At 43.6% G+C, this 57,189-nt stretch carries 64 protein-coding genes and 2 pseudogenes; 18 read left to right on the forward strand and 48 right to left on the reverse strand.

Features of this window, described 5'->3' with window-relative positions:
* Positions 1–119: 119 nt before the first annotated feature.
* From B5J94_RS09140 to B5J94_RS13920, 7 genes are all read right to left on the reverse strand, one after another.
* Complete coding sequence (locus B5J94_RS09140) at positions 120–2,264, reverse strand: heavy metal translocating P-type ATPase (RefSeq protein WP_062498258.1); 2,145 nt, start codon at positions 2,262–2,264, stop codon at positions 120–122.
* Positions 2,265–2,441: 177 nt separating this feature from the next.
* Positions 2,442–2,930: a WG repeat-containing protein gene (locus B5J94_RS09145; protein ID WP_079364086.1), complete on the reverse strand. Its 489-nt coding sequence runs from the start codon at positions 2,928–2,930 to the stop codon at positions 2,442–2,444.
* A 207-nt stretch (positions 2,931–3,137) separates the two neighbouring features.
* Positions 3,138–4,679, reverse strand: a complete 1,542-nt coding sequence (gene ilvA, locus B5J94_RS09150; protein WP_062498257.1) for a threonine ammonia-lyase, biosynthetic — start codon at positions 4,677–4,679, stop codon at positions 3,138–3,140.
* Positions 4,676–5,302 (reverse strand): Fic/DOC family protein, encoded by a 627-nt coding sequence (locus B5J94_RS09155; RefSeq protein WP_062498256.1) that lies wholly within the window; start codon positions 5,300–5,302, stop codon positions 4,676–4,678. Before B5J94_RS09155 ends, ilvA begins: the two co-directional genes overlap by 4 nt.
* A complete protein-coding gene (locus B5J94_RS14225) occupies positions 5,299–5,469 on the reverse strand; it encodes a hypothetical protein (protein WP_156471027.1) in 171 nt (56 codons plus the stop codon). Before B5J94_RS14225 ends, B5J94_RS09155 begins: the two co-directional genes overlap by 4 nt.
* A 53-nt stretch (positions 5,470–5,522) precedes the next feature.
* Positions 5,523–6,272, reverse strand: a complete 750-nt coding sequence (locus B5J94_RS09160) for a YebC/PmpR family DNA-binding transcriptional regulator (RefSeq protein ID WP_062498255.1) — start codon at positions 6,270–6,272, stop codon at positions 5,523–5,525.
* Positions 6,273–6,343: 71 nt separating this feature from the next.
* Positions 6,344–6,556, reverse strand: coding sequence for a hypothetical protein (locus B5J94_RS13920; protein WP_143821951.1), 213 nt, complete (start codon positions 6,554–6,556; stop codon positions 6,344–6,346).
* A gap of 116 nt (positions 6,557–6,672) precedes the next feature.
* On the opposite strand from B5J94_RS13920, the gene B5J94_RS09170 reads away from it, so the two are divergent.
* Positions 6,673–7,503 (forward strand): ion transporter, encoded by an 831-nt coding sequence (locus B5J94_RS09170; RefSeq protein ID WP_062498253.1) that lies wholly within the window; start codon positions 6,673–6,675, stop codon positions 7,501–7,503.
* A gap of 267 nt (positions 7,504–7,770) precedes the next feature.
* Here B5J94_RS09170 and B5J94_RS09175 read toward each other — a convergent pair whose 3' ends face one another.
* Complete coding sequence (locus tag B5J94_RS09175; protein WP_079364087.1) at positions 7,771–8,055, reverse strand: hypothetical protein; 285 nt, start codon at positions 8,053–8,055, stop codon at positions 7,771–7,773.
* A gap of 136 nt (positions 8,056–8,191) precedes the next feature.
* Complete coding sequence (locus tag B5J94_RS14230; RefSeq protein WP_156471026.1) at positions 8,192–8,341, reverse strand: hypothetical protein; 150 nt, start codon at positions 8,339–8,341, stop codon at positions 8,192–8,194.
* Between the two features lie 169 nt (positions 8,342–8,510).
* Between B5J94_RS14230 and B5J94_RS09180 the strand changes: the two genes are divergently transcribed.
* On the forward strand, positions 8,511–8,744 hold the full coding sequence (locus B5J94_RS09180) for a helix-turn-helix domain-containing protein (protein ID WP_062498252.1): 234 nt from the start codon (positions 8,511–8,513) through the stop codon (positions 8,742–8,744).
* A gap of 148 nt (positions 8,745–8,892) precedes the next feature.
* Here the strand turns inward: B5J94_RS09180 and truC are convergent, their stop codons facing one another.
* Entirely contained in the window at positions 8,893–9,615 is a 723-nt protein-coding gene (gene truC, locus B5J94_RS09185; RefSeq protein WP_181879647.1) for a tRNA pseudouridine(65) synthase TruC, read from the reverse strand.
* 186 nt (positions 9,616–9,801) lie between these two features.
* Here truC and B5J94_RS09190 point away from each other — a divergent pair, with 186 nt between their 5' ends.
* From B5J94_RS09190 to B5J94_RS09210, 5 genes are all read left to right on the forward strand, one after another.
* Positions 9,802–10,428 carry an inner membrane-spanning protein YciB gene (locus tag B5J94_RS09190; protein WP_062498247.1) on the forward strand — a complete coding sequence of 209 codons (627 nt, stop codon included), beginning with the start codon at positions 9,802–9,804 and terminating at the stop codon, positions 10,426–10,428.
* Positions 10,429–10,567: 139 nt separating this feature from the next.
* Positions 10,568–10,876, forward strand: coding sequence for a YciI family protein (locus B5J94_RS09195; protein WP_062498246.1), 309 nt, complete (start codon positions 10,568–10,570; stop codon positions 10,874–10,876).
* Between the two features lie 8 nt (positions 10,877–10,884).
* Entirely contained in the window at positions 10,885–11,289 is a 405-nt protein-coding gene (locus B5J94_RS09200) for a hypothetical protein (protein WP_062498245.1), read from the forward strand.
* A gap of 16 nt (positions 11,290–11,305) precedes the next feature.
* Positions 11,306–13,189 carry an FAD-dependent 5-carboxymethylaminomethyl-2-thiouridine(34) oxidoreductase MnmC gene (gene mnmC, locus B5J94_RS09205; RefSeq protein ID WP_062498244.1) on the forward strand — a complete coding sequence of 628 codons (1,884 nt, stop codon included), beginning with the start codon at positions 11,306–11,308 and terminating at the stop codon, positions 13,187–13,189.
* 87 nt (positions 13,190–13,276) lie between these two features.
* Positions 13,277–14,008: a ribonuclease HII gene (locus tag B5J94_RS09210; RefSeq protein WP_079364089.1), complete on the forward strand. Its 732-nt coding sequence runs from the start codon at positions 13,277–13,279 to the stop codon at positions 14,006–14,008.
* 21 nt (positions 14,009–14,029) lie between these two features.
* Here B5J94_RS09210 and B5J94_RS09215 read toward each other — a convergent pair whose 3' ends face one another.
* The 18 genes from B5J94_RS09215 to B5J94_RS09300 form a co-directional block, all read right to left on the reverse strand.
* On the reverse strand, positions 14,030–14,227 hold the full coding sequence (locus B5J94_RS09215; RefSeq protein WP_062498243.1) for a zf-HC2 domain-containing protein: 198 nt from the start codon (positions 14,225–14,227) through the stop codon (positions 14,030–14,032).
* A gap of 8 nt (positions 14,228–14,235) precedes the next feature.
* Positions 14,236–14,823, reverse strand: a complete 588-nt coding sequence (locus B5J94_RS09220; RefSeq protein WP_062498242.1) for a sigma-70 family RNA polymerase sigma factor — start codon at positions 14,821–14,823, stop codon at positions 14,236–14,238.
* Positions 14,824–14,917: 94 nt separating this feature from the next.
* The gene (locus B5J94_RS09225; protein WP_062498241.1) at positions 14,918–15,553 is read right to left on the reverse strand and encodes an HvfX family Cu-binding RiPP maturation protein; all 636 of its coding nucleotides are present in this window, start codon (positions 15,551–15,553) and stop codon (positions 14,918–14,920) included.
* Between the two features lie 11 nt (positions 15,554–15,564).
* Positions 15,565–16,347, reverse strand: a complete 783-nt coding sequence (locus tag B5J94_RS09230; protein WP_158081053.1) for an HvfC family RiPP maturation protein — start codon at positions 16,345–16,347, stop codon at positions 15,565–15,567.
* A 26-nt stretch (positions 16,348–16,373) separates the two neighbouring features.
* Positions 16,374–17,282, reverse strand: coding sequence for an HvfB family MNIO-type RiPP peptide maturase (locus B5J94_RS09235; RefSeq protein ID WP_062498239.1), 909 nt, complete (start codon positions 17,280–17,282; stop codon positions 16,374–16,376).
* 10 nt (positions 17,283–17,292) lie between these two features.
* On the reverse strand, positions 17,293–17,499 hold the full coding sequence (locus tag B5J94_RS09240) for a YgaP family membrane protein (RefSeq protein WP_062498238.1): 207 nt from the start codon (positions 17,497–17,499) through the stop codon (positions 17,293–17,295).
* 10 nt (positions 17,500–17,509) lie between these two features.
* Positions 17,510–17,893 (reverse strand): rhodanese-like domain-containing protein, encoded by a 384-nt coding sequence (locus B5J94_RS09245; RefSeq protein ID WP_062498237.1) that lies wholly within the window; start codon positions 17,891–17,893, stop codon positions 17,510–17,512.
* 24 nt (positions 17,894–17,917) lie between these two features.
* The gene (locus tag B5J94_RS09250; RefSeq protein WP_174519800.1) at positions 17,918–19,234 is read right to left on the reverse strand and encodes an FAD-dependent oxidoreductase; all 1,317 of its coding nucleotides are present in this window, start codon (positions 19,232–19,234) and stop codon (positions 17,918–17,920) included.
* Positions 19,235–19,339: 105 nt separating this feature from the next.
* On the reverse strand, positions 19,340–19,702 hold the full coding sequence (locus tag B5J94_RS09255) for an HvfA family oxazolone/thioamide-modified RiPP metallophore (RefSeq protein ID WP_143821953.1): 363 nt from the start codon (positions 19,700–19,702) through the stop codon (positions 19,340–19,342).
* A gap of 89 nt (positions 19,703–19,791) precedes the next feature.
* The gene (locus tag B5J94_RS09260) at positions 19,792–20,007 is read right to left on the reverse strand and encodes a hypothetical protein (protein WP_062498229.1); all 216 of its coding nucleotides are present in this window, start codon (positions 20,005–20,007) and stop codon (positions 19,792–19,794) included.
* A 170-nt stretch (positions 20,008–20,177) separates the two neighbouring features.
* Positions 20,178–21,392 (reverse strand): RtcB family protein, encoded by a 1,215-nt coding sequence (locus B5J94_RS09265; protein ID WP_062498225.1) that lies wholly within the window; start codon positions 21,390–21,392, stop codon positions 20,178–20,180.
* 691 nt (positions 21,393–22,083) lie between these two features.
* A complete protein-coding gene (locus tag B5J94_RS09270; protein WP_062498223.1) occupies positions 22,084–22,938 on the reverse strand; it encodes a metallophosphoesterase family protein in 855 nt (284 codons plus the stop codon).
* A 1-nt stretch (position 22,939) separates the two neighbouring features.
* The gene (locus tag B5J94_RS09275; protein ID WP_062498221.1) at positions 22,940–23,533 is read right to left on the reverse strand and encodes an aminotransferase class IV; all 594 of its coding nucleotides are present in this window, start codon (positions 23,531–23,533) and stop codon (positions 22,940–22,942) included.
* A gap of 2 nt (positions 23,534–23,535) precedes the next feature.
* Complete coding sequence (locus tag B5J94_RS09280; protein ID WP_062498219.1) at positions 23,536–24,297, reverse strand: hypothetical protein; 762 nt, start codon at positions 24,295–24,297, stop codon at positions 23,536–23,538.
* Between the two features lies 1 nt (position 24,298).
* Positions 24,299–25,378, reverse strand: a complete 1,080-nt coding sequence (locus tag B5J94_RS09285) for a DNA cytosine methyltransferase (RefSeq protein ID WP_062498217.1) — start codon at positions 25,376–25,378, stop codon at positions 24,299–24,301.
* Positions 25,375–26,148 (reverse strand): Eco47II family restriction endonuclease, encoded by a 774-nt coding sequence (locus tag B5J94_RS09290; protein ID WP_062498215.1) that lies wholly within the window; start codon positions 26,146–26,148, stop codon positions 25,375–25,377. Before B5J94_RS09290 ends, B5J94_RS09285 begins: the two co-directional genes overlap by 4 nt.
* Positions 26,149–26,157: 9 nt before the next feature.
* The gene (gene der / locus B5J94_RS09295) at positions 26,158–27,576 is read right to left on the reverse strand and encodes a ribosome biogenesis GTPase Der (protein WP_062498213.1); all 1,419 of its coding nucleotides are present in this window, start codon (positions 27,574–27,576) and stop codon (positions 26,158–26,160) included.
* Positions 27,577–27,691: 115 nt separating this feature from the next.
* Positions 27,692–28,588, reverse strand: a complete 897-nt coding sequence (locus tag B5J94_RS09300; protein WP_062498211.1) for a LysR family transcriptional regulator — start codon at positions 28,586–28,588, stop codon at positions 27,692–27,694.
* Between the two features lie 132 nt (positions 28,589–28,720).
* Between B5J94_RS09300 and hppD the strand changes: the two genes are divergently transcribed.
* From hppD to B5J94_RS09335, 7 genes are all read left to right on the forward strand, one after another.
* A complete protein-coding gene (gene hppD, locus B5J94_RS09305) occupies positions 28,721–29,809 on the forward strand; it encodes a 4-hydroxyphenylpyruvate dioxygenase (protein WP_062498209.1) in 1,089 nt (362 codons plus the stop codon).
* 20 nt (positions 29,810–29,829) lie between these two features.
* The gene (locus B5J94_RS09310) at positions 29,830–30,378 is read left to right on the forward strand and encodes a VOC family protein (RefSeq protein WP_062498208.1); all 549 of its coding nucleotides are present in this window, start codon (positions 29,830–29,832) and stop codon (positions 30,376–30,378) included.
* A gap of 166 nt (positions 30,379–30,544) precedes the next feature.
* Positions 30,545–31,564: a fumarylacetoacetate hydrolase family protein gene (locus B5J94_RS09315; RefSeq protein WP_062498206.1), complete on the forward strand. Its 1,020-nt coding sequence runs from the start codon at positions 30,545–30,547 to the stop codon at positions 31,562–31,564.
* A 234-nt stretch (positions 31,565–31,798) separates the two neighbouring features.
* Positions 31,799–33,217 (forward strand): Na+/H+ antiporter NhaC family protein, encoded by a 1,419-nt coding sequence (locus B5J94_RS09320; RefSeq protein WP_062498204.1) that lies wholly within the window; start codon positions 31,799–31,801, stop codon positions 33,215–33,217.
* Complete coding sequence (maiA, locus tag B5J94_RS09325; RefSeq protein WP_062498202.1) at positions 33,217–33,852, forward strand: maleylacetoacetate isomerase; 636 nt, start codon at positions 33,217–33,219, stop codon at positions 33,850–33,852. The genes B5J94_RS09320 and maiA overlap by 1 nt, the downstream gene beginning before the upstream one ends.
* 15 nt (positions 33,853–33,867) lie before the next feature.
* Positions 33,868–34,569 carry a CoA transferase subunit A gene (locus B5J94_RS09330; protein ID WP_062498200.1) on the forward strand — a complete coding sequence of 234 codons (702 nt, stop codon included), beginning with the start codon at positions 33,868–33,870 and terminating at the stop codon, positions 34,567–34,569.
* Between the two features lie 9 nt (positions 34,570–34,578).
* Positions 34,579–35,214, forward strand: a complete 636-nt coding sequence (locus tag B5J94_RS09335; protein ID WP_062498198.1) for a 3-oxoacid CoA-transferase subunit B — start codon at positions 34,579–34,581, stop codon at positions 35,212–35,214.
* Positions 35,215–35,292: 78 nt separating this feature from the next.
* Here the strand turns inward: B5J94_RS09335 and bamB are convergent, their stop codons facing one another.
* The 9 genes from bamB to rlmN all read right to left on the reverse strand — a co-directional run bounded on the left by bamB (position 35,293) and on the right by rlmN (position 45,076).
* Positions 35,293–36,471 carry an outer membrane protein assembly factor BamB gene (gene bamB / locus B5J94_RS09340; protein ID WP_062498195.1) on the reverse strand — a complete coding sequence of 393 codons (1,179 nt, stop codon included), beginning with the start codon at positions 36,469–36,471 and terminating at the stop codon, positions 35,293–35,295.
* 123 nt (positions 36,472–36,594) lie between these two features.
* Positions 36,595–37,398, reverse strand: coding sequence for a YfgM family protein (locus tag B5J94_RS09345; protein ID WP_062498192.1), 804 nt, complete (start codon positions 37,396–37,398; stop codon positions 36,595–36,597).
* A gap of 129 nt (positions 37,399–37,527) precedes the next feature.
* Positions 37,528–38,805, reverse strand: coding sequence for a histidine--tRNA ligase (gene hisS / locus B5J94_RS09350; RefSeq protein WP_062498248.1), 1,278 nt, complete (start codon positions 38,803–38,805; stop codon positions 37,528–37,530).
* 170 nt (positions 38,806–38,975) lie between these two features.
* Positions 38,976–39,827, reverse strand: a complete 852-nt coding sequence (locus B5J94_RS09355; RefSeq protein WP_062498188.1) for a substrate-binding periplasmic protein — start codon at positions 39,825–39,827, stop codon at positions 38,976–38,978.
* Positions 39,828–40,006: 179 nt separating this feature from the next.
* A complete protein-coding gene (locus tag B5J94_RS09360) occupies positions 40,007–40,678 on the reverse strand; it encodes a YceI family protein (RefSeq protein ID WP_062498186.1) in 672 nt (223 codons plus the stop codon).
* A 134-nt stretch (positions 40,679–40,812) separates the two neighbouring features.
* On the reverse strand, positions 40,813–41,928 hold the full coding sequence (ispG, locus tag B5J94_RS09365; protein WP_062498184.1) for a flavodoxin-dependent (E)-4-hydroxy-3-methylbut-2-enyl-diphosphate synthase: 1,116 nt from the start codon (positions 41,926–41,928) through the stop codon (positions 40,813–40,815).
* Positions 41,929–41,938: 10 nt separating this feature from the next.
* Complete coding sequence (locus tag B5J94_RS09370) at positions 41,939–42,748, reverse strand: helix-turn-helix domain-containing protein (protein ID WP_062498182.1); 810 nt, start codon at positions 42,746–42,748, stop codon at positions 41,939–41,941.
* Positions 42,745–43,638: a type IV pilus biogenesis/stability protein PilW gene (pilW, locus tag B5J94_RS09375; protein WP_143821955.1), complete on the reverse strand. Its 894-nt coding sequence runs from the start codon at positions 43,636–43,638 to the stop codon at positions 42,745–42,747. Before pilW ends, B5J94_RS09370 begins: the two co-directional genes overlap by 4 nt.
* A gap of 250 nt (positions 43,639–43,888) precedes the next feature.
* Complete coding sequence (rlmN, locus tag B5J94_RS09380) at positions 43,889–45,076, reverse strand: 23S rRNA (adenine(2503)-C(2))-methyltransferase RlmN (protein WP_062498178.1); 1,188 nt, start codon at positions 45,074–45,076, stop codon at positions 43,889–43,891.
* Positions 45,077–45,302: 226 nt separating this feature from the next.
* Here rlmN and B5J94_RS09385 point away from each other — a divergent pair.
* Positions 45,303–46,123 (forward strand): annotated as a pseudogene (locus tag B5J94_RS09385) (adenosine kinase).
* Between the two features lie 65 nt (positions 46,124–46,188).
* The gene (locus B5J94_RS09390) at positions 46,189–46,809 is read left to right on the forward strand and encodes a histidine phosphatase family protein (protein WP_062498175.1); all 621 of its coding nucleotides are present in this window, start codon (positions 46,189–46,191) and stop codon (positions 46,807–46,809) included.
* A gap of 61 nt (positions 46,810–46,870) precedes the next feature.
* Here B5J94_RS09390 and B5J94_RS09395 read toward each other — a convergent pair whose 3' ends face one another.
* Together B5J94_RS09395 and argC are read right to left on the reverse strand one after the other, a co-directional pair.
* Complete coding sequence (locus B5J94_RS09395; RefSeq protein ID WP_062498173.1) at positions 46,871–47,083, reverse strand: heavy-metal-associated domain-containing protein; 213 nt, start codon at positions 47,081–47,083, stop codon at positions 46,871–46,873.
* Between the two features lie 85 nt (positions 47,084–47,168).
* Positions 47,169–48,251: an N-acetyl-gamma-glutamyl-phosphate reductase gene (gene argC / locus B5J94_RS09400; protein WP_062498171.1), complete on the reverse strand. Its 1,083-nt coding sequence runs from the start codon at positions 48,249–48,251 to the stop codon at positions 47,169–47,171.
* A 164-nt stretch (positions 48,252–48,415) separates the two neighbouring features.
* Here argC and B5J94_RS09405 point away from each other — a divergent pair, with 164 nt between their 5' ends.
* Together B5J94_RS09405 and B5J94_RS09410 are read left to right on the forward strand one after the other, a co-directional pair.
* Positions 48,416–49,246, forward strand: coding sequence for an RnfABCDGE type electron transport complex subunit B (locus B5J94_RS09405; RefSeq protein ID WP_062498190.1), 831 nt, complete (start codon positions 48,416–48,418; stop codon positions 49,244–49,246).
* Between the two features lie 16 nt (positions 49,247–49,262).
* Entirely contained in the window at positions 49,263–50,558 is a 1,296-nt protein-coding gene (locus tag B5J94_RS09410; RefSeq protein WP_062498169.1) for a DUF2868 domain-containing protein, read from the forward strand.
* A gap of 174 nt (positions 50,559–50,732) precedes the next feature.
* Here the strand turns inward: B5J94_RS09410 and B5J94_RS09415 are convergent, their stop codons facing one another.
* The 9 genes and pseudogenes from B5J94_RS09415 to B5J94_RS09455 all read right to left on the reverse strand — a co-directional run bounded on the left by B5J94_RS09415 (position 50,733) and on the right by B5J94_RS09455 (position 57,037).
* Positions 50,733–51,134 carry a 2-amino-4-hydroxy-6-hydroxymethyldihydropteridine diphosphokinase gene (locus B5J94_RS09415; protein WP_062499562.1) on the reverse strand — a complete coding sequence of 134 codons (402 nt, stop codon included), beginning with the start codon at positions 51,132–51,134 and terminating at the stop codon, positions 50,733–50,735.
* A gap of 33 nt (positions 51,135–51,167) precedes the next feature.
* On the reverse strand, positions 51,168–51,527 hold the full coding sequence (gene folB / locus B5J94_RS09420) for a dihydroneopterin aldolase (protein WP_062499561.1): 360 nt from the start codon (positions 51,525–51,527) through the stop codon (positions 51,168–51,170).
* Positions 51,528–51,631: 104 nt separating this feature from the next.
* Positions 51,632–52,522, reverse strand: a complete 891-nt coding sequence (gene rarD / locus B5J94_RS09425; RefSeq protein ID WP_062499560.1) for an EamA family transporter RarD — start codon at positions 52,520–52,522, stop codon at positions 51,632–51,634.
* Positions 52,523–52,528: 6 nt separating this feature from the next.
* Complete coding sequence (locus B5J94_RS09430) at positions 52,529–52,921, reverse strand: type II toxin-antitoxin system VapC family toxin (RefSeq protein WP_062499558.1); 393 nt, start codon at positions 52,919–52,921, stop codon at positions 52,529–52,531.
* Positions 52,918–53,184 (reverse strand): hypothetical protein, encoded by a 267-nt coding sequence (locus tag B5J94_RS09435; RefSeq protein ID WP_062499557.1) that lies wholly within the window; start codon positions 53,182–53,184, stop codon positions 52,918–52,920. Before B5J94_RS09435 ends, B5J94_RS09430 begins: the two co-directional genes overlap by 4 nt.
* Positions 53,185–53,187: 3 nt before the next feature.
* A pseudogene (gene aroA, locus B5J94_RS09440) lies at positions 53,188–54,522 on the reverse strand (3-phosphoshikimate 1-carboxyvinyltransferase); the annotation flags it as partial.
* A gap of 59 nt (positions 54,523–54,581) precedes the next feature.
* The gene (locus tag B5J94_RS09445; RefSeq protein WP_062499553.1) at positions 54,582–55,799 is read right to left on the reverse strand and encodes a PDDEXK-like family protein; all 1,218 of its coding nucleotides are present in this window, start codon (positions 55,797–55,799) and stop codon (positions 54,582–54,584) included.
* A gap of 67 nt (positions 55,800–55,866) precedes the next feature.
* A complete protein-coding gene (locus B5J94_RS09450) occupies positions 55,867–56,793 on the reverse strand; it encodes a prephenate dehydrogenase/arogenate dehydrogenase family protein (RefSeq protein WP_062499551.1) in 927 nt (308 codons plus the stop codon).
* 1 nt (position 56,794) lies between these two features.
* On the reverse strand, positions 56,795–57,037 hold the full coding sequence (locus B5J94_RS09455; RefSeq protein ID WP_062499549.1) for a hypothetical protein: 243 nt from the start codon (positions 57,035–57,037) through the stop codon (positions 56,795–56,797).
* Between the last annotated feature and the right edge of the window lie 152 nt (positions 57,038–57,189).

Genomic DNA, 57,189 nt, shown 5'->3' on the forward strand with positions numbered 1-57,189 from the left:
CCTTACCATACAACCAATGAATTTTTAAAATTTAGCATTGTTTAGCATTGGTGCAAATTAGGGTTAATTTATTTTAAAAATCAATTTAATTGTAATTTTTTTGGTGCGTGGTACACACCTTACCAATCTTTCAAATCCACACCCTTTAACCGCAACGCATTGGCAAGCACCGACAGCGAGCTTAATGCCATGGCGATACTGGCTATCATCGGATTTAGCACGCCAATCATCGCAAGTGGTATGCCGATGATGTTATAAATAAAGGCAAAAAATAGGTTTTGTTTGATGTTTGTCAAAGTCAATTTGGCGATTTTATGGGCGTGATAGACACTTATCGCCCCGCCTGTGTCCGATTGTATCAGCCGAACGCTTGCCGAGCCTGTCGCCACGTCTGTGGCACCCCCCACCGCCATGCCGATGTCGGCGGTCGTCATCGCTAGGGCATCATTGATGCCGTCCCCTATCATGGCGGTTTTGTGAGTTTTTTGCAATTCTTTGATTTTTAAGGATTTATCCTGTGGTGATAGCTCGCCATAGCCGACTATGCCAAGCTCACCTGCCACGCTATCCACCACGCTTTGACGGTCGCCACTTAGGATAACAGGCGTGATACCGTCCGCTTTTAGCTTATCTATGAGCGTGTGTGCGTCCGCTTTTAGGGTGTCGGCTAGGGCAAAAATCCCTGCCAGTTTGTCATCAATCGCCACAAACACAAGGCTGGCTGTGGGATTGGCTTGGATAAAGGCGTGTTCTTTCTCGCCCAAATCGGCATGGACAAAACGGCTCGTGCCTACCTTAACCACGCCCACGCCAGCGATGTCGCCCTGTATGCCTTGCCCTGCTTGACTTAGGATATTTTGGGCGGTTAATGTCGGAGCGTGATTGTCATGAGCATAAGCAGTTATCGCACGGGCTAGGGGGTGCGTGCTGTGGCTCTCTATGCTCGCACTCACGCCAAGCAATGTGGGCGTGTCGGTCAGGCTCAATGTGTCCACCACCACAAGATGACCGTTTGTCAGCGTGCCTGTCTTATCAAAGGCAATCGCCCCAATCTGCCCTGCCGTCTCCAACGCCACCGCGTCCAAAAACTGCACCCCATGCCGACCTGCCACCCCCATACCCGCCATAATCGCTGTGGGCGTGGCAAGCCCCAATGCACACGGGCAAGCGATGACCAACACGGCAACTGCTCGCATGAGTGCGGTGTCAAACTGACCCAAAAAATACCAATTTGCCAACAACGTCAGCACCGAAAGCCCCACCACCACAGGCACAAACACGCCTGCCACACGGTCGGCAAGCCGTGCAATCGGGGCTTTTGTCCCCTGTGCGTGCGACAGTGCGTCTGTCATCTGCCCAAGGGCGGTCTGTGAGCCTGTCGCTTTGGCTTGATAGGCAAAACTGCCGTCCACAACCACGCTCCCTGCCAATACGTCATCGCCATAAGTTTTTGATAAATAGGCACTTTCTCCCGTCAGATGAGCTTGGGTAATGTCCCCTTGACCGTACGTGATGACCCCGTCCACGGCGATTTTGTCGCCATGTTTGGCTTGCAAAATATCGCCCACTTTGACATCGGATAACGCCACGTCCGTCCACGCATTATCACGCTTGACCTTGACCGTCTGCGGTAGTAGCTCCATGAGTTTGGATAAGGCGTTGAGACTGCCTGTTTTGGTGCGGTGTTCTAGGTATTTGCCAAGGCTCACAAAGGTCAAAATCATCACGCTCGCTTCAAAATACACATGACCGCCTGCTAGCCAAGCATAAGTAGAATACGCCCAAATCATGCTCGTCCCCAACGCCACCAACACGTCCATGCCAAGCAGTCCGCCCCTTATCCCTGCCCACGCCCCTTTATAAAAAGGCACGGCAAGGGCAAACTGAGCAATGCTCGCTAGGATAAACTGCACCCAATTTGGGGGCATGAGTGCGTGCGAGCCTGTCATCATGCCTGCCATACCCACCCAAAACGGCAAGGACAACACACCAAGAGTAATCAAGCGATATGGCGGTGTGTCGCTATGGGGTGTGGTTTGGGATTGGTTTTGGATAAATTCCCCTGTAAAGCCTGTCTTTTTTATCCATGTCAAAATCTCATCATCGGACGCATCGCCTGTCGTACTAAGGGTCAGCGTCTCTGTGGCAAAGTTCACATCAGCACGCTCTACGCACTCTTTTTTATTTAATACTTTTTCTAGGCGAGTGGCACAGGCTTGGCAAGTCATGCCGTGTATGGCTAGGGTGTGGGTTTGGGTTGGCATGGTGTTCTCTTTTTTATTATTAGCTGGTAAATGCTTAGTTCATAAATGCGGACACATCGGGTCAATATCAAGGGCGATACCACCCATTAACCAAAAGATTTATCATAAATATATCTTTATACCCCTTTTAACTCATCTGACACATCAGTGTGCTTGGTGTACCTGCCAAAATCGGGGTTAGTCTAGGCGTTTTCCTGTTTTGTCTATATAAAAGAATTCGCCATTTAATGATACTTCGGCTTTACCATTTTCAAAAACCCAAGCATTATCATATTGAACAGGGATAACCACTTTACCTGTTTTATCAACAAAACCGTATTTGCCATTTTGTTTGATGCTAGCCAAGCCCTCTGAAAAATACCCAACATAATCATATTGAACAGGGATAACCACTTTACCTGTTTTATCAACAAAACCGTATTTGCCATTTTGTTTGATGCTAGCCAAGCCCTCTGAAAAATACCCAACATAATCATATTGAACAGGGATAACCACTTTACCTGTGTTATCAATAAACCCCCATTTGCCGTTTTGTTCCACACTTGCCAAACCTTCTGATAAGCAATTAACAAAATCATACCCCACCACCTGTGGTTTTTCACACGCCAAAGCGGATAAGGGTAAAAGGGATAGGGCGATGATAAGGGGGTTTAGAAATGATTTCATAAATTTTCCATTGGGTTGAGTCTTGCTTTATTTTACAAAAATTCTTTGTAAGAATAAATGGTGCTTTTACTTAATGGTAAGGTGCGTACCACGCACCTTTTAGATAGAAAATCTTATTGGTGCGTAATACGCACCTTACTGCCAATGAGTGTGTTTTGAAGTTAAATGATTAAAAAACACGGCGATTGCCGTGTTTTAGATTTGGGTTTATTTTAAAAACACCCCATACCCAACATTGTCCGTCAAATCTTCGCATTCATAGCCAATCTCGGTCAGTGCGTCCACGATTTGCCGTCCGCTTGTGGGCGTGGCTTGCAGTCCCACCAAAATCCGCCCTTCTGCCGCTCCGTGATTGCGATAGTGAAATAAGGTTACGTTAAAATCCTGCCCCAATTTTTCAAGGAAATTTAATAACGCCCCTGGACGCTCGGGAAACATGACACGGAACAGGCGTTCATCGGTCAGTCGCCCATGCCCACCAATCAAATAGCGGATATGCGTTTTGGCGACTTCATCATCGGTTAGGTCATGGGCTTCGTATCCGCCTTTGTCCAGCATATCGGTAATCGTGGCACGCTCTTTTTGACCGCCTTTTAAGCCAATGCCAACAAAGACTTGGGCGACATTGGGGCTGGTGGCATCTAGGCGATAGTTAAATTCGGTGATGTTTCTCCCCTCTAAACAGCGGCAAAAATCCAAAAATGCCCCTGCTTGCTCGGGCAATTTTACCGCAAAAATCGCTTCTTTGTTCTCGCCAATTTCGGTGCGTTCGGCAATATAACGCAAGCGATCAAAGTTCATGTTCGCCCCTGAGACGATTGCCACGCAGTTTTTGCCAGTCAAGTTATGCTCTTTGATGTACTTTTTTAATCCTGCCAATGCCAACGCCCCAGACGGCTCAACGATGTGGCGGTTTTCTTCAAAGATGTCTTTGACGCTGGCACAAATTTCATCGTTGTTACACGTTATCACGTCATCGATGACCTTGCCTTGACCGTTGGATTTGGTTAGATTGGCGATGTCAAAAGGAATTTGCCCGATTTGGGCAACCGCCACCCCGTCTGCAAATAGGCTCACCTGTGGCAAGCGAGTGCGTTCACCGTCCGCCAAGGCGACTTTTAGGCACGATGCCCCTTCAGACTCCACTGCGATGACCTTGACGTGCGGAGCGACTTCGCCCAAAAATGCCGACACGCCTGCCACCAAGCCACCACCGCCCACAGGCACAAAGACGTACTCCATGTCTCGCCAGTCCTGCGACAGCTCCAACGCCACCGTGCCTTGCCCTGCAATCACAAGCTCATCATCATAAGGAGCGATGTAGGTCATGCCGTCTGTGGTTGCCTTGTCTATGGCAAAGCGGTTGGCTTCATCAAAACTGTCGCCATGCAAATGCACCGTACCGCCAAAGGCTTTGACTGCTTGCACCTTAATGTCGGGCGTGGTTTTTGGCATGACGATTAGGTTGTTAAGGTTTAGGCGGTTTGCCGAGTAGGCGACCCCTTGGGCGTGGTTGCCAGCGGACGCACAGATGATGCCTTTGGCTTTTTGTTCGTCTGATAATTGGCTGATTTTGTTATACGCCCCACGCAATTTAAAGCTAAATACGGGTTGCAAGTCTTCGCGTTTTAGGCGAATGTCATTGCCAAAGCGTGCGGATAATTTGTCCGCCTGTTCAAGCGGAGTGCGAATGGCAACGTCATAGACGGTGGCGGTGATGATAGAGCGGACGTAGTCGGATAGGGTCATGGCTGGTTACTTATAATGTTAAAAATAATCTCTTCAAAGCCGTGATAAGTGGCATAATAATGACTCTCTTCGGCGGCTTGATACCATTTTTGTTGGGAAAGATAAGGCGTTGTGGTGTCGTTTAGCACCACATGAAAACCTGCTTGATTGGCAATGATAAGCAAGGTCTCTCGCTGTGTGCGACCATTGCCATCAATAAAGGGGTGTATGGCGTTTAGCTCGCCCATGAACTTGGCACTGATTTTGACAAGGGCTTGTTTGTCCATGCCGTGATGTAGTTGGCAAGTTAATTCATCATAGATTTTGGTGAGTTCTTTGGCGATAAATTCAGGACGACAAAAAGGCAATCCCCGCCCTGTGGTGTAATCCCGAAATTGCCCTGCCCACGCATAAAGCTCGCCAAAAAGCTCCTTGTGCATGGCTTGTAAGCCTTGTGGCGATAGGGTTTGGGCGTTTTTTGACAAACCGTGATGTAAGGCATATTCCACAAAAAACGCTTCGGCACGGTCAAGGTCAGCTTGGGCGGTAATGCCAAGTTTATTGACAAGCACGCTTTTGCCAATCTCGCCATAAAAATAACGCTTGGCGGTGGTCTCATCAGAATGTGCCGAACCGATTTTCACGCCTTTATGCCCAAATGCTGTTTAACGGCTTGATAAAACTGTGCCTTGGGGCGGTCAATAACCGTCGTCATAAAACGCTTGTCATCTTGGGTTAGCACAATCCCTTCAATGGCGTTGTTTAGGCGGGTGTAGTTTTGGCGGTGTGTGGTTTGTTGGTTGGTTGTCATTTATCTATCCAAATCAAAATAGCCATGCAAAACATGGCTATTTATATCAAGCATTACGCATCAAGCTGTGCCATGACGTCATCGCTAAAATTGACATTAGTATAGACTTCTTGCACATCGTCCAAATCTTCTAGCATATCAATCATTTTTAGCACACGTTGGGCATCATCGATGTTATCAATGTCGGCATTTGTGCTTGGCGACATGGTAACTTCGGCATTGTCCGCTTTTAGTCCTGCATCGGCTAGTGCGTCCACCACCGCCCCAAAGTCGTTAGGCTCTGTGATGACAAGCAGGCTCTCGCCGTCATTTTCAATATCCGTTGCTCCTGCTTCTAGGGCGACTTCCATGACTTTGTCTTCTAGTGAAATATCATTAAAGACAATCTCGCCACGCTTAGAGAACAAATACGCCACCGAACCTGATGTACCTAGGTTGCCACCGTGTTTACTAAACGCATGACGAACCTCGCCCACCGTGCGATTTACGTTGTCGGTCATGGTCTCCACGATGACTGCCACACCGCCCACGCCATAGCCTTCGTAGGTAATCTCTTGGACGTTGTCGCCTTCTCCGCCCCCTTGCCCACGTTCAATGGCACGTTTAATCACGTCTTTGGTCATGTTGGCGGCGTTGGCTTTTTCTAGCACGGCACGCAGGCGTGGGTTGTTGGCAGGGTCTGGGTCAGAGCCTTTACTGGCGGAGACGATTTCACGAATGATTTTGGTAAAGATTTTGCCTTTTGCGGCATCTTGTTTGGCTTTACGATGTTTGATGTTCGCCCATTTACTATGACCTGCCATAATGCACCTTTTAAATGAAAATAATAAAAATGGGTTATTATACAAGGTTTGGGCAAATTTGCCAATATTTGCTATTTGCAATGCGTGCGATGATGGGTTTCTTGATATTCAGGCGAACCCATGTCAGGATAGCCTTGTGGTGTGCGTGGGGCTAGGATATGGCGTTGGCAATTTGGGTTGTAAGTTGGGTAAGTTTGGGGTGTTTGGCGTTGTTTGTCAGAAAAATCCGCCATGTTCATACAAGCGGTCAGAACAAGGGGTAGTATTAAAATGATGATTTTCATGGTAAATCGAATGTGAAAAGTCTAAAACGCATCAATCATAACAAGAATTTTGTAAAAATACTATCCCAAACTCCAACTTTATTATAAAATATCCCAAAAAATTACCCACAGCTCCCATGCAACTGCCCCGCCATAAAAAAAACCTAACCCTTGCCGAACGCATTCATATCGTCATCGAAGGTACCGACACGCCTGCGGGACGATTTTTTGATGTGGTGCTACTCATCGGTATCGCTCTTAGCGTGGTCGTGGTCATGCTTGACAGTGTGCTGTATTTACGTTTGCAGTATGGCACGCTGTTCTTGTATGCAGAGTGGTTTTTTACCATTTTATTTACCATAGAATATTTATTACGCCTATACTCCGCTCCCAATCGCAAGCGTTATGCGTTTAGCTTTTTTGGGGTGATTGACCTGCTTGCATTATTGCCAAGCTATCTTAGCTACTTTTTTGTGGGAACGCAGTATTTGCTTGTGGTGCGGATTTTGCGGATTTTGCGGATTTTTAGGGTATTTAAGCTCAAATCCTACATGCAACAAGCAGGATTTTTGGCAGCTGCCTTTCGCACCAGTCAGCACAAAATCATCGTCTTTTTCCTGTCATTATTACTGCTTGTGACGATTTTTGGCTCGGTCATGTATGTGGTCGAAGGCCCCGAAAACGGCTACACCAGTATCCCCAAATCCATCTATTGGGCGGTTGTGACTTTGACGACCGTGGGTTATGGCGACATCTCGCCCAAAACTCCGATAGGGCAAGCGATTGCAAGCATGGTGATGATTATGGGTTACTCCATCATTGCCGTGCCGACAGGGATTTTTACCGCTGAGCTGTCACGCACCATGCGACCACAGCTACACCCCATCACTTGCCCAAAATGCGGTAAATTTGGACATGCGTCCAATGCTAAGTTTTGTGATAGATGTGGGCATGATTTGCATTTGTGATTTATCTGTTTTATACTCTCTAAATCATTAAAATACAGAATGCCATGCCTTATCAAACCTGCATTGACTATGACCCAAATATTCGCTTTGCCTTAAATAAATATCACACCTAACAAACTTGAAATTTGCCATAGGCTTTGTAGCAACTGTGTTGATAAATTACAAAAATCAAACTAAAAGCAAATTAATGAATATAACCCACAAAAAAACACACCCCAACAATCATTGAGATGTGTTTATTGACAGCTAATATATTTGGGATTAGCTTTATTTTTTCATAGATTTTTCAGCTTGCTTGGCGGTTTGCTCCAAAAAGCTTGGCAAGGCTTCTGCTACTGCAAACCGACCGATATTAAACAGCGATTTACCCACAATTTTCGCCCCTGCCAATGCCTTACCACCAGCATTGTCTGCATCTTTAAACTCATCAACTGACTCTTTGAGCGACAGATATTTGCCTTCTTTATGATACTCTCGTCTTTGCTCTGCCGTATCTCGCCATCCAGCAATACGCTCACGTTTTTCATCATCGGACAAATCTTTAAAAGACACTCTTTCTTCATAATCATAATAAATCTCTTTCCAAACTAAAAATAAACCCTTATAAGTATTGGGGTTGAAGTTTTTAAAAATCCATAAAAATCAGGGTTTGGAAAGAAGTCTAATCAGACATTTGATTTCTCCTTGTTTATTTGGCGACAACAGACACAATTTTTACTTGACCATTAAATCTTGCCTTGATTTGCTCTTTGGCTTGACTGGCACTACTGGCATTGACGTGCGTAACCATTGTACCCGTAGCGGACGGCTTTTGATATCTTACTTCATATCTTGCCATAACAATTACTCCCAATTTAACTAAAAATGACTACTTTAGGTAACGTTATATTAGCAATTTTTCATTTTAATGTCAATTATAGTGCGTGAACTTTTATAACGTGAACTTATAAAGCGTTATTTTATAAGGAATTTTTGGGTAATATTCCAGTTTTAATTTGGACAATCCCATGACCCAAACCGACCCCCTAAAATCTTTTGGTTTACGCCTAGTAGAAATCCGCAAAGCCAAAGGCTTATCCCAAGAAAAACTCGCCCTAGAAAGTGGACTTGCCAGAAGCTACCTAAGCGGTGTGGAACGTGGCTTACGCAACATCGCCCTTATCAATATTCACAAACTTGCCGACACCTTAGATGTCGCTCCGTCTGTCTTGCTTGAACCACCAAGCACACCAACACCTTGATGAATTTATGGCAATAAAAAACCGTCTAAATCTAGACGGTTCTGCCAAAATACAATAGACTTCTTTCCAAACCCTGATTTTTATGGATTTTTAAAAACTTCAACCCCAATACTTATAAGGGTTTATTTTTAGTTTGGAAAGAGATTTATTAGAGCAAATTACCCCACCCAAAATCTCGTACCACCTTACCAAAGTCATCATCAATCGGAGCAACCACCGTGATACGCTTGCCACTCATGTCATCAAATGCCAAAGTATGAGCGTGAAGCAGTAGCCTTGATACACCCGTAAACTCTGCCACCGCACGATTTTGGGCGGTGTCGCCATGCGTGGTATCGCCGACAATCGGGTGAAATAGGTGCGTCATGTGCCGTCTTAGTTGGTGCTTTCGCCCTGCGATTGGGACGAGTTTCATCAGACTGTACCGAGATGTGGCGTATCTATCCACCGACACAAAGGGCATTTCACAGGTTGCCAAGTTCTCATAATCGGTTATGGCGGACTCTGGCTCTTTATCCGTTTTGGCAAATTTATCAGCGATTTTGTCAAGTTTGACCTTTAAAGGATAATCAATCCGCCCACCACCCAAAAGATACCCACGCACCACCGCCAGATAGGATTTATCTACCGTGTGATGTTCAAATTGCCCTGACAACGTCCGTGCCACATCAGACGACTTGGCAAATAGTAGTACGCCTGATGTTGGGCGGTCTAGCCGATGAACAGGGAAAACGTGGCACCCAAGCATATCTCGCAACACCGTCATCGCAAACACCGTCTCATGCTTGTCAAGCCACGAGCGATGAACCAGCATACCAGCAGGCTTATTTACCGCCACCACGTCATCATCTTGATATAAAATTTGTAGCATTGTCATTTCCAATTTATTTAGCTTGCCTGTGAGAGCGACTGGGGCAGTATTTTACCTTGCCACAACAAAGAATGCCAGTTTACCTTGCAATTTATTCATATCATAAGATTGCACCAAAGCATCGGTTTTATTTTACTTTTACCCCCAAAAGCGTGTAAAATAGCACCTTTTAGACACATCACACCCATGAAAGCCCTACTTGACTACATTCCCATCATTGTCTTTTTTTATCTGTACAAGACCACAGACAAGGACAATCCTGCCCACCCCCTACTGACCGCCATTGGGCTGACAGGGGGCGAGAGCAATAATCACATCATCGTGGCGACCGCAGGGCTGACCCTTGCCACGCTTATCGTGTATGGCTTTTTATTTGTCAGTCAAAAATTTCGTCTGCAAAAACAGCAGATTTTTGTGCTACTTATGACCGTGGTGTTTGGCGGGCTGACCCTTGCCTTGCGAGATGATTTTTATATTCGCCTAAAAGCGATTTTGATTAATTTGGGCTTTGCTCTCGCCTTATTCTTATCGCCATTTTTTCTAAGCAACAAAGAATCCGCCATTCAAAAGCTATTCACCCCCATTTTTGAGTTGTCGTCATCGGCATGGAAAAAGCTCAATCTAGCATGGGCAGGATTTTTTGTACTCATGGCAAGCCTGCACGCCTTTTTTGCCTTTGTCTTTATGAGAGGCGAGTACTGGGGCGAGTTTACCGCCTTTGGCGATATTATTGTCATGATCAGTTTTATGGTCGGTATGTTTGTCGTTCTGCGTAAGCATATCAAGATAGATGAAACGGCGATAAAAAAATAATTTTAATTTGACATTTAAAATCATTTAACTTCAAAATACACCAATTACAGTAGGGTGCGTATTACGCACCTATTAAGTAGAAAATCTTATTGGTGCATACCACGCACCACCCAAATCAACCCCAAAATTAGGAAAAACCATGCCTTTATTTGCCATCATCGGTCATGATGTCGCCGACAGCTCCGCCAAACGTGCTAAGATTCGCCCTGCTCACATTGAGCGACTGACCGCTCTACACGCCCAGAACCGACTTGTCATCGCAGGCCCTACACCCATCAATCATGGCGAACCTGTCATGAGTGGCAGTCTCATCATCGCCCACTTTAATGACATAGATGAGGCACGAGCATGGGTAAATGACGAACCCTATCTGCATGGCGGTGTGTACAGTCATGTAGACATCAAGCCCTTTATCCAAGCCTTGCCTGCTAACGGCAGTGGCGCGTGAGGGTTGCCATGAAAGTTGTCATTATGATTGCCCTGCTTGTCATTGCCCCACTGTCTATATCAAGCCTTGCTCAGACTGCTTTGACAAACACAGCTGACACGCCTGCCACTACCAGCCAGCATTTGGGTGAGAGTGAACATACAGAAAATGAAGCCCCTACCAGCCTGCACAGCCCTAACGCCCCAACATTGGCACAACTTACCAAACCTGACGACAATCAATTATCTCGTGCCAATACCGAACTGCTTGCCAAAAACAGCCAACTACAAGGACGCATTGACGAATTAACCACACAAGTTAATGTCTTGGTGAATGAACGTAGTGGACAGTTGTTTCTTTATGGTGTCATCAGTACTTTGGCATCGTTCACTCTTGGCTTTATTCTCGCCTCACTCATCATAAAACGCAAATAAATCAACCTAATAAACAATGATACAAACCGCACACGTTACATGGCAAACCGATAATTTGGGGAAAATCACACCCATCTCCGAACAATTTGATGACATTTATTTTTCAAAAGCGGGCGGTTTTGATGAGAGCAATCATGTCTTTTTGGAGAGTAATGACCTGCCAGAGCGCTTTGCAAATCTGCATGATAATGAGCATTTTGTCATCATGGAAACAGGTTTTGGTACAGGGCTAAACTTTTTGGCAACCTGTCTACTTTGGCAAAAAGTCGTCACATCATCTGCTCGTCTGTATTTTGTCAGTACCGAAAAATATCCGCTTAGTCATGCTGATTTAACCACTGCCCTATTGGCATGGCAAAATGAAAAAACCAACCCATTCATCACAACTTTACTGGATGATTACCCACTGGCATTATCAGGCTGTCATCGCCTGCATTTTGGTAATATTTGCCTTGATTTATGGCTTGGGGATGCACATGACAGCTTTGCAAGCATGCACACCAAAACAGGACAGGCGGACGCATGGTTTTTGGATGGTTTTGCTCCCAGCAAAAACCATGAACTGTGGTCAGATGATATTTTTAGTCAAATCAAACGCTTATCCAAATCTGATGCCACTCTCGCCACTTTTACCAGCAGTGGTACGGTCAGACGGGCGTTGATGAACATTGGCATGAGTGTACAAAAAATCAAAGGCTTTGGGCATAAGCGTGAGATGATAACCGCCAAATTTGACAGAGCCGTCGCCATCAAACCCACGCCAAAGACAGCCATCATCGTCGGAGCTGGCGTATCGGGGTTATTTACCGCACACGCTTTGGCAAGTCGTGGTGTGTCAGTAACGCTCACTGATAAAATCGCCCCACTCTCAGGAGCGTCGGGCAATCCAAAAGCTCTATTTGCCCCCAAACTAACTCAATTATCAGACGCCCCCAACCATCTGCCCACCGTCAGCTTTTTATATGCTGAGCGGATTTATCAAACCTTTAATCAATTGGCAAAAGATGAAATATTTACCCAAACAGGGGCGATAGATTTTTTATTACCCACACAAAAATCACATGATAAACTTGCCCATTTGGCAAACAGTTATCCTGATGAATTAATTAGCATCGTCAATGATGGTTTTAATTTGAATAATGATGATTTTAATAAGCAAATCATTAACACCCATACGCCCAAAGCAGGACTGATTGACACCCATAAATTAGCAGATTTCATTCTATCAAATCCCTTAATTCATTTTGAGCATTTTCATGCCAACAACGTCATAAAAGAGCATGACAAATGGATGCTAAAAAATGCCAATGACCAATTATCCGCCGATATTGTCATCATTTGTGCAGGTTTTGAAAGTCATCTATTAAATGATGAGTTGTTTAATCCCAGAAAGATTCGTGGACAAGTCTCATGGCTTGACATTGACCAGCACTGTGATGAGCTAAAAGCCAAACTTGCCACACCGATAAAGTATGATGGTTATTGTGCCACCTTTGATAAAGATGACACGCTTACTTTCTTAATGGGGGCAAGTTTTGTACGCAATGATACTAACACATCGGTACGTGATGATGAACATGAGTTTAATTTAAACAAGTTTCGCCAAAGTCTGCCAAATCTTGCCAACGAACTCAATGTCAATCTGGCAGATTTGCACGGGCGGGCAAGCATACGAGCCCAAACGCCTGATTATCATCCACTTGTTGGGCAGGTTGGCAGGCATGATGGGCTGTATACCGTCTATGGCATGGGGTCAAAGGGATTTAGTTTTGCTCCATTATGTGGTGAGATTTTGGCAGGGCTGATTTTTGATGAACCGTTACCCATCTCTTATGTACTACTAAACAAATTAACCCCAAACCGTCCACGCTTACAAACGCCGATTGACCAAAACCGATGAATTTAATACAAAAACCGTCATGTTTTGGTAACTTAGCACACACGATTTTATGATTTTAACCAGATTTTAACCAGATTTTAAAAAGCCATGATAAAAGCTCATACTCTAAATACATACACCCACGCTTGCACCATCATCGCCCATAAAAATCATGCACTCCCATCAGGCACTTTTGTCATCGGCATCGATGAGGTTGGGCGTGGTTCACTATTTGGGCAAATGACCGTTGGGGCGGTGATTTTGGATAACAACCTTACGGGCGAATTTGGACAAATTGATTTGGCAGGCACGCCCATATCTTCTATTAATGACAGTAAAAAGCTGTCTGAAAAAAAGCGGAATTTGCTCTTTGAACCCATCAAACAGACCTGCCAAAGTTATGCTTTAATTGACATACCTGCATTCGTCATTGATGCCATCGACATTTATCAAGCCACTCTGCTTGGCATGAGACTGGCAATTGAACATTTGATTATGTTAAATAATATCGGCATTCACGACAACCCTGTTATCATGATAGATGGCAATGCCATGCCCCTGTTGTCCAACGACTTTGCCCCATTTGGGTCGTGCATTCATACACTCATCAAAGGTGACGGCATTCACACATCCATCGCCTGTGCCAGCGTCCTTGCCAAAGTTCATCGTGATAACATCATGAGTGATTACGCCAAGATTTATCCTGATTATGGACTAGAAAAACACAAAGGCTATGCCAGCAAAATACACCGTGATGCCATTCATAAGTATGGGATACTGCCCGAGCATCGTAAAAGTTTTAACCCCATGCAAGCCATATTGGCAAGTCAGCTTTTTTAAATGCTCATTGATGACAAACCATCATGATAAATCATCATTCAAATTTTTATGCTGTTTTATCATCACTTTTAATATTTCATTATTTTTATCAAATCTGGCACATTCAGGACACATCAAAAGATGAAATCTCACCATCATTTTTTGTGACAAAGTCAATGATTCATCTTGTGATAAACTCATAAGCTCAGTCATTTTTTGGCAATTTTTAAATCGTTTCATTGTACCCTCTAAACAAACCATTTTACCGATAAACACATTTGCAATCTTAATCTGGCTCTATGTAATAACACATATAAATTTTGGCGAGTAATGTTTAAATTTTGGCAAATCTCATCACTGCCCAATTCTATATATTCCTTCATCAAAAAAACCTGTGCCTGCTCTTTTGGCAAATTTTGTAAACATAATTCCAATACTTGCCAAAATTCATCATTCTCAGCAGTTTCATGCGGACTTGTCCAGCAATTATCAAAACCATTTGGTGATGAACCATGTTGCCAACGTCCAATATCATCAAACAGCATGGATAAAAATTCATCATCGTCATTTTCACTCATCTCGCTGATGGTTACATAATGTTTATTTTGGCGAATAAAGTCGGCAATTTTATTTTTCAAAATGGCAAATACCCACGTTTTAAAGGCGGACTTTCCTTGAAAACTATCGGCATATTTTAAGGCATTCACCAAAGTATCTTGTACCACATCTTTGGCGTGTTGTTCATGATTTAACTGATTGTACGCAAAAGAAAACATGGCTTGATATATCTCATCCATGCTTTTTTTATCAAAGTGGTGTAAATTGATTTGGTGCATTTTTATAAAATTCTCAATAATTCAATAGGTCAAGAAAAATGAACAAAGCCACATAAATGGTACGTTATGAATATGTTATGAATATCTGATGATATTATTTTAACACTGGCAGAATTTTATTTAGCCAAAAATCCACACTGATAATACGCCCCGCCCCATAAATAATCAGCACAAGCAACATAATAAAATACGTCATGCCAAATTCTACGCCATTATTTAAAATCACAAAATTCCCTGTTTCGGTAAGCCAGTCATAATTACCATAGGATTGTAAAATTTCACGAGCCTTATTTAATCGCTCACCTGCTTGTATGGAATTATCCAAACTTGCCTGCCCATACCTGCCAAATAATTGGGCGATGTTTGTCGTTGGATTCGTTGGAGCGATGGCATGCCAACCATTTTTTAAATGCACCAATAACATGGCAAATGCCATGGTGATTGCCAATAATAGACCAAATAAACGTGTTGCCACCCCTAATAACAATGCCACACCGCCAATCAATTCGGCAATAATGACCACGACCACCCAAAAGGATGCAAAAGGCAAACCAAGCCCCCAATCACCATTACCAAACCACGCCACTGTATCATAAAATGAGCGGTATTTGGTCAGCCCCGCCATGATAAAAATCGGAGCAAGATACAAACGTATTGCTAGTAGTGGTAAAAAGTCTATTTTTTTCAAAGACAAAACCGATTTATCATGATAAGCAACATATTTATTCATCATAAATCTCCTTATCTTTTATAAAAAATTTGGTTGTCTAGCATGGTATTTAACAAGTCATCAAATGATGATTTTATATCATTTAAAATTTCATCATTTAATTCAAATGTTTTTTGTAGTTGTAATAATAATTCATCAGTATTTTGATAACACACGCCTTGCTTTTGCTTTTCTTGAATAAAGGTCAATATGATAAATGTCAGTTGGTCAATTGCCATAAATACAGTTTTAAAGGCATTATCCATACATTGACGATATACCACCAAAAACGTCGGCTGTTTTTTATTGGGTAAAAATGACACGCTAATGTCTTGTACCATCCATTCATAATACAAAATCTGGGCGGTATGATTGATGATAATAGGTTCATTTTGATGAATAAAAACAGGCTTAGGGCTGTCATTGGGCAGATTATCCACATACAACTCCACCCATTCATAATGAACAAATTGAGATAAATAAAGTGGCAAGGCAAATTTATTCAAAACATCATCTGTCAAATAACCAACAAACTGCTCATTAATTTCACTAAAATACGGACTTGTCATATCACCATGTTTTATAAAATCTTTGATGAGATTTTGCCAAAGCGATGCACCAAAATGCACTTCAATGATTTTACGAGTAATGGGAAAGCATTGGTTTATAAAGCCAGAGATGTTATTATAAATCAAATGTTGGTATAACTGCCCAACACGAGAAGGCACGGTATCGCCATCATCGTGTTTTTGCTTTCTAATATAATCACCCAATTCACGCTGAAAGCTGCGTAAATTGGGTGCTTTATCTGTCATCATTATCATAAGAATTTATTAAACCATTAAGCCAATTTAGTTACGGTGTTATTTTTGTGGATTTGTTGAATTTCTCGGATAAATTTTACTTCACGGGTAAGCTCGCTAAGTTTTGGAAAGTTAAAATCACGCTCCAAACAAGTTGGAATTTTATCCGCCGTTTTGCCCGTTTTGGCAAAAATCAACTCATAAGCATCATTTAGCAATGCCCAAACACGCTCTACCACGCCATCGCCATGTGTATCCACAATCAGACCATCATCGTCCACATAATGTCCTGCCACATGTAAATAACACGTCCGCTCTAAGGGTAATTCACGCAAATATTGGTGTGGGTCAAAACCAAAGTTCTGACTATTGACAAAAATATTATTCACATCCAAATGCAACAAACAATCCGCCTCTTTTATCACCGCTGAAATGAATTCACTGTCAGACATTTGGCTTTGAGAGGGCAGATAATAGTATGAGGCATTTTCAATACCGATTTGAGAGCCTAAAATGTCCTGCACTTTTTTTATGCGGTCAGCCACCCAAAATACCGCTTCTTGGGTGCAAGGTATGGGCAATAAATCGTATAAATGTCCTTTATCATCACCACACCAAGACAGATGCTCGGTGAATAAATTCATGCCGTGTGATTTCATGAATGTTTTGATATTATTGACATGAGTAATGTCCAATTCTTTTGAACTGCCAATAGATAAAGAAAGTCCATGACAGATGAATGAAAACCGTTCGGTATAAGCACGTAAGATACTTTCAAAACGACCGCCCATCATGCCTTGGGAATTTATCCAATTTTCAGGCGAGACCTCAAAAAAATCAATATGGCTTAATTGATGAATGGCATTGACATCATCAAGAGACATTTGCGGTAATAATTCACGGCGAAAGCCAAGCCCTGCCCCATGTGGTGATTTGTTATCTGTCATGTCTGTCTTTTTACTTATTGAGGTTTTTATTAGCATGGTATTTACAGGTGCTGATGCCCAAAAGATGATAAATGGGGCAAAAATTCATAAAGCCTGTCAATAAAGGCACAAGCCCAACGATTGCCCACCACGAACCAAAATAAGCACCCACACCAATAATAACGATACCCAAAACAATTCGCACGATTTTATCGGGTTTACCAACATTAATTTTCATAAAAAACCCCTTAACGATAGCCTTGTTGTTTTAAATCTTCATAACCGCCGTGATTGGTAACATTGGTATAACCCAATTTAAGCAGTTGCGTACGAGCAACCTCGGCACGTCTGCCACTACGACAATATAGATTGATGGGACTGTCTTTATTAGGTTCAATGGCAAAGATACGTTTGGTGATATCATCAACAGGGACATTGATGCTATCTGTCAAATGACCCGCTTGATATTCTTCTGGGGTGCGAACATCAATCCAAACGCCTTTTGCCTTTGGTGTGATTGGTGTTTGAACCTGTGTTTGGGTTGTATTGTCTTTGATGGGCATGTTGGCAAAACTGTTACATGCTGTCAATCCAAACACACCCATGATGATGGTCAGAGTAAATTTTTTCATAACATACCTTTATAAAAAACCATTTTAAAATTGAGCAAATAAATCATTTAATGATTCGCTCATGGTTGGATGCGTAAAAATTTGTCCTTTAAAATAATCTGCTTTAACGCCATTATCCATTGCCAATTTAAATAAATTGATAATCTCATGGCTGTCATCACAAAACAGCGTAACACCCAAAATCTCATTGGTGTCTTTATCCACAACCGCTTTTAATAAACCTTTGGTGTTGCCTGTCATTTTGGCTTTAACAATGTTTTGGGCGGCTAAGGTTGCTACTTGATAATTTTTACCACTTGCTTGGGCTTGTTTTTCACTCATGCCAATTTGTGATAAAGGCGGTGTGATAAAGACGCTGGTTGGGAAGATATTGCGGTCAGCTCTTTGGCGTGTGCCACTGCCAAACAAATCATCCGCCACAATGCGATAATCATCAAGCGAGATATAAGTAAATTGTGGTGAGCCTGCAACATCGCCCATGGCCCAAATATTGTTTGTGGCTTTTAGTTTATCATCACACACCACATAACCACGCTCATCTAATTGCACGCTTGTGTTTTGTAGGTTTAGACTGTTTGTGTTGGGCTGTCTACCAATGGCAATAAGCACGGCATCAGCATCTAGGGTCAGTTTATCGGTGATGACCTGAGTGTGGGTATCTTGATGTCTAAACTCTTGGACGTCTTGTCCCAAATGCAACTCAATACCACGCTCATCTAACAAATCAAGGACGATTTCACGCACATCATCATCAACGTTTGCTAAAAACTCCTCCGACCGCTCAACAATGCTTACTTGACTGCCAAAGGCGTGATACATAAAGGCAAATTCAAGAGCGATGAATCCTGCACCCACGATGACCAATCGCTTGGGGGCGGTTTTTTGCGTATCACCTAAGTTTAACAGCCCTGTACTGTCATAAATACGCTCACCATCCACGCCTGCCACGTTTGGCATGATGGGGGTTGCACCTGTGTTGATAAAAATCCGCTCAGCACGCACCGTCTCGCCTGTGGATAGGGTAACGGTATTATCATCAACAAAACTTGCCTGTGCGGTAATGACACGCACGTTTGATAAATCATTGATTTTTTTAAAATTTGCTTCACGCAAAGTACTGATAAGGGCATCTTTGTTTTGCATGGCTTCATCAAAACCATCCGTTTTGGCTTCATGAATCAGTTTTTTTGAGGGAATACAGCCCACGTTAATACACGTTCCACCATACATTTTGTCCGATTGCTCAACCAAAATAGTACTCTGACCATGTTTATCAAACAGTCCTGCCAATGTTTTGCCTGCTTTACCAAAGCCTATGATTAAGTTTTTGGTTTGTATCATTATTTTTCTCCGACTCACCCATCAAAAAGAGCGTTAAATAAGTAAAAAGAACGAAAGTCAAGGTTACAAAACATCATAACCTTGTATTTGCCATCAAAAAACTGTTTATTTTGAACCGCCACAACTGGCATTGGCGTTTTTATCAGTGCTTGCCCCACAAGCAGCAGATGCTGATTTGTCAGCATTGGCGGTACTTGCTCCACAACTGGCAGATGCTGATTTGTCCCCCATGGTCGCACTACATCCTGCTTCACCGCATTTACCCTCACCGCATTTGCCTTCGGCGGTTTTGGTGTCGGAGACGACTGCTTGATTGGGCTGGGCGACGGCAGGCTGGGCGGTATCAGCATTTTGATAGCCTTGTGCCAGTGGCTGTGCTTGCATTTTTTCCTCTTTGCAAGCACTCAGCCCTGTCGCCAGTAAGGTTGCTGCTGCAAGGCCTGTGATTTTACGGTTAAGATTTGACATAATAAACTCCGATTGAACATCATAAACCATTCTATGATATACCTTAGACGGACGTGGAGCAAATATCTTACAAAAAATTTGAAAAATTTTTAAAAATTATTGTCATACCCCTTATGTTTTAGGTGCAAACATATTTTAGCACGCTCTTTTTTATGGCGTGTTTTGGGGTTGTCTTTATCATGAACACCACCCTTTTTTAATAAAGGGTTTAAGGCGGTTTGGTTGCGTACTTTAATCGCACTTGGGTAAATTGGGTGATTTGCCAATTTTTCGCCAAGTTTGATAAGCTCTTTTTGGTTTTTCATATTATTTTCCTATGTTGGACTAAATCAAAATATATTTTAGAATTTGGACGTATAAGGGTAATTTATTCACCCCAAAATCCAAATTTAACACAGGGCAAATGTAATTTGCCCCTGCACTTATTTTACAAAATGACAAATAAAAAATCAGATAGTAGTCCAAAAATCATTCATCACCCCTTAATACACATCACCTGCTTTAAGGTATGCACAACCTCCACCAAATCGGTTTGGTTTGCCATGACCTCATCAATATCTTTATACGCCTGTGGAATTTCGTCCAGCACGCCCTTATCTTTACGGCATTCGATACCGTCCGTTTGGCTCACCAAATCCGCCAAGCCAAACTCACGCACCGCACGCCCCCTGCTCATTTTTCGCCCTGCCCCATGCGAACACGAACAAAAACTCTCGCTATTGCCACGCCCACGCACGATATAGGATTTCGCCCCCATAGAGCCAGGGATAATGCCAAGCTCGCCCTCATAGGCACTAATCGCCCCCTTGCGAGTTACATAGACCGAACTGCCAAAATGCCTCTCACGGCTGACATAGTTGTGATGACAGTTTATCGCCTCTTTGGTTACGGTAAAGCGGGGAAATTGTGCGTCTTTGCTTTGTAAGGCTTTGATAATGAGTCTCATCATCTCCTTGCGGTTTTCAGTCGCATAGTCCTGAGCCCAGCCCACCGCCTCAATATAATCCTCAAAAAACGGCGTACCCTGTGCCAAATACGACAGCTCACGGTCAGGAATATAACCAAAACACGTCTCATTCACTTTTTTGGCAAGACTGATAAAATACTCGCCAATACACGAGCCAATCCCACGAGAACCAGAGTGAAGCATAATCCACACGTCATCGTTCTCGTCCACGCACAGCTCAATAAAGTGATTGCCACCGCCCAACGTGCCAAGCTGTTTTGCCCACGTTCTGTCAAAGTTACTCATCATTTTCAATAAGCCCTTGTGCTTGTCGGTAATTTTTTTGAGACGAATGGCAAGCGGGTCAAGCGTACTCATTTTTGCCATGATTTGCTTGTGCTTTTCAAAGCCGACAGGGACGCGTTTTTCAATGGCAAGGCGGGCAGGTTTTAGGTTGTCGGGCAACTGCTCTGCCTTGATAGACAGGCGTAGGGCGTTCATGCCACAGCCAATATCCACGCCCACCGCAGACGGAATGATTGCCGATTTGGTCGGAATCACGCTCCCCACAGTCGCCCCCTTGCCCGCATGAACGTCAGGCATGACGGCGATATGGCTATGGATAAATTGCAACTGGCTCATCGCGTAGAGCTGATTTAACGCCTTTTGTTCCACGTCTTTGGTAAAGATTTTGACAGGCACGCCATTGTTGCCATTTTCATTTAAAATAAGTCCGATACTCATAAAATTATTTCTCTTTTGGGTTGGTTTGGGGATTTAGATAAAGGAGCATTAACATTAGCACAAATTTATGATATGTAGGTGTAGGGACGTGCTGAGCACGTCCAATAAAATCGTTATATCATCAAGATGTGTGCAACACGCCCCTACAAAGCCTGTGATAAATATTAATTTCATTAGGTGTATTTAAAAAAAACCAAATTTTTGATATAAAACTCCCCAACCAAAAATCATTCAATTTTTAGCTAAAACAAATAAATACAAATTAAAAAGACAATACTTCCCCAATCATTTTTAAATATAAAAATGACAAATAAATGATAAAATTTTGGGAAAAGAAAACCGTCAAAAATGATAAAGCAGTTTATCAATTTTTAAGACAAATCTTAGCGATTTTTTGGGCAAATTTTAGACAATAAAAAACGGTGAAAGCCTTGTAGATTAAGGCTTGCCACCGTCTTTATGTGTTTGGCTTGATATAAGGCTTATATCAAAAATGATTTGCCCAAACAGTCAAAACGGCTGGTCTTTTTTGAATTACAAAGATTGTAAGATACAGACATTGTTTTACTCCTATTGCTGTTTGGGTAAATGAAATGCACCAAGCGTATTTGGTGCGTGAATGTGTATATGATAAGCGATAAAAATAAAAAGTCAAGGGGTTTTTAAAAATTTTTATAAAAATCCCAAACAGTCATATATATCGCCAACTTTCTTTATCAAAATGAATAATGTCAAATAATGGCACGCTTTTTATGCTGATATTCTCTTTGTCTTTTTCTAAAATTATCATAGAGCCTGTTTCTAATTTGCCTTTTTGATTAAATTCCAATTCTTTGATTTTTACCGATTGGGTAATGCCATTATCAGCAAGTGTTTCATGATAAGGCTCGCCCGTATGCCCATAAAAATGATAACAAAAAGCGATATTATCCAATGCGTCTGCCACGTCAGATGAACCATAACCACGAATACTTTCGATTGGTTTGTCATGAGTGATTAAAATATCTATGTCGCCACAGGTTTTATAGAGCTTTTTTAATTGTTCTCGTTCATAGTTTTGGATAAACGTTTTATGCTCTCGCCCTTTTCTATCGCCAATTCGCCCAATGCCCAATAGGCTAATGCTGTCGGTGTCATTGGTTAATATGAGTGGAAAGCCTGTTTTTAATACCCGAATTTTTTGATAACAATCAATATGAAAATAAGGCAAATTTTTATCGCTGTTATTTTCTAAATTATCCAAAAAATCATGGTCTTCGTGATTGCCACGCACGGCATACATGGGGATATTGAGCGTATTTAAAAATTTGGCAATGTCACTATCCATTTTGACAAAATTATCCATAAAACCCAACTCATCTCTGTCATGTCTGGCGTGTCTTAATGTCGCTTTATCCATGTTGTTTTTGTCAGGAAATACTCCCATGTCGCCACATTGAATAATGGCATCAAACGCTTGTCCTGTCAGGGTTTGATAATAATCCACCAATTTAAAGGGTAATAAAAATTTACCATGAATGTCCGCAAAAATCGCCAATCTTAGCATATCATTCCTTAATATTTTTAATTAACACCACCCGATTCTCATCAAACGCATTTAGGGCATTTATCATCATCACTTTTTCGTATTGCCAAATGTCATTTTTATCAATATTTGCCAAATGAATTTTTTGAGCTTCCAATAAATACGCTCGCTGAGTGCCTTGTAATAATGGTGTATCAGGCGTGTACCAGTGATTGTCTTTTAAAAATAATAAATTGCCAATAGAACAATCCGTAACCAAGCCGTTTTTTATAATGATAATTTCATCACAATCGCCCTTTTGGGATAATAACTGATTTAATAAATTTCTATCATCATATTTATACGTATAATCTATATAATTACATTCAATGAGTTTAAAAGATTGAATAGATTTTGGGGTATAATCAAAATATTGTACTTTTATGCTATATTTGTCATAAGTAACACGGCAACGGATAAATTTATTATCAAACTCATCAGAAATGTTAATAATATTGGCAATATCATCAATCATCGTTTGACAATGCAAAAATAACTGCCCCTGTTTAAATCGTCTATTGTGATAATCCAGATTTAAAATACGCCCATTATTTATGGCAAGCGTCTCAAAAAGCATAATCAGTCCAATTTCTTCCATTTAATCTCAAATGCTGTCATCTCGCCCACAACCGTTTGTTTTAGGTCTCGTGCCATCTCAAATGTGGTTGGCGATGTGGGGATATGCACCGCCATCAGCTCAGCTTGGGTCTGCGGATAGCGTGGGTTTTGGGTGGGGTTGGCATAGCCGTGTGGGTAGATGGGAGAGCCGTTTGATAGGTCGTATTTGTCGCTGGCACCAAAAGCGTGCAGGCTCTCATGAGCAATGACCACATTATTATTAGCACCTCTTTTTGATGCCCCAAACAGATTAACAGTACCAATACGTCCATTTTGTAGGGCGGTTGAGGTCTCGGTGATGATTTTTTTACTGGGATGATGGTACTGCAAAAATAACCGTAAATTGGTTGGTACGCCAATATCGTGAGTGTGTTTATAAGCATAATAGCGAAATTTTAAACTCCAAATAATGGCATCAATCACAGTGCCATTTCTTGGCACAACAGGGGGCACAACCTTAACTTCTTGCCCTAACCGATAATAAAAATGGGCGTTTTGACCATATTTTTTACTTTGGGCATTCAGATAATTTTCTATCTCTTGAAAATCCTTATCAGATAGACTTGCAATATATCCAGCAACCTCTGGCGAGTTATCTACGTTAATAGGATACATGGCGACATAGACAGGCTTTTGCCAATCGTGGTTCTTATCACGAAAGCTATTAGTAGCGACGATGAGTAAAATGCAAAGTAGGATAAGAATGCGGATGTTTTTGAACATATTAAGCCGTGATTTGTAGTAATAATTGTCGCAATTGCACGCCCATGGCATATGCCAAATTCACGGGGACGGCATTGCCGATTTGTTTGTACCGCTGAGACAACGAACCTGCAAATTGCCAATCATCAGGGAAAGTTTGTATGCGAGCATACTCACGCACCCTAAGCGGACGGGTTTCATCAGGATGACAACGTTCGGTTTGATTTTGGGCGGGCGAACACGTCAAAGTCAAACTTGGCTCATGCCAACCCAAACGCCTTGCCATGCCTGTACGCCCACCGCCCAAAAAATAGCTTTTTTTCATGTAAGCACGAGCCACTTCATCAGGCAAATCACGCCAACAGCCCCCTTGTGGCACAAGGTCTAGCACCGCTCTTTTGTGTTCTGGATAAATCTGCCCGTCCGACATCGGCACATCACAATCAAACAGCTCGCCTGCCTTTAACGCATCCGTCATGGTCATGGGGCGATGATAAGGCGTGGGCCACACAAAATCCGCATTATCCGCCAAATCTTCACGAACACCCACAATAAAAATCCGCTCTCTTTTTTGTGGCACACGAAAATTAACAGCATTTAATACTTTTGGCTCAATCACACGATAACCTAATTCTGTGAGTGTCTGTTTAATGGTTGCAAGCGTTCTGCCTTTATCATGATTTAACAGACCCTTGACGTTCTCGCCCAAAATAACCTTAGGGTTAATCTCTTTTATGGCACGGGCAAATTCAAAAAACATCGTCCCCCGAATATCATTAAATCCTTCGCCCTTTCCTGCATAAGAAAATGCCTGACAAGGAAATCCACCCGATAAAAAATCAACCTTATCACGATAAGGACGAAAATCCACCGTAGAAATATCCTGTTCTAAAATATGCCAATTAGGGCGATTTTGGCGTAATGTTTGGCAAGCATGTTTATCCACTTCATTAAATAACACCGCTTCAAATCCTGCTTTTTCAAGACCCAAAGCCAATCCGCCCGCCCCTGCAAATAATTCAATGCTACTAATTTTTTTATTAGAATGAATATAGGATTGTTGATTTGGTATTTGCTCATCAAATAATGATAAATTTGTCATGATAACCCCAAATGAAAGTTATCAAATCCTTGATATTTTTTAAATGTGATTAAATACAAACTGGTCAGAATATGCTCAATATTTTGTTCTTGTATGTCTGATAATACCGTATTTTTAATGATTTGTGTTTTTTCATTTGCCAATATATCTTGGATAACGTTTGGCAATATTTGACATAATTGAGCAAAGGCATTGGCATTACCCGTTACCAATTCATAAAACTTATCAATAGACACTCGGCGAATTTGTTCTTGTTTCATGGATTGGTTATCTACTGAACATTGCCATGCGATATTTTGGCTATTTTTGGCAATAATCTCCACAAGCATACAAATGGCATTTGGCTCTTGCAAAATCTTGTGTTGCATTCGCATATATGTTTTTGCCGATGATGAACTGTTCATGGTGTTGTGTTTATTTTTCATCTCTACATAGATTTGTAAAGATGAATTTTCAACATCAAACCCTTGACTAGGAACAGACCAACCGTTTTCTTTACCGATAAAATTAAAAATATTTTGATGAAAATAACCGATATGATTGGTATTGGATTTATCCATTTGACGGCTAATTTCACCATCCAAAATAACAGACAATGCCCCATTATCAAAACCGCCTTGATAAATGGCACTGTCAAATGTTAATTTAATTGGGTCAATTAGGTTTTTATTTAATTTTTTAAAATCAATTTGAAAACGGTATTTTAATACCGTATTTTTGACATGATAATATAAATTATCATCGCTAATAAATGACAACCCGTAATTCATAATCCACTCTTACCCTCTCTTCTTATCCCGTTTTTTAAACCCAGCAATACGTTTACGCTCTCGCATGACTTTGGCTTTATTTTTGATGACGGGATTTTTTTTACCTTGATATGGGTTGGCGTTTTGTTTAAATTCCACATGAAGGGGCGTGCCTTCTAATTTAAATACCTCACGATAGATATTTTCAAGATAACGCTGATAGCTCTTTGGCAGACTGCTTGTTTGGTTGCCATGAATGACAATGACAGGTGGATTATGACCGCCTAAGTGAGCATAACGAAGTTTGATACGGCGACCACTCACCATTGGCGGTTGATGGGCCGCCACAGCATCTTGCAAAATCTGCGTAAGACGAGATGTGGACACCTTAAACATGGACGCATCGTACGCCTTATGGATGGATGGATACAGATTACCCACACCATTGCCATACAAGGCAGAAATCAAATGAATCTTAACCCATGGGATAAAGTGAAAACGTCTGTCCATTTCAATTTTGACACTGTCTTTTTGGTCCTGAGTGAGATTATCCCACTTATTAATGGCAATCACAATCGCCCGTCCTGCATCTAAGGCATAGCCGAGCATATGTAAATCTTGGTCCACAACGCCCTCATGAGCATCAATCACCAACACAACCACATTCGCATCTTTGATGGCCTGCAAGGTTTTGATGACACTAAATTTTTCCACTTTCTCATCAATACGCCCACGCCGTCTTACCCCTGCGGTATCAATGAGTGTATAAGTCCGCTCCTCTCGCTCAAAAGGGATATAAATGCTGTCTCTGGTTGTGCCTGGCATATCAAACACCACAACACGCTCCTCACCCAAAAGGCGATTGACCAGCGTGGATTTGCCCACATTCGGGCGACCGATGATCGCCAATTTTAAGCCATCTGCCTTGGAATCTTCAACGACTGTTTCAGGCATATCAGCGGTGATGATTTCAAGTAGGCTCGTTACGCCCTTGCCATGGCTGGCACTGGTAGGTATCGGCTCACCAAAACCCAACCCAAAAAACTCAGCAATGGACGCATCATGTACGCCATCTGTTTTGTTGGCTACCAAAAAGACAGGTTTGCCCAGCGTGTGCAAAAACCTAGCAATCTCCTCATCACTTGGGGTAAGTCCTGCTCGTGCATCCACAACAAACACAACCATGTCTGCCTCGTAAATGGCGGTGTACGATTGTGTCGCCATGTAGTCATCAATGTTACCCTTGCCATCATCAGCCTCGCCAATACCTCCTGTGTCAATGGCGATGAAAGATTTATTTTCAAAAAATACATCGCCATACTGACGGTCTCGGGTCAGTCCTGCCAAATCAGCAACTAGGGCTTGGCGGGATTTGGTGAATTGGTTAAATAGCGTGGATTTGCCGACATTGGGGCGACCTATAAGGGCAACTACGGATTTTAAGGACATGGTGTTCTCAGTTGTTATTTTATAAAACTTGCTATTTTAACATAAAATTACCAAAGTGGGGCATTTGTCAATTGCCAACTTAGAACATACCAGCAAGAAATACACCAACAGAACATCACTTCCATGCCTTAGCATACCCCTTTAAAAATCGCAAAAAAGCACTCATGGCGGACGTGGGCGACCGTCTTTTGTGAGTGTAGCACATAAATTTGCGATGAATGCTCGGTTCAACCAAAGGTCTCATGACAAGCCCATGTTGATCAACCCAGTTTTTGGCGTGAGGTAAGGTGATGGTTAATCCAAGCCCCATTTGTGCCATGCCAAGAGCCGTGGACAAAAAATTCACTTCATAATCCGCCCGAAACAGCCGAGATGACAGCTCCTTGGGCAACTCATCCATCAGCCTTTGGGTAAAATTGCCCCGCAAAGTAATGACGTGTTCGTGCTCAAGCTCGCCCCAAGCGATGTGCGGTCGGTCGGCAAGGACATGCGTGGCAGGTAATACCGCATGAAAAGGCGATTCAAACAACTCATCTGCCAAAATGTCTGACCCAAGCGTACGTTCAGGCCCAATGCCAATATCAGCATCAAGCGACTGCACACGACTGATGACTTCTTCGATAGAGCAGTCAAGTAGCGTAACCTGCACGCTAGGATAAGCCGTGCGAAACTTCTGAATCAGGCGTGGCATACCCGATGCGGCAAGTTGCTGGGAGACGGCAAGACGGATTTTGCCTTGATGAAAGTCCTTTAAATCGTGCGTTTCGTGGTCAAACAGTCGCACTTCGTCCAAAATCCGCCGTGCGTGTGGGAGTAGTCGCTCGCCTGCATCTGATAAGTGGATTTGGCGGGTGGTGCGGTCAAAGAGCTTGACATCAAGCTGTTTTTCCATTTCTTTGATAAGTCCGCTCAAAGATGATTGAGTCAAAAAAAGCTCATCGCCTGCCTTGGTAAAGCTTTTGCAATCGGCAATCATCACAAAGGCTCTAAGCTGTCGCAACGAAACACTCATTGGATTTTCCCATAAATAAATTAAAAAAATGATTTGTACAACACTTGTCCTTATTTTATGATAACTGTCATAAGTTAGCAACAACTTATTAGCTTTAGCATTTATTTTAATTTTTGTGAAACGGAGTCTCACATGAAAGATTTATTTGAAAACCCAATGGGTCTAAACGGCTTTGAATTTGTGGAATTTGCGTCCCCCACGCCCAATTTTTTGGAGCCGATTTTTGAGAAAATGGGATTTAGCTTGGTTGCCAAACACCGCTCAAAGGACGTGCTACTGTATCGCCAAGGCGACATCAATTTCATCATCAATAATGAACCAAAAAGCCATGCCTACTATTTTGCCAAAGAACATGGGGCGTGTGCGTGTGGCATGGCATTTCGGGTCAAAGATGCTCACAAGGCATACAAGCGTGCCTTAGAGCTTGGAGCAGAACCCATTGACATTCCCACATCCGTCATGGAACTAAGACTGCCTGCCATTAAAGGCATTGGTGGGGCGCCTTTGTATCTGATTGACCGTTATGAAGACGGCAAATCCATTTATGACATTGATTTTGAATTTATTGATGGTGTGGACAAGCACCCTGTGGGCTATGGCTTTAAAGTGGTTGACCACTTAACGCACAATGTCTATCGTGGACGTATGAACTACTGGGCGGACTTTTATGAAAGGCTGTTTAATTTTAAAGAAATTCGCTATTTTGACATCAAAGGCGAATACACAGGGCTTGCCAGCCGAGCCATGACCGCCCCAGACGGCAAAATCCGCATTCCTTTGAATGAAGAATCCAAGCAAGGGGGTGGACAAATCGAAGAATATCTCATGGCATTTGGCGGAGAAGGCATTCAGCACATCGCCCTACTTAGCGATGACCTGCTCCCTGCCATCGATGCCTTGCGTGAAGCGGGTATACCGCTAATGACCGCTCCGCCTGATACCTATTATGAGATGATTGATGAGCGACTGCCCAATCATGGCGAGAACATCGCCGAGCTACAAAGCCGTGGCATACTCTTGGACGGCACGACAGATGGCGGACACCCACGCCTGCTTTTGCAAATTTTTTCAGAAACCCAGCTTGGCCCTGTGTTTTTTGAATTCATTCAGCGTAAGGGCGACTACAAAGATGGCTTTGGCGAAGGCAATTTTAAAGCACTCTTTGAAAGCTTGGAGCGAGACCAAATCCGCCGTGGCACGCTTGATGCCAAAACTGCCTAACTGCCCAAAAAGGAGCGAGCATGACCACATTAACCCAAGGCGTACACCATGTCGCCTATCGCTGTCGTGATGCCAAACAGACTGTTTTATGGTATCAAAAGCACCTAAACATGGACTTTGTGCTTGCCATTGCCGAAGACAAAGTACCGTCCACAGGCGAGAGCGACCCTTATATGCACGTCTTTTTGGACGCAGGCGGGGGCAATATTTTGGCGTTTTTTGAGTTGCCTACCCGTCCTGAGATGGGGCGAGATGAGAATACACCCATTTGGACTCAGCATTTGGCATTGAAGGTCAAAGACATGGACACCCTGCTTGACACCAAAGATAGGCTCATCAAAGACGGCATTGACGTGCTAGGACCTGTCAATCATACGCTGTTTTATTCCATTTACTTTTTTGACCCAAGCGGTCATCGTATTGAGCTTGCTTGTGATGTAACAACCGACAAAATGAGCCGTGCTTTGGATAAGGTTAAATGGGAGATGCTAAACGAATGGGCGGACACCAAAAAAGCCCCAAAACACGCCCAATGGGTGCATGACGGCACCGAACCGCCTGATGTGTAGGGCGTTGTAAGTGGTGGACTTGTTAGGGCGAATGCCTACCCCTTTGTAGGCAATTGATTTGGGCGAATTGCAATTCGCCCTTACAATCCAAAAACAATCATTGGAAAGTCAAAAGTTGCCATTTTGAGTTGAGTTTGAAGTAAATGGCTAAATAAAAAGGAAATCTATGAAACTTGCTACATTAAGACAACACAACAACACCCCCTTTGGCAGAGATGGCAGACTGGTGGTGGTAAGTCATGATTTGAGTCGCTGTTTGTTTTGTGATGAGATTGCCACATTACAAGATGCCCTTGACGACTGGGCAAATAGTGAGCCAATCTTACAAAATATTTATAAAAAACTAAACGATGATGATGGCGTGGGTATGCCCTTTGTTGTCAAAGATTGCCATTCGCCCCTGCCTAGAGCTTATGGCTGGGCGGACGGCTCGGCATATCTAAACCATGTGGAGCTGGTGCGAAAAGCCCGTAATTCAGAAGTGCCTGAGTCCTTTTATGATGACCCTCTCATGTATCAAGGTGGTTCGGACAGCTTTATCGCCCCCACCGATGAGATTTTGGCACAGCCTGAATGGGGCATTGACTTTGAAGCTGAGGTTGTCGTTGTTAGCACTGACATTAAACAAGGGGCAAGCCCTGATGTGGCAGGAGGTGCAATTGCACTCATTGGGCTTGTCAATGATGTCTCACTGCGTGATCTCATCCCAAATGAGCTTGCCAAAGGCTTTGGTTTTTTGCAGTCCAAGCCTGCGTCTGCTTTTAGCCCTGTCTTTGTAACGCCTGATGAGCTTGAGGACGCTTGGGCGGATTATAAGGTGCATTTGCCTTTGAATGTGGAGCTAAATGGCGATTTGTTTGGTTGCCCCAATGCAGGCGTGGACATGACCTTTGATTTTGCTCGCCTACTCAGCCATTTGGCAAAAACACGTGATGTTCAGGCAGGGACGATTGTCGGCTCGGGGACGGTGTCCAACAAGCAAGGCAATCTGTACGGCTCATCGGTAAAAAATGGCGGTGTGGGCTACTGCTGTATTGCCGAAGTGCGAATGTATGAGAGCATTGAGACAGGCAAGCCACAGACCGAATTTTTGGACAATGGCGACACCGTCAAGATTTATATGAATGACAAAGACGGTAAGAGTATCTTTGGAGAGATTGTCAATCGAGTAAATACAGTTTATTAACATGATGTTTTTATAATGTGCATTTGGTTGGAGTTGTGGAGTCGGGGGAGTGCGTAATAATTTTAACGCTCTTTGACTGTACAAATCCGCCAAATTAACAATTTACCCCAACTACAAAACAAACAACATAACCAGCACAAGGCGTGCGATGGGCAATTGGGCATTCACAGACATGGCAACGACATTGCCAAATCTGTTGTATAATACCCCTTTGCCAAACCCAAAGGATATACCATGAACAAACACACCACCCAATCCCACCATGACGACACCCTTTTAACCCTAAGCCATGCCCAAGCGGTAGTGATTGCCATAACTGCCATTATCATTTTGGGCGTTACGATGATAGCATGGGGCTTTGTGCCGCATTTGTCCTTGCTTGTGGTGATATTGGGCTTACTCATGTTTGGGTTTAGTCGGCGTATCGCCTTTGATGATATGCAGGAGCGTATGATAGCAGGCGTGTCCACAGGCATGGGGGCGATTTATCTGTTTTCGTTCATTGGGCTACTGGTGTCCGCTCTTATGATGAGTGGGGCGATTCCAACTTTGATTTATTATGGTTTTAATGTCTTGTCGCCCCAGATGTTTTATTTGTCCGCCTTTATTTTGGCGAGTGTGATTGGTGTGGCACTCGGTAGTGGGTTTACCACTTGTGCGACTGTGGGCGTGGCGTTTTTGGGTATGACCGAAGCCTTTAACGCCAACCCTGCCATCGTCGCAGGGGCGGTGGTCTCGGGGGCGTTGTTTGGCGATAAGATGTCGCCTTTGTCCGACACGACAAGCATTGCCGCCAGTATCGTGGGCATTGACCTATTTGACCACATCAAAAACATGATGTACACAACCATACCTGCTTGGCTTATCTCGGCGGTGGTGTTTTTTGTGCTGTCGGGCGATGGCGGTGCTGATTTGGCGGACGTGGCGGTGTTGCAGGAAAATCTTGTGGCAAGTGGTTTGGTGCATGGCTATGCTCTTATTCCCTTTGCCGTGCTGATTGCTCTTGCTGTCATGCGAGTGAATGCCATTTATGCCATATCGGCAACCATTGTCGTATCGCTTATCATCACTTATATCCATAGCTCGCCAAGTCTTGGTCAGTTGGGTGGGTGGTTTTTTGCAGGGTATCAGCCTGCCGAAGGCTTGGAGCTTGGCGATGTGGGACGATTGGTGTCAAGGGGTGGTTTAGAGAGTATGTTTTTTAGCCAACTTCTTGTGATTTTGGCGTTGAGCTTGGGCGGACTCTTGCACGCTTTGGGGGTATTGCCTGCCTTGTTGTCCGCCATTCGTCATCTGTTGACTCGTGCCAGTCGTGCGGTATTGGCAGCGTCTTTGACGGCATTTGGGGTTAATTTTTTGGTGGGTGAGCAGTATTTGAGCCTACTATTATCAGGCAATGCTTTCGCCCCTGAGTTCAAACGCTTAGGTCTACACCCCAAAAACTTAGCTCGCACGATAGAAGACTCGGGCACGGTCATCAATCCTTTGGTGCCGTGGGGTGTGTATGGGGTGTTTTTGGCAGGGGTGTTTGGTATGCCTGTGCTGGACTATGTGCCGTATGCGGTGTTTTGTTATAGTTGTCTATTTTTGACGTTATTTTTTGGGTTTACAGGGATTACGATTACAAGGGTTGAACCGACACAGGAGACATGATGAAACTTTATACTTATTTTCGCTCATCGGCAAGCTATCGGGTGCGGATTGCCTTGCACCTAAAAGGCTTGGATTTTGAAAGTGTGCCAATTCATCTCGTCAAAGGCGAGCAGGGCGGGGCGGAGTATCTTGTCAAAAACCCCCAAGGGCTTGTCCCTGCTCTTGATGTGGGCGGTCGTATCATCACGCAGTCGCTTGCAATTTTGGATTATTTGGAAAACACCTACCCTGCCACGCCCCTACTGCCCCATAACCCCCTTGACCGTGCAAATGTGTGGGCGGTGTGTCAGATGATAGCGTGCGACACGCACCCGCTCAACAATCTTAAAGTTTTAAAGTATTTGCAACAACGCCTAGCCATCAGTGATGATGACAAGCAGGCGTGGTATGCCCATTGGATACACGAAAACTTTGCCCCGCTTGAAAAACTGCTACAAAAGACGGCAGGCAACTGCTGTTTTGGCGATACGCCCACGCTTGCCGATTGTGTGCTGATACCACAGGTGTATAATGCCAAACGCTTTGGGGTGGACTTGTCCGCTTACCCAACCATTACCGCCATCGATGAGTATTGCAACACCTTGCCTGCCTTTATTAAGGCACATCCGAGCGAGCAGGTGGATTGTATAAAATAACTAAAAGGAGTTTTTATGAAAAAAATTTATGACAACGCCCAATCCGCCCTTGCTGATATTGTGGCGGACGGTCAAACCATTGCCGTGGGTGGGTTTGGACTGTGCGGTATCCCCGAAGCTCTTATCTCGGCTCTAAGAGACACAGGCGTAAAAAACTTAACCTGTATCAGTAATAACGCAGGCGTGGACGATTTTGGGCTTGGGCTACTTCTACAAACCCGCCAAATCAAAAAAATGATAGCGTCTTATGTCGGCGAAAACAAAGAATTTGAACGCCAATTTTTGTCAGGCGAGCTTGAAGTGGAGCTAACCCCACAAGGCACACTTGCCGAAAAACTTCGTGCAGGCGGTGCAGGCATTCCTGCTTTTTTTACCAAAACAGGCGTGGGGACAAAGGTTGCCGAAGGTAAAGAAGTGCGTGAGCTTGACGGGGTAGAATATCTCATGGAACGCTCGCTTGTCGCTGATGTGTCGCTTGTTAAGGCGTATAAAGCGGACAAAATGGGCAATCTGATTTTTAGAAAAACCGCCCGTAACTTCAACCCCGATGTCGCCACCGCAGGTAAAATTACGGTCGTGGAAGTCGAAGAGCTTGTGGAGACAGGTGAGCTTGACCCCGATGAGATTCATCTGTCGGGCATTTATGTACATCGTATCGTGATTAATGCCACACCCGAAAAACGCATCGAACAACGCACCATTAGACAACAGTCATAGGGGGAAATCATGGCTTGGACAAGAGAGCAAATGGCACAGCGTGCCAGTTTGGAATTGCAAGACGGTTATTATGTCAATTTGGGCATTGGTTTGCCGACATTGGTTGCCAATCATATCCCAGACGGCATGACGGTCATGCTCCAATCAGAAAATGGACTTTTGGGCATTGGGGCATTCCCCACCGAGAGCGAGATTGATGCCGATTTAATCAATGCAGGTAAACAAACGGTAACCACTCAAAAGGGAGCGAGTTTTTTTAGCTCATCGCAATCTTTTGGCATGATACGGGGCGGTAAGGTCAATCTTGCCATTTTGGGGGCAATGGAAGTGTCCGAAAAGGGCGACCTTGCCAACTGGATGATACCAAACAAAATGGTCAAGGGCATGGGTGGAGCAATGGATTTGGTGGCAGGTGTTCGGTATGTCATTGCACTCATGGAACAGGTCAATAAGCATGGCGAACCGAAGATTTTGCCCGAGTGCCAACTGCCCCTGACGGGTAAGGGCGTGGTCAATCGCATCATCACCGAACTTGGGGTGTATGACGTTACCGATAAGGGGCTTGTTTTGGTGGAGCTGGCGGACGGGGTAACGTTTGATGATGTGCAAAAGGTAACGCCTGTTACAGTACATCAAAAGGTTTAACCTACTAACAAAAGAGAAAATAAGGGGATGATATTTCTCACCCCTTTATTTTTTATTTTCTTGGTATTTTGTGCACCATTAGAACTGCCACACCGCAACCAAGCCTTCACTGCTTTGGGTGTATAAACGGTTTTCTACTACTTGCAAACTGGTTAGCTGCCCTTTGGTGCTTGTACGGCTAATGATTCTACCTGCATTGTCAAAGACATGCACCACGCCATCTAAATCACCCACCGCCACATGACTGCCGATGGTAACAGGGTTGGTCAGGCGACGATATTTTAATTCACTATTTTCCCACAAGACATCGCCTGTCATCGCATCAAAGGCAACCACGTCGCCATGAATGCTTGTGCCAATGAGCTGATTACCCAACAGAGCAGGAGATTTGGTGCTGGCAAGCTCGCTAACAAATAGAGTACGTCCTGCACTCATGTCAAACCCAGTCAACTGTCCGCTATAACTTGGTACATACAGATATTGACCTGCCACCAGTGGCGTGCCATCAACATCGCTCATGCGGTGGACTTGACTGCCACCGACCGCACGCCCCACCCGACGTGTCCACAGCGGTGTGCCTGCCTGTGGGTTGATGGCATGAATACGTCCATCTGCCGTGCCAAATAGTGCCGTGTTAGCATCCAAGCTGATGGGTGTTGCCGCACCACGCACGCTGACGGCAGGGTTTTGGGTGCTAAATTGCCACACTTGACTGCCATCATTGGCATTTAGAGCATAAATCACGCCATCGTTGGCAGAGACCATCACACGACCACTGCCGATAAGAGCAGGAGCAAGTGACGAGCTGGGCAAGCTTCGCTCCCACACCACGCTCCCTGTCGCTCCATCAAGTGCCACCACTTTACCCGAGCGAGTGCCAACCACCACAAGTCTACCATCGGTTGCCACGCCACTACTGATGACATCGCCAACATTTACCGACCATGTCTGAGCATTGCCAGCAAAGGCACTGACCACACCTGTGCGACTGGCAGCGATGAGTGTACCACCCACAGAAGCCACTTGCAAATCCACCACGTCTTTTTTATTGGCGTTGCTACCCTTAAAACGTCCACCTGCTTGGGGCAATGAAAAACTGGCGACTTTATTTAAAACTACCACTTCATTATCAATCTTGACCAGTTTGGCAGGTTTATTCTCAGGAGCTTTACTGCGACTAAAACGGTCGCACCCTGTGGCAGTCAGTGCCAATACCGCCACACTTGCCACAGCCAAAGGTTTGGTGATGTGCTTCATACGAATCCTTATTTGATTTGAATTTGATTATGGTTAATACATCAGTTAAAACGCATTAATTTTAGCAAAGTTTTGTTTATCATGCGTTGATAAATGGTGTGTTTGTATTGCCACTTTGTGTCATCACTCGCCACCGCCCTGCACAGTCTCACTCTCATTTGACAGTACATCATTTGCACCCACTGTTTGGGCATTGGCACTTGTCACGTCCGCATCAGCTTGGACTGGCGTTGCCACCACTTGGTGTTTGGGTGTGATGGGCGTTGGGGTCATGCCCAGTGCTTGCATTTTTAGGCTAAGCAGTGAGCGACTCTCGCCGCGCTCGGTCAGTCCATCCCATGCCAACTGATAGGCTTGCTTGGCATTGTCATTATCATTTTTTAAGACGTAAATATCCCCTAGAAGTTCTTGCTTTGAGCTCTCGAACGCCTTAGGAAACTCACCATTAACCACCGTCAAAGCCTCATCGGCATTACCTGCCGCCAATAATGACTGCCCCAGTCTTAGCTGAGTGATTGCGGTCAGTCCCTCATCATCCAAATCTATCTGACTTGCCTGTTTTAGGGTTGTCGCCGCCTCGGTGTGCTGACCGTTATCCGACTGATGGCGTGCCTTTATCATGAGAGCCTGCCATGCATAAGCGGTCTTGCCATGATTCGCCACAAGTTTATCAATATCAGCAAACAAAGCCTGTTGGTCCCTGGCTAATGCTTCTTTATCAGCTTGATGGACAAACACATCATTTTTCTCGGTGATTAGCGTGTAGCTATCGGCTGCCGCCGTGTCAATTTTGGCATAGTTTTTTTGATAAAAATCCCAGCCAAAATACCCTGCCAACACCAAAATCACCGCCCACACGATTTTGTTGCCGTGCTGTTTTAGGGCGGACATGGCTTGTTTGTCATTTACTATCAGTTCATCGCTCATCTGCTAACTCTTAAAAATGCTTTTTAATGTTAAATCCAGTGTTATCAATGATTTAAAAGTCGTTAAATTGTCAACCAAACCATTAAACTTTTATAACACCGACAATTTTAATCACAAATCTTATTCAACTTACTCAAAATCAAAATCCGTCATCGCACGGCTTGTCTGCTCCCCTGTCGCCATATTTTTGACCGATAGGGTTTGATTGGCAACTTCATCATCGCCGATAATCACGGTAAATTTCGCCCCCGACTTGTCCGCCTTTTTCATTTGCGATTTTAGGCTGGTGGCGGACGCCATTTTGACACGCAAGTTAGGGCGGTATGTGCGTAGCTCATTGGCGTATAGCACGGCATTCATATACACGTTTTCGCTTGCCACGACAAACACATCGCAGTCGGCAGTATCGGCAATCGGGTTTACGGTTTCTATCAGCAACATCAAGCGTTCAAGCCCCATGGCAAAGCCCACCGCAGGTTCGCTCTGCTCAGGCTTACTCTTGACGATGCCAACAAGCCCGTCATAACGCCCGCCACCGCACACAGTCGCCTGTGAGCCTAGTTTGTCCGTTACCCATTCAAAGACGGTTTTGTTATAGTAGTCAAGCCCACGCACAAGTTTTTGGTTGATGACAAAATCAATGCCAAGCGTGTGTAGGTAGTTTTGCACCTGCTCAAAATGCAAACGACTCTCCTCACCCAAAAAGTCAGACAACTTAGGCGCACCAAGCAAAATCGCCTGTGTCTGTTCATCCTTGCTGTCAAGCACTCGCAAAGGATTGGTGCTGACACGGCGTTGGCTGTCATCATCAAGTCCATCAAAATGAGCAGTCAGATATTCAACCAATGCTGTTTTATAAGCGATACGCTCATGAGCCTCACCAAGCGTGTTAAGCTCCAAGCTTACATGCTCAAAAACCCCAAGCCGTCTCCACATCATCGCCGTCATCGCAATCAGTTCAGCATCAGCATCAGGCAGCGGTGAACCGATGCTCTCTACCCCAAGCTGGGTAAACTGACGATATCGTCCTTTTTGTGGACGTTCATAGCGAAACATGGCTCCCATATACCATAATTTTGGTGTATCGCCACGGGTCAGATTATGTTCTACTACCGCACGCACGCACCCTGCCGTTCCCTCGGGGCGTAGTGTAAATGATTTTTCATTCTCGTCTTTGCCTGTATTTTGATTGCCATGCACCACACCAAACATCTCTTTTTCGACAATGTCGGTCGCCTCGCCCACACCACGAGCAAACAAATCTGTACTCTCTACCATAGGCAGACGAATTTGACCAAATCCATAGGCATCCAACACTTGCATCAAAATATGCTCTACCTCTCGCCATTTGGCGGATTCGGCTGGCAAAATGTCATTAAAGCCACGGATGGCGGTAAGTTTAGTCATATTTTTTCCCAAATCAGTTTTATCAAAAAGATATTTCAATTTATATTAAATCTCTTTCCAAACTAAAAATAAACCCTTATAAGTATTGGGGTTGAAGTTTTTAAAAATCCATAAAAATCAGGGTTTGGAAAGAAGTCTATTACAACATCATTTTCGTTATTAGTTAAAAACTAAAACCACTTTTTAAATATTTTTTGATAAGTGCCATCACTTTTCATATCTAGGATGTGCTTATTCATGTCATTCATCATGTCCACATTTTCTTTATTTATCAAAAATCCATAAGATTGTTGTGGATAATCATAATCAATGGAAAAATATAAAGGGTCTTTTTTTGTTGAATATTTTGAATAAAAATAAGGCATGGCAACAGAATTACCAATGGCAATTTTAACATCATCTCTTAAAAGAGCCTGCACAGAAATCCAATCACTGACCGTATAATCTATGTTGGTATTGTCATGATTATTTTCATAATCTTTGACTATGGTGAATGTGGTTTGCATTGAATCTTCTTTAACAGCTGTATAATTCTTATCAATATCCTCCAATTTCTTGATTTTGGGATTTTTGCTCAGTAAAGTTATTGGATAAACATCCAAATAAGAGTTGGTCATATTATATTTTTGAGTTCGTTCTTTGCTAATCTCAATACCTGCAATCATGTCTATCTCTTTATCATTCATGCCATTAAAAAGGTCATCTCTTGGCTGATATTCATATTGAAAATTATAATCAGAACGTTCATCTATTTCTTTTAAAATGTCATACTCAAAACCTTGAATACCCCCCTTTTCGTCAATAAAAATCAGTGGTGCATTACCAGTTGAAGATGACATAAGACCCACTTTAACATCAAGAGATGATTTTTGGGCAGATGGTTTTTGGATGGTATTGGCATCAACATTAATGCTTGATTGTTTATTTTCATCATTCTTTAATGAATTGTCAGCATTAGAACAAGAAGCCATCAATAAAGAACATGATAAAACTGTCATGAATGATGATATATTTTTTTTCATAAAATAAATTCCAAAAAGTAAGAGTCATTAAATGCACAGAAATACGAGATAAACATTTATAAATCATCGTATGATTGGGTTACATTATTGTCTTAGGGCGTTATTAAGGCATAAAATTTTATATCAATATGACCAATTAGGTGCAAAGTCATTTTATGTATGATTTGACCAAATATCATTTAAGGTTTTTTAAATTTTCCTTGAAATTTGACTGGCACCAAATAACTGATGCTCTTTAAATCCATCACCTCTGTTAAGCTATTTAAGCCCTGCATCATTTCAAGTTCTAGCAGATTTATATGCACAGGCTCTTGTGTCATCACATTTATTGTATTGTCATCCAACTTTATGATTTTAAGGGAAGCCTCGGTTTGTATTGTCTTGCCATGAAAAGAGATGGTCAATGGCTGTACTTTACTTGCTTCTTCATGAACACCAAGAGCATTTATCCAGTCATGATCCATTTGGGATTGAATCTCTACCTTTGGAAATCTTGCTGTCTCAAAAAGCCATTCTTTAATTCTTTGGTCTCTGATAGAGATGTCTGTATCAACACTGTCAAGCTCTATCTCCATTTTTAGGTTACCTTGCTTATCCAAATAGCCAGAATAGGTATTAAAAACACCCTCCTCGACAATGTCATTATCATTCTTATCGGTCTTTGTGCTATAAAATCTAATGTCCGCCTCTTCTAAAATCCAATGAGATAAGGCATTTGACTTCTCTGTCATTTGGACACCATGCGGGGGGTTACTCTCCACAGCAGGCTGTTCGGCAAAATTTTCTTCTTTGGCACAACCATACATGCCAAATGATAGGATAAGAATACCCAAAACAAAAGTATGTTTCATCACATTACCTCATATAAAAACATAAAATTAAAAAAATAATCTATTAAAGTCGGCAAGAGCATTTATGTATCGGAGAATATCCATCATTAACAAATGCAAAATGCAAGCGTGCCTTAAAATGCCAAATGATAATTTTATTGAGCCACTCTAACAATCTCATTGGCTCGTTTATCTGCCAACTCTTTGGCTTTTTCACGCACCATTTGTTCTATTTCGTCCACCAAATTTTTGGTATCAATCAAATGGCTTTTTTGTCCCATTTTATACACCAGTGAATTTGGACTTGCCCCCACCACGCCAATGGTTGCTTCTTTGGCTTCCCCTGGCCCATTGACTTTACAGCCGATGACCGACAAATCAAGCGGTTCTCTGATGTCTTCTAGGCGAGATTCTAGCTCATTCATGACCTTGATGACGTCAAATTCTTGACGACTACAAGACGGACAAGCGATAAAGTTTACACCATTGGAGCGAATGTTTAGCGATTTTAAAATATCAAAACCGATTTTAATCTCCTCCTCAGGCGGACTTGCCAAGGATATTCGCATGGTATCGCCAATGCCGTCAAGCAAAAGACCGCCTAGGGCAATGGCGGATTTTACCGTGCCTGTACGATACACGCCTGCTTCGGTAACACCCAAATGCAACGGGCAATCCACCTCCGCCGAGATAAGCCGATAAGCGTCCAAGGTTAAAAAGACGTTAGACGCCTTGACCGAGATTTTGTAGTCTTGAAAGTTGAGTTTTTCTAAAATATCAATATGGCGTAATGCCGACTCCAACATGGCTTGCCCTGTCGGTTCACCATATTTTTTTTGCAAATCCTTTTCAAGCGAGCCTGCATTGACCCCAATACGGATAGGCACGTTATGATGTCTGGCACAAGCCACCACTTCACGCACCTTTTGGTCGTTGCCGATGTTACCAGGGTTAATGCGTAGGCAATCCGCCCCTACGTCCGCCACCGCTAGGGCGATTTTATAATCAAAATGAATGTCAGCGATGAGCGGAATGTTTACCTGTTTTTTGATTTGGGCGAACGCCTCCACAGACTCCATGGTAGGCGTGGATACTCTCATCAAATCCGCCCCTGCGTCCATACAGCGTCGTATCTGGGCGACTGTGGCATCCACATCGCAAGTGTTGGTGTTGGTCATGCTCTGCACGCTGATGGGGGCGTTGCCACCGATGGCGACATTACCAACCATAATTTGACGAGTGGGGCGACGTTTGATGGGACTGTGGTGCATGATAACTCGCTTATTGTAGCGTTAAAGTGGCTTTGCCATTTTGGGTATGCTCACCCAAACGAATGGGGCGTTGATTAAAATTCAAATCTACCTGTGCAGGATTGTCAATCTCAATGGTAAACGGTGTCTCGCCCTTTAACTGATAACCGCCACGAGACTGCAAGCCCTGCATCAGGACATTGCCATTTTTGTCGGTGATTTTGATGTTCACATCGCCCTTTGACCAGATGTCAATCACGCCTTGTCCTGCCACGGCTTGGGTGGTAGGTTCGCCATCATTTGTACCTAAATTTAATGCCGAACCCGACGCACCGACCGCCGCTCCTTGGGCTTGCTCGCTTGGATTTAGTATTTGTGTTTGGGCAGTTGGGTTTATTTCATCTGACCTGTCTATGGCACTGGATATGATTTTTAATAACACAAAACCAAAAATTACCAAAGCAATCACCCCTGCAATGAGCCACGGATTAAACCGCATGCCCCCACGCCCACGCTCAATCGTCCCCATGGGTGCCAGTGGTGCCTTGATGTCATTGACACTCTTGGTGCGTTTGCTCTCAGGATAGATACTCTCAAATTCTCGAGCGAATTCATCAGCATCAAGCCCCAAAAACTTGGCATAGTTCACCACAAATCCCCGAGCAAAAGCGAACTGGGGCAGAGCATCAAAATTCTCTTCTTCCATCGCCTGTACGTGGCGTTTTAGGATGTTAAGCTCGCCTGCCGCCGCATCTAGTGAGTAGCCCCGAGACGTTCTGGCACTTCTTAGCTTACCGCCAAAACCTGTGTTTGATGCTGGTTTGTCGTTGGTTTGGCTCACTGTAATGCTCCCGTTGGATTATTTAGCCATTGTTTTAGTTTTTTCGCTTCATCAGACAGTGGATACTGCGACAAAAGCTGACTGGATAATCGCTGAATTTCTTGGCGATTGTTTTGTAAAATATTTAGGCGGATGCCTTGATATATCAAGCGTGGGGGTATGGGCTGGTTGTGTAGCTGTGCCATCGCTCTTAGGTCGTCAAAATACTCTTTGGCTTTTAGCGATTCACGCCTGTTAATCAAGATGTCAATCATCTCCATCTTTGCCACGACCGCCCCACGCTCGGTTTCCATCGCTTTGTTAAACGCCGCTTCTGCCGCCGCTGGGTTGTTCATTTTAAGATAAGTCAGACCTAGGTTTTCTAATGCACCCACACGGTTACGATAGCCCAGCGTACTGCCTGCGATATTAAACTGCTCAATCGCTTCTTGATGACGTCCAAGCTCAGACAGATATACCCCATAGTTATTGCGTGCTTGGGTAAAATTCGGATCCAAGCTAATCGCCCTTTTAAAATACTCTTCGGCTTTGGCGACATTGCTGGGACTGCCCTCTATTTTGAGCAAGTTGCCCATCATATCATAAGCAGGGGCATAATTTGGCTGTGCCTCTATCGCTTCATCCAACTGTCTTTTGGCAGTATCCAGCTGTCTTTGGGCGATATACTGCCCTGCCAAAGCGGTGCGTGCTTGGGCAAGCTCCATCTTATCACGTTTACGTTGTGATGGGTCAGTACCTTGATAGACCGATGTTGTGTTTTGTGAAGTGCTTTGACAGCCCGTTAATAAAACAGCCAACGCCATCGATATGACTAAATATTTCATGACCTTACCATAATTACCATAATAAACAGTTACATAAGTCGTGCCATCTTTGCATTGATGGTGCAAGAGTCAAATCCATACTGACAACCATCCAAGACTTGCACGCTTTTGATACAAACACGGCAGACAAATAATCGCCATTCTAACAATTATCAACAATTTTTGCCAATGTTTTTGCCCTTTTCCCGCCAAAATATTGCCATTTCATCAGATTTTCACAAAAATCAATAACAACATGGGATAAAATGCCTTTATTTCACGCCCAAACACCTTTTTAACAAAGCCCTTTTTGATAAAATAAACCATCATTGGCAAATCATGCTTGACGTTTTTCAATGCTCTCTTGCCATTTTTTGGCTCGCCGTGTTCTGTCCGCCACTTGCCCAACAAGCTGACCGCACGCAGCATCAATGTCATCGCCACGAGTTTGGCGGACGGTGCAGACAAATCCTGCTTGATTTAGGATATTGCTAAACGCATGAATGCGGTTATTGCTTGAGCGTCCATAAGGAGCGTGGGCAAAGGGGTTAAAGGGGATTAAGTTGATTTTGCTTGGCAAATCCGCCAGTAGTGCCACCAATTCATGAGCGTGTTTGTCGCTGTCATTTACCCCGTGTAGCATGACATATTCAATGGTAACGTGTTTTTTGTGTCGTGGATTTTCATCATAAACATACGCCTTGGCAGCTTTTATGAGTTCAGCCAAAGGATATTTTTTATTGATGGGTACAAGTTCATTTCTTAGCTCATCATTGGGGGCGTGCAAGCTAATAGCAAGAGCGACATCAATGTCTTTTGCCAACTCATACATTTTTGGCACAATACCAGAAGTAGAAAGCGTAACTCGGCGTTTGGATAAGCCAAAGGCATGGTCATCAAGCATAAGGCTCATGCTCGCCACGACAGGGTCGTAGTTTAATAGTGGCTCGCCCATGCCCATCATCACGACATTGGTAACACGGTTTTCACGCTCGGTCGGGGCAACGCCCTGCATATAGGACTGATTGGCAACCCACAACTGCCCGATAATCTCGCTTGCGGTCAAATCCCGCTCAAAACCTTGTTTACCTGTACTACAAAATGAGCAGTCCAACGCACAGCCGACCTGACTAGATACGCACAAGGTCTTACGCCCAAACTGTTTGCCATCTTCGGCAGGGATTAGCACTGTCTCAACGAGCGAACCGCCCGCCACTTCAAACACCCATTTACGAGTACCATCTTCGCTAAACTGCTTGAATTTGACCGTGGGTGGCACAACGCACGCAACTTTATCAAGTTTCGCTTGCAAGGCTTTGGATAGGTTGGTCATCTCAAAAAAATCAGTAACGCCAAACTGATAAATCCACTTCATCACCTGAGTGGCACGAAACGACTTTTCACCCATACCCACAAAAAATTGGGAAAGTTCATCTTTTGACATGCCCAAAAGATTGGTTTTTTGGTTTTTTTTGTCAAAGGTGGTTGTATCGGGGGTGTAAACAACAGGGATTTTGGCGGTCATGGTATTGTTTTTTTAAAAATTAACCGCTTATTATACAAAAAAAATCCGATAAAGTCATGAATTTAACAGGTAATTTTGGCAAATTTTGTTATAATGACGTTTTTCATTTTCTAAACCATAAGGAAACCCCATGTACCAACTTGTCGCCATTGGTAACGCTCTTCTTGATACCGAATTTAAACTCACCGATGAGATTTTGACCCAAACAGGACTCACCAAAAGCAACATGACCCTTGCTAACACAGACGAGCAGACCGCTTTGTTTGATATTTTAAACACGCATGGGCTAACACCTGCCAAGCAAGCAGGGGGCGGTTCGGCGGGCAATACGGTGGCATGCTTTTCAGCACTGGGTGGCACGTCCTTTTACTGCTGCCGAGTGGGGCATGACAAACGTGGGGCGTTCTATCTATCCGACATGGCAAACATGGGCGTGGCGATAGACGGTAGTAAAGCCGAAGTGGCAGGGGCGACCGGTACTTGTGCGGTATTAGTTACCGATGACGGTGAACGCACCATGCAGACCAATCTGGCGGTAAGTGGCGACATTGACGAGAGCAACGTGGATTTTGATGTGTTGGCTGGGGCAAAATACCTATATCTAGAAGGCTATCTTGCCATGACTCCGTCCGTACAAAATGCCATTGGCAAACTGTGCCAAACCGCCAAAGCACAAGGGGTCAAAATCGTGGTGAGCTTTGCTGACCCTGCGGTGGTTCGCTTTGCCAAAGACGGTGTAATGGCGTGGCTTATGGACGGTGTGGACATGATATTTTGCAACATGGACGAAGCCAAACTCTTTGCCGAGACGGACGATGACATAAAGACAGCGTTCGCCTGTATGATGTCCCGCCTGCGGACGTGGTGGACACCAACGGGGCGGGCGATAACTTTGCAGGGGCGTTCTTATATGCCTTAGCACAAGGGGCGGATTATGGGGCGTGCGTGGCATTGGCAGGAGCGGTGGCAAGCCGTGTGGTGAGCCAGTTTGGGGCAAGACTACCCAAAGCAGAGTATGGTTTAATTAAACAGACGGTTTTGGGATAAATCTAAAATTTGATATGAATCTAAAAGGCGGGCAAAGTTCCGCTTTTTTAATAGGTACAAACACCATGAAAAGTCTATATTTTATCCGTCATGGCGAAAGCCTTGCCAACGCTGGTGGCACGCCCCTGCCCAATGCTGATATTCCTTTGACCGAAAAAGGACACACCCAAGCCAAAGACCGCCTTACTCATTGGCAACAGCTGGGCATACGCCCAAGCCATATTTATCATTCTGCCATGCTTCGCACACAGCAGACCGCCCTGCCCTTTTGTCGGTATTATGGCATGACCGCAAACACACTTGACCTGCTTGATGAGTTAAACACCCTTGCCTTTGATGCCATCAAAGACATCTCGGTGGACGCACGCCGTCTGATGAATACCAATTGGTGGCAAACGGCGGGACTAGATGATAGGCATGGCGTGGGAGCGGACAGCTTTGGCGAGTTCATGGGGCGGGTGGATACATTCATCGATAGGATTGATGAATTTGCTGATAATACGCTGTTTTTTGGGCATGGGATTTGGCTTGGACTGCTTGCCTATCGGCTCATGAATCTGCCTGTGCGTGATAATGCCGACATCAGGCGATTTCGTGCTTTTCAGACCGCCATGCCCATGCATAACACCGTGCTGTATCGGCTAGATGCGGCAGATGATGTGAGAAGTCTGGTGTGGACTGCCTAAATTTAGCTGTCAACAAAAAAGGCTAACCCATTGGATTAGCCTTTTATTTATGTCTATGTTTTTAGGTCGTGCTAAATCCTGCGTCTTCTACCGCACGAATCAGCTCAATCTTATCCACTTGCGTGTCGTCATACTCAATGACAGCCTGCTCTAAGGGTAGATTGACTTCCACATTTTGCACGCCTGCAATGTCATTAATGGCGTTATGCACGCTTTGCACACAGCCATCACAGGTCATGCCAAAGACTTTTAGGGTTAGGGTTTCAACTGCCATGATACGCTCCTTTGCTAAAATAAACTGGTAAATTAAACTGGTAAAATCAAGTGGTGTGTCTTATGTTGGGGTTGGTGAATATTTTTCAAGGCACCACCGCACAACCACCAAACTCCACACCCAATCCACACATCTCATCAAATCCGCACAGGATATTCATGTTTTGCACCGCTTGACCGCTCGCCCCTTTGACAAGGTTATCTTGGACGACTAGGATAGTCAAGGTATCATCATCTTGATGAACGGCGATTTTTAGGCGGTTGGATGCTCGCACCGAACGAGTATCGGGAAACATCCCTTTGGCAAGCACGTCCACGAATGGCTCGTTTTGATACACTTTTTCAAAAATCTCTTGCCAGTTTAACGCCTTGCCGTCATCGCTTAGGGTCAGATGAATGGTGCTAAACATTCCCCGAATCATCGGTACAAGGTGGGGGGCAAACCGCACTTTTTGGGCAAATTTAGACCCCAAAAATGTATGCACGCCTTGACTTATCTCAGGGGTATGGCGATGACCTACCACGCCATAGGCAGAGAAATTATCAGATAACTCGCTAAACAGCAGGTTCATCTTGGCATTACGCCCTGCCCCTGATACACCCGACTTGGCATCGATGATAATGTTCGGCAAAATCAAGGGGCTGTCGGCACCGTTTTGGGTGTCTATCACAGGTTTTAGCCCCAAAATGGCGGTGGTGGGATAACAACCGGGGTTGGCGATGACCTTGGCGGATTTGATTTTTTCACGGTGAATCTCGGGCAAGCCATACACCGCCTCCGCCAACACGTCAGGGCAAGTATGTTCCAAACCATACCATTTGCCAAACTCGCCCAAATCCTGCAAACGAAAATCCGCCCCCAAATCAATGACCTTCACCCCTTGTGCAATGAGCTTTGGCGTGTGGCTCATGGCAACCCCGTGTGGCGTGGCAAAAAACACAACATCGCACGCCTTACCAATCTCGTCCATGACGCTGTCCGTCATGTCGCTGTACACGACATCACACACGCCAAGCAGACTTGGGAAAATCTCGCTCACCGCCCGCCCCTTTTCACTGCGGGACGTGAGATGACTGATGGTAACATGGGGGTGGCGGGATAATAGGCGTATCAGCTCAACGCCTGTATAGCCTGTACCGCCAATGATAGCAACGTTAATTTTTGACATGGGTTTTCCTAAATAAAAAGCGTGTTTGGATTATAAAAAATTTTACCCATTTTGGCAAATAAAATCCGCCATCTAACATCATCCCTGCCACACGCCATCCCACAATGGTCGCACAACCTGCCAAAACTTGCTATAATACCTCCTTTTATTCACAGCCTGTCGCCATGAATGACCGCTTAGCCTGCCTACCGATTTTATTTAACACCCTAGCCCTTGACCGCCTGACCCCCACCCAAAAAATCATCGTCGAGCAGATAGACGAACTTTTGCCCCAAACCCAGTGCGGTCTGTGCGGACACCCAGACGGCTGTCTGCCCTATGCCTATGGCGTGGCGGTGCGTGGCGAGTCCCACAACTTATGCGTGCCGGGCGGTCAAGCGGTAACGGACGCCATCGGCACGGTGCTTGCCAAGCATGGCGACCCACGCCCCACCCTGCCTGCCACCGCCAGCAAATGGGCAACCGACCCTGCCACCGACCGCCCCACCGAAGTGCGAGCCGTCATCGATGAGAACGACTGTATCGGCTGTACCAAATGTATCCCTGCCTGCCCTGTGGACGCCATCATCGGCACCGCCAAGCACATGCACACCATCATCACCGACCTATGCACAGGGTGCGAGCTGTGCCTACCGCCCTGCCCTGTGGACTGCATTCGCCTAGAAGTACACCCACGCACCATCACGCCCAGCGAGCGAGCAGACGAGCAGGCACATCTACGCACTCGCTATCATCGCCATCTTGACCGTGTCGCCCAAAGTATCACAGACGGCACCAAGCCTGTGGTTAGCTCGGTTGAGTCGGTCATGGCAAACGTCATGAGCGAGCCAAGTGGCACGCCCATGGACAAAGACACCGCCAAAAACGCCATTGAACTTGCCAAAATCCGCACCCAAATCAAAAAACTCACCAAACAGCTAAGCGTAAAAAACAGTCCTACCATACAAGATGAGCTTGACAATTTAACGCAGAAATTGCGAGAATTAGAGCAATAACCCCACGAGCCACGCCATGTCATTAGAAAATATCCGCCTAGAAAATCTGGATAATGCCCATGAGATAGACCCTGCCACACACAAACAGCTTGACCTAGTCAGACGCTTAGAGAAGTCAGGTTTTATCTTTGCCACCGACCCCAAAGTCGCCACCGACCTTGCCCGCTCATCAGACGGCACACCCACCGATAAGCTCATCTATCGTGCCACGCTCATGGACAGTCAAGGCGACTTACAAACCGCCCTACACAAAGGCGATTTTTTGGTGAAGGGTGTCGGCAGGCTCTATGCAGGTATCTCGTTCGTGGTTGGGTTTGTGGGGGTGCTTGGGCTACTTAGCACGCACGTGGTTAATTTTTTCTATGTACTGCTTGGGCTACTCGGTTGGCATACGGTTACGCTCGTTTTGTGGTTTGTGGGGCTAAATAATCCCAACCGCTATTCTGGCATTTATGGCATACTAGACCGACTTCGCCCCAAATCCGCCATAGAAAGCGAAGCCTTTGACATCTACCAAGAAGAATTTCAAAAAAACACCGCATGGCAAATCGGCAAAGTCATTCACAAGGCGTGGCTCTGTGGCTTGGCAGGCAGTGTGCTTGCCCTACTCATGCTGTTTTTGTTCAAAAGCTATGCCTTTATGTGGGAATCCACGCTGTTATCCCAAAGCCATTTTGCCATGATTTTAAAGGGTTTGGGCTTTGTGCCAAGCCTGTTTGGTTTTGAACTACCCAGCCAAATTAGCCTGTCTCGGGGCGATGTCCCCCCTGCTCGCCTTGCCACACTCATGATGTTGTCCGTTGTGGTCTATGGCATGATACCCCGCCTGTGTGCTTACCTGCTGTGCCATTTTAATGCTCGTGAGCGTTTTGCCATTGACCCCAATTTGTATTATTACGAAAACCTACTTCGCACCTTCAACCAAACCATTGTTGATAAAGACGACTTCACCCCACGCACGCCAACACCCACCAAAACCACTCTTAGCACTCACAAAAAAGTCGTGGCGACCCTAGAATGGGTAAGTAATGATGAGCTGTGGCACGGACTGAGTGATGATGTCAAAAACTTAGGGGCGGTTGATACCAAAGAAGACGTGCTGTATCTTACCCAAATCGCCGGCACCTTACACGCCCAAATCCTGCTCGGCGTGGACTGCCGTATCCTACCCGATAGGGGCGTACTTAGGAAAGTGGATTTGATTCGCCAAAATAGCGATTATGGGGTAATCGTCAAATTCTTGCACAGTGGCGGTTATGTCAATGAATGGCGAGACGCATTAAATGAGCGAAATGTTGAACAGATAAATTGATGAATAGGTTTTATTCGTAAATTAATTAATCGGTATTGTTCAATAAAGATATATTTTAAAATTTGGACGTGTAGGGGCGAATTACATTCGCCCAAAAATCAACACTTTATCACAGGGCAAATGTGATTTGCCCCTACAAATCTACCCAAAGGTATGGTTAATTAACAATACCAATTAATCAATTAATAAAAACGGGGCAACTTCAATCAGTCCCGTTTTTTCATGATTTTTAAAAGGCAATCTTTTTTTAATAATACACCATTTATCATTTTCATAATACGCCAAAATATCCAAATCCATAGGCACTTTTTTAAAACTATTATCATGTTCTCGTCCGCATTGTGTTTCTATGCTTTTTAATAATTCATTAAAATTATCATAATTCATCGGCTTGTATAACTTTATCATCATCACGGCATTATGATAAATCAGCTCTGTTTTTCCTGTAAAGTCCTTACCAATTATCATGGACGATAAATCCACATTGCCCCATAACTTTAATTCATCAAGGGCAATGTTAAAACTTATCTCGCTGTCATGATTACTGCCTAAGGCGATGATATATTGGTGTATCATTTTTTATTTATAATTTATGGCAATTTAAAACACTTATGCAGATTTATGGCGAACGATTTTTACGCCCACGCTGTCGGCTTGTTTTATGGCGTTGGGCTTATGAATGGTAAGCGTAATGGTTTGGCAAGGATAATGGGCGAGTAAATAGACACAAATCTCTTCGGCAAGTTTTTCCAATAACTTTGCCTGTATCTCATGGCATAGACGTTCTATGTCTTCGCACACCGTTTTATAATTTATGGCATATGCCACATCATCGCTTTGGCTTGCCCGTGTCATGTCGCACACCATTTCACAATCTATCACCAGTGATTGTTTAATGGCTCGCTCCCAATCATAGACACCGATAAGGGTATTAATCTTTAAACCTTGAATAAAAACAATGTCGTTCATTATCTGTCTCTTTTATAAAATGGGTAGGGAAATTATATTTCCAAATATTAACTATTAACATAGGGCAAATATGATTTGCCCCTACAATGTCAAATTATATCAAATCAATGTTTTCTATGTTTCACCATATCTACACTAAACACCAACAGTCCAAGCCAAATCAGTCCAAAAATCATCAAGCGTTTTAAATCAATCGGTTCATGATAATAAAACACCGCAATCATAAACACAATACTTGGCGTTAAATAACCCAAAAAGGATAAGGTATTAAAACTCACAAGTTTGGTTGATTGGTTGTACAATAAAAGTGGCAATAAAGTAATCGGGCCTGCCAAAGCCAGTAGCCAAATATCAGAAGATACCCAAAATGCCAAAGTTGAACTTGCCACATCGGCACCGACAAGCCACATCAAGCACAAAGGTAACAGCAAAGCCGTTTCAATAAATAAACCGTCAATGGCATTAAAAGGCGTTTGGCGTTGCAACACCCCATAAAAAGCAAAGGACAACGCCAAAATCAAACTCACCCACGGCACGCCACCAAACAGCACCACCTGAATGCCAACGGCAAGCACGGCAAGAGCGACAGCGATTTTTTGCAAAAGTCGCAGGCGTTCTTTAAAGATGACAAGCGACAGCCCCACGCCCATTAAGGGATTGATAAAATAACCAAGGCTTGCTTCAAGCACCCTATCATTTGCCACCGCCCACACATAGGTCAGCCAGTTTGAGCCAATCAAGAGAGCCGACACAAAGGTCAAACCTAGCCATTTGGGATTTTGGCGGATTTGGGCAAGCCAAGCCGTTCTTTTGCCAATGATGATGATAAGGCTTAACACCACAAACGTCCATACCACCCGATGAGTGATGACTTCAACAGCGTGATAACCGTCCAACAGCTTAAAATAAAAAGGAAAATTACCCCACATCAAAAACGCCAAAAGAGCCGTCATTAGCCCTTTTGGGGTTGTGGTTATGGTTAGTTTATTGCTCATTTTTTATCAATCATTTGTTAAAAATTTTAAGCCTTGATATTGAATGATTTTGTCATCATTGGTAATCAGACACAAATTATCAATCATTGATTGAGCAATTAGCATTCTATCAAAAGGGTCTTTATGAATGATTGGTAAATTCTCCAAAATTTTGGTGTATTTATGGTTAATATCCAATTCGATAAACCCATTTTCAAGCAACCTTTGATATAATTTTATAGTATCAAATTTGAAACCGTCTTTGTTCAAATTGGTTTTTAAGGCAATTTCCCATAAATTAACCGTGCTAAAATAAATGGTGTTTTCGGTATTTTCCAATATATTTTTGACTTTATCGGATAATTTATGTGGTTCTTTGGCAAGCCAAATGACAATATGAGTATCTAATAAATAATTCATTCAATATTCTCATCAAAACTTTCTTCAAACATTGCCATAATCTCATCATCACCCCAATGAATATCATCAGGCACGACCCCTTCACCAATCATAAATCCTAATTGGCGTTTTTTGGGCGTGGGCTTGGCGGTATTGGGCAAAAATTGCCCAATTTCCTTGCCTGATTGCTTAACCGATATGGTCTCGCCCTTTAATAGGGCGTTTTGCACCGCTTGCCAATCAATAAATTGACCGCTGGTAGAACCCAAATCAATACTTAACATGGCTTACTCCACCACTTCCACATTCAGCCCTGCCTTATTGACCAATTCGGCAAATTTTGGAAAGCTCGTATTAACCGTTTCTGTACCATTGATAATAATTGTATCAGACGCACGCAGGCTTGCCACCGTAAAGCTCATCGCAATTCTATGGTCATGATGAGAGTCAATCTCGCCCCCACCAAACACAAATTGTGCCCCGCCCTTACCGACAATCTCAATGCCGTCATCTAGCACCGTGCAGTCAATACCAAGCGTGGCAAGACCGTCCGCCATGACTTGAATGCGGTCAGATTCTTTGACTCTAAGCTCTTCTGCCCCACGCAAAATCGTCTTGCCTGTGGCACACGCACTTGCCACAAACAGCACTGGAAATTCATCAATGGCAAGCGGTACAAGGTGTAGCGGTATCTCAATGCCGTGTAGCTCGCTTGCCTTGACGCAAATATCCGCCACAGGCTCACCGCCCACCACCGCCTCATTGGTCAGGCGAATGTCCGCCCCCATAAGTTTTAGAATGTCAATCACGCCCGTGCGAGTTGGGTTAATCCCCACCTTTGGCAGTACCACATCGCCATGCTTGGCAATCGCCCCTGCCACCATAAAAAACGCCGAACTTGAAATATCCGCAGGCACTTCAATATCACACGCCACAAGCTCGCCACCGCCTTTGATGCGAATCTCATTGCCCTTATCCAGCTTTTTGACAGCGACATCATAACCAAACGCCCTAAGCATTCGCTCGGTGTGGTCTCGGGTAATCTCAGGCTCGGTTACGACCGTCTCGCCATTTGCCCATAGCCCTGCCAAAAGCAGGCAGGATTTGACCTGAGCGGACGCCATAGGCATATCATAGGTGATAGCATTTAGGGTCTGATTGCCTGTGATTGTGATTGGCGGTGTGCCACGCTCGCCTGTGGTTGCCACGACCGCCCCCATTTCACGCAGGGGCTTTGCCACTCGCTCCATGGGGCGTTTGGATAAACTTCTATCCCCTATCATGGTGCTGTCAAATTTTTGGGCGGACAAAATCCCTGATAATAGTCGCATACTCGTGCCAGAGTTACCCATATCAAGCTCTTTTTGTGGGGCGGTCAGCCCATTTATTCCCACGCCATAAATGGTAACTTTGTCGCCGTCTCGGTGAATCTCAACGCCCATATCGGCAAAGGCTTGCAAGGTAGATAATGCGTCTTCGCCTTCCAAAAAATTGGTGACACGGGTTACGCCATTTGCTAAAGAACCAAACATAATAGAGCGGTGCGAAATGGATTTGTCAGGGGCAACTTTATGCGTGCCTGTAAAGGTGGTGCTGGGGGTGATTTGGTATTTCATTGCTAATTCCTAAGGTAAAAAGAAAGTTTTGGTAGGTAAGGTGTGTATTATGCACCAATATTAAATCAAGGTTCAATTTTAATATTGTTCTTTACAATATTATTATACAATAATTCAACTTCTTTCATAATTAAATCCGCCAAACTACCGTCATTGATTTTTATCCAAATATCAGAGTTGTATTGCCAATAACGCAAATTTTTTGGGTAATAGTAAGCAAACCAAATCTTAGATGTTTTTATATTTTTATCAGGCAAAGAGTTAACGATTTCCTTAGAAACTTTATCGTAAACTTCATTTCCTTTTCTCAAATTTTTATCAAGTGATTTATAACCAATTATTAGGTTGTTGTAATTACCACCTTGAAATTCAAATGCAATGTATAAATTATAATCTTTTACTTTTATATAAAAACCCCTATTTTTCTCATTAAGAGAAACGGACTTATTTTTGTGTAAATGATAATTTTGGTTTTGATTGATTTTTTCAGTTAATTGCCTATTCAATTTTTCAATCAAATTTCTTTGTAATGTGGGAATTTGATTGGCGATTTTAATCGCTGAAACAATACTTTCATTGCTTTCTAAAATTGAATTAATAATTGCATTTTGCTCGCTCATATCACTTATTCCCATAAATTGCTTTTGAATAAATTTTATAAATTGGTTAATAAATTCTAAAACACTGGCATTTTGACAATCCGCCTTACACGCATTTAACCAATCAACCAAATCATTATAGCTAATATGACTAAATTCATTATTCATTTGCCATTGTTCTAAATCTTCTGTTTTTACGCTATAATCACTTGGTAAATTTTGGGACAAATAAACCAAATGTTTGTAAGGGTGTTTTTTAATTAACTCTTGATAGTAATCACTTAATTGTTCTTTTTGGTCTCTTGCATAAGGTTTGTTTTCAATGCAAATGCCATATTGTTTGCCGTCAGTTAAATAAATATCCATACGCCGAGATGATTTAGTAGTAACTTCTGTTTCAACATTAACCTTTGAAAGATTATCCAAAAATTCATTCCATTCTGGGCATTGTAAACTTGGCAAGCAGATTTTTATAAAGTGTTTTAAAAATAAATCATCTTGCTGATGAGAACCTTTGGGATTTAATAAATCCGCCAAAATATAACTTAAATTGGTCTCATTGGTTGCAATATAATTAAAAATGCTAAAATTTGGAGCAAGTTGTTTGGCATATAGTCTTTTTGACGTATTGATAAGCTGTATTTCATTACTCACTGTTTTTAGCAAATTTTGAATTTCTTTCATTATTTAACCTTTTGAATTACTGCTAAATACAATAACCATACTTTGTAAATGGTGCATAACCCGCACCTTACTTATCACTCTTTAACTGCTCTTTTTCAATCAATAACCGCCCAAAATATTCCCGAGCATTTTTGGCAATCTCAAAAGTTTCTAATAACTTTTCAGAATTGTCATTTTCAATATCAGATTTTAATTGATTTAAAATCGCCTGATAGTCATCAAGCCCCTGCAATACCGCTTGTTTATTTGCCAAAAAAATGTCGTGCCACATAATCGGACTACTTGCCGAAATACGACTAAAATCCCGAAATCCGCCCGCTGCATAGCGAAAAATATTTAAATTCTCATCATCTTTGGCAAGCTGATAAGTCAAAGCATAAGACAATAAATGGGGCAAATGACTGGTTAGGCTTAGGATTTCATCGTGCTTTTGTGGGGTCATGAGACTGACGACCGCTCCGATATTTTGCCATAAGTCTATGATTTTATTGGTATAAATATCGTCCGCTTGATTGGGGCAGATGATAAGGGCGTGATTGACAAACAAATCCGCCTTACGAGAGAGTACCCCAGACCGCTCCGCCCCTGCAATGGGGTGAGCAGGGACAAAATTTAGGTCAATGCCCGTCTCATCTTGGGCGGTGTTGCAAGCGGTGATGACGTTCATTTTGGTGCTACACACGTCGCTTACGATACAGTCGTCCGCCAAAAGTCCGCTTTTTTTGGCGTGGGCGAGCGTACGAAAAATCGGTAACACCGCTTGCACAGGCACACAAATCACCACCAAATCGCACCCTTGTAGCACGTCCGTGAGCATGGACGAGCCGTGCGAGATAAGCCCAATCTCTTGGGCGGTTTTTAGGGTGTCGGCATTGTCATCGCACGCCACAATCTCATGGGTGAGCTTTTTGTCAAGCATGGCGGTTGCAAGGCTTGCACCGATAAGCCCAAGTCCGATAATGGCGGTTTTGTTGAATAATGGTTTGGTAGTCATTTCATTCACTTGGCACAATATCCACAGGAACGGCAGGAATATTGGTTTTTAGCATACCAAACCCTGATTTAATTTGCTTTTTTGGTTCGTCTTGATGAGTGGGCGATAAAAATTGGAAATTGCCACTTTGTTCATCAAATTGAATGGTTAATGGCGACCCTTTTTTTGCTCCGATTTTTTCAAAAAGCCAAATCGGCAATGTTACTTGCCCGTATTCGTTAATCGTTACCGTATCAGTAATCATTAGTTGCTCCCTATTTAAAATTACTGGTATTGTTTAATAAAGATATATTTTAAAATTCGGGCGTGTAGGGGTAAATTACATTCGCCCAATTATCAGATTTTAATACAGGGCAAATTGCAATTTGCCTCTACAAATCCGCCCAAAGGTAGGGT

Source organism: Moraxella lacunata (genome assembly GCF_002027545.1).
GTDB classification, from domain to species: Bacteria; Pseudomonadota; Gammaproteobacteria; order Pseudomonadales; family Moraxellaceae; genus Moraxella; species Moraxella lacunata.

Coding starts and splice junctions, on each gene's coding strand:
- B5J94_RS09140 (WP_062498258.1), bottom strand. CDS start 2,264: ATGCCAACCCAAACCCACACCCTAGCCATACACGGCATGACTTGCCAA.
- B5J94_RS09145 (WP_079364086.1), bottom strand. CDS start 2,930: ATGAAATCATTTCTAAACCCCCTTATCATCGCCCTATCCCTTTTACCC.
- ilvA (WP_062498257.1), bottom strand. CDS start 4,679: ATGACCCTATCCGACTACGTCCGCTCTATCATCACCGCCACCGTCTAT.
- B5J94_RS14225 (WP_156471027.1), bottom strand. CDS start 5,469: ATGACAACCAACCAACAAACCACACACCGCCAAAACTACACCCGCCTA.
- B5J94_RS09160 (WP_062498255.1), bottom strand. CDS start 6,272: ATGGCAGGTCATAGTAAATGGGCGAACATCAAACATCGTAAAGCCAAA.
- B5J94_RS13920 (WP_143821951.1), bottom strand. CDS start 6,556: ATGAAAATCATCATTTTAATACTACCCCTTGTTCTGACCGCTTGTATG.
- B5J94_RS09170 (WP_062498253.1), top strand. CDS start 6,673: ATGCAACTGCCCCGCCATAAAAAAAACCTAACCCTTGCCGAACGCATT.
- B5J94_RS14230 (WP_156471026.1), bottom strand. CDS start 8,341: ATGGCAAGATATGAAGTAAGATATCAAAAGCCGTCCGCTACGGGTACA.
- B5J94_RS09180 (WP_062498252.1), top strand. CDS start 8,511: ATGACCCAAACCGACCCCCTAAAATCTTTTGGTTTACGCCTAGTAGAA.
- truC (WP_181879647.1), bottom strand. CDS start 9,615: ATGCTACAAATTTTATATCAAGATGATGACGTGGTGGCGGTAAATAAG.
- B5J94_RS09190 (WP_062498247.1), top strand. CDS start 9,802: ATGAAAGCCCTACTTGACTACATTCCCATCATTGTCTTTTTTTATCTG.
- B5J94_RS09195 (WP_062498246.1), top strand. CDS start 10,568: ATGCCTTTATTTGCCATCATCGGTCATGATGTCGCCGACAGCTCCGCC.
- B5J94_RS09200 (WP_062498245.1), top strand. CDS start 10,885: ATGAAAGTTGTCATTATGATTGCCCTGCTTGTCATTGCCCCACTGTCT.
- mnmC (WP_062498244.1), top strand. CDS start 11,306: ATGATACAAACCGCACACGTTACATGGCAAACCGATAATTTGGGGAAA.
- B5J94_RS09210 (WP_079364089.1), top strand. CDS start 13,277: ATGATAAAAGCTCATACTCTAAATACATACACCCACGCTTGCACCATC.
- B5J94_RS09215 (WP_062498243.1), bottom strand. CDS start 14,227: ATGAAACGATTTAAAAATTGCCAAAAAATGACTGAGCTTATGAGTTTA.
- B5J94_RS09220 (WP_062498242.1), bottom strand. CDS start 14,823: ATGCACCAAATCAATTTACACCACTTTGATAAAAAAAGCATGGATGAG.
- B5J94_RS09225 (WP_062498241.1), bottom strand. CDS start 15,553: ATGAATAAATATGTTGCTTATCATGATAAATCGGTTTTGTCTTTGAAA.
- B5J94_RS09230 (WP_158081053.1), bottom strand. CDS start 16,347: ATGACAGATAAAGCACCCAATTTACGCAGCTTTCAGCGTGAATTGGGT.
- B5J94_RS09235 (WP_062498239.1), bottom strand. CDS start 17,282: ATGACAGATAACAAATCACCACATGGGGCAGGGCTTGGCTTTCGCCGT.
- B5J94_RS09240 (WP_062498238.1), bottom strand. CDS start 17,499: ATGAAAATTAATGTTGGTAAACCCGATAAAATCGTGCGAATTGTTTTG.
- B5J94_RS09245 (WP_062498237.1), bottom strand. CDS start 17,893: ATGAAAAAATTTACTCTGACCATCATCATGGGTGTGTTTGGATTGACA.
- B5J94_RS09250 (WP_174519800.1), bottom strand. CDS start 19,234: ATGATACAAACCAAAAACTTAATCATAGGCTTTGGTAAAGCAGGCAAA.
- B5J94_RS09255 (WP_143821953.1), bottom strand. CDS start 19,702: ATGTCAAATCTTAACCGTAAAATCACAGGCCTTGCAGCAGCAACCTTA.
- B5J94_RS09260 (WP_062498229.1), bottom strand. CDS start 20,007: ATGAAAAACCAAAAAGAGCTTATCAAACTTGGCGAAAAATTGGCAAAT.
- B5J94_RS09265 (WP_062498225.1), bottom strand. CDS start 21,392: ATGAGTATCGGACTTATTTTAAATGAAAATGGCAACAATGGCGTGCCT.
- B5J94_RS09270 (WP_062498223.1), bottom strand. CDS start 22,938: ATGCTAAGATTGGCGATTTTTGCGGACATTCATGGTAAATTTTTATTA.
- B5J94_RS09275 (WP_062498221.1), bottom strand. CDS start 23,533: ATGCTTTTTGAGACGCTTGCCATAAATAATGGGCGTATTTTAAATCTG.
- B5J94_RS09280 (WP_062498219.1), bottom strand. CDS start 24,297: ATGTTCAAAAACATCCGCATTCTTATCCTACTTTGCATTTTACTCATC.
- B5J94_RS09285 (WP_062498217.1), bottom strand. CDS start 25,378: ATGACAAATTTATCATTATTTGATGAGCAAATACCAAATCAACAATCC.
- B5J94_RS09290 (WP_062498215.1), bottom strand. CDS start 26,148: ATGAATTACGGGTTGTCATTTATTAGCGATGATAATTTATATTATCAT.
- der (WP_062498213.1), bottom strand. CDS start 27,576: ATGTCCTTAAAATCCGTAGTTGCCCTTATAGGTCGCCCCAATGTCGGC.
- B5J94_RS09300 (WP_062498211.1), bottom strand. CDS start 28,588: ATGAGTGTTTCGTTGCGACAGCTTAGAGCCTTTGTGATGATTGCCGAT.
- hppD (WP_062498209.1), top strand. CDS start 28,721: ATGAAAGATTTATTTGAAAACCCAATGGGTCTAAACGGCTTTGAATTT.
- B5J94_RS09310 (WP_062498208.1), top strand. CDS start 29,830: ATGACCACATTAACCCAAGGCGTACACCATGTCGCCTATCGCTGTCGT.
- B5J94_RS09315 (WP_062498206.1), top strand. CDS start 30,545: ATGAAACTTGCTACATTAAGACAACACAACAACACCCCCTTTGGCAGA.
- B5J94_RS09320 (WP_062498204.1), top strand. CDS start 31,799: ATGAACAAACACACCACCCAATCCCACCATGACGACACCCTTTTAACC.
- maiA (WP_062498202.1), top strand. CDS start 33,217: ATGAAACTTTATACTTATTTTCGCTCATCGGCAAGCTATCGGGTGCGG.
- B5J94_RS09330 (WP_062498200.1), top strand. CDS start 33,868: ATGAAAAAAATTTATGACAACGCCCAATCCGCCCTTGCTGATATTGTG.
- B5J94_RS09335 (WP_062498198.1), top strand. CDS start 34,579: ATGGCTTGGACAAGAGAGCAAATGGCACAGCGTGCCAGTTTGGAATTG.
- bamB (WP_062498195.1), bottom strand. CDS start 36,471: ATGAAGCACATCACCAAACCTTTGGCTGTGGCAAGTGTGGCGGTATTG.
- B5J94_RS09345 (WP_062498192.1), bottom strand. CDS start 37,398: ATGAGCGATGAACTGATAGTAAATGACAAACAAGCCATGTCCGCCCTA.
- hisS (WP_062498248.1), bottom strand. CDS start 38,805: ATGACTAAACTTACCGCCATCCGTGGCTTTAATGACATTTTGCCAGCC.
- B5J94_RS09355 (WP_062498188.1), bottom strand. CDS start 39,827: ATGAAAAAAAATATATCATCATTCATGACAGTTTTATCATGTTCTTTA.
- B5J94_RS09360 (WP_062498186.1), bottom strand. CDS start 40,678: ATGAAACATACTTTTGTTTTGGGTATTCTTATCCTATCATTTGGCATG.
- ispG (WP_062498184.1), bottom strand. CDS start 41,928: ATGCACCACAGTCCCATCAAACGTCGCCCCACTCGTCAAATTATGGTT.
- rlmN (WP_062498178.1), bottom strand. CDS start 45,076: ATGACCGCCAAAATCCCTGTTGTTTACACCCCCGATACAACCACCTTT.
- B5J94_RS09390 (WP_062498175.1), top strand. CDS start 46,189: ATGAAAAGTCTATATTTTATCCGTCATGGCGAAAGCCTTGCCAACGCT.
- B5J94_RS09395 (WP_062498173.1), bottom strand. CDS start 47,083: ATGGCAGTTGAAACCCTAACCCTAAAAGTCTTTGGCATGACCTGTGAT.
- argC (WP_062498171.1), bottom strand. CDS start 48,251: ATGTCAAAAATTAACGTTGCTATCATTGGCGGTACAGGCTATACAGGC.
- B5J94_RS09405 (WP_062498190.1), top strand. CDS start 48,416: ATGAATGACCGCTTAGCCTGCCTACCGATTTTATTTAACACCCTAGCC.
- B5J94_RS09410 (WP_062498169.1), top strand. CDS start 49,263: ATGTCATTAGAAAATATCCGCCTAGAAAATCTGGATAATGCCCATGAG.
- B5J94_RS09415 (WP_062499562.1), bottom strand. CDS start 51,134: ATGATACACCAATATATCATCGCCTTAGGCAGTAATCATGACAGCGAG.
- folB (WP_062499561.1), bottom strand. CDS start 51,527: ATGAACGACATTGTTTTTATTCAAGGTTTAAAGATTAATACCCTTATC.
- rarD (WP_062499560.1), bottom strand. CDS start 52,522: ATGAGCAATAAACTAACCATAACCACAACCCCAAAAGGGCTAATGACG.
- B5J94_RS09430 (WP_062499558.1), bottom strand. CDS start 52,921: ATGAATTATTTATTAGATACTCATATTGTCATTTGGCTTGCCAAAGAA.
- B5J94_RS09435 (WP_062499557.1), bottom strand. CDS start 53,184: ATGTTAAGTATTGATTTGGGTTCTACCAGCGGTCAATTTATTGATTGG.
- B5J94_RS09445 (WP_062499553.1), bottom strand. CDS start 55,799: ATGAAAGAAATTCAAAATTTGCTAAAAACAGTGAGTAATGAAATACAG.
- B5J94_RS09450 (WP_062499551.1), bottom strand. CDS start 56,793: ATGACTACCAAACCATTATTCAACAAAACCGCCATTATCGGACTTGGG.
- B5J94_RS09455 (WP_062499549.1), bottom strand. CDS start 57,037: ATGATTACTGATACGGTAACGATTAACGAATACGGGCAAGTAACATTG.